The 47,673-nt window shown below is 75.0% G+C and carries 39 protein-coding genes, 2 pseudogenes and 1 riboswitch; of the genes and pseudogenes, 24 read left to right on the plus strand and 17 right to left on the minus strand.

The genetic code is table 11. From position 1 onward, the window contains the following. Positions 1–196: 196 nt before the first annotated feature. The 4 genes from ACIQUR_RS19075 to ACIQUR_RS19090 all read left to right on the plus strand — a co-directional run bounded on the left by ACIQUR_RS19075 (position 197) and on the right by ACIQUR_RS19090 (position 3,281). Positions 197–1,807, plus strand: coding sequence for an FAD-dependent monooxygenase (locus ACIQUR_RS19075; RefSeq protein WP_403665473.1), 1,611 nt, complete (start codon positions 197–199; stop codon positions 1,805–1,807). 341 nt (positions 1,808–2,148) lie between these two features. Continuing rightward, the gene (locus tag ACIQUR_RS19080; RefSeq protein WP_403665578.1) at positions 2,149–2,235 is read left to right on the plus strand and encodes a putative leader peptide; all 87 of its coding nucleotides are present in this window, start codon (positions 2,149–2,151) and stop codon (positions 2,233–2,235) included. 60 nt (positions 2,236–2,295) lie between these two features. Beyond that, positions 2,296–2,838 carry a cysteine dioxygenase gene (locus ACIQUR_RS19085; protein ID WP_403665475.1) on the plus strand — a complete coding sequence of 181 codons (543 nt, stop codon included), beginning with the start codon at positions 2,296–2,298 and terminating at the stop codon, positions 2,836–2,838. Next, the gene (locus ACIQUR_RS19090; protein WP_403665477.1) at positions 2,835–3,281 is read left to right on the plus strand and encodes a rhodanese-like domain-containing protein; all 447 of its coding nucleotides are present in this window, start codon (positions 2,835–2,837) and stop codon (positions 3,279–3,281) included. Before ACIQUR_RS19085 ends, ACIQUR_RS19090 begins: the two co-directional genes overlap by 4 nt. Before the next feature lie 102 nt (positions 3,282–3,383). Here the strand turns inward: ACIQUR_RS19090 and ACIQUR_RS19095 are convergent, their stop codons facing one another. From ACIQUR_RS19095 to recA, 3 genes and pseudogenes are all read right to left on the minus strand, one after another. Then, a complete protein-coding gene (locus ACIQUR_RS19095; protein WP_403665479.1) occupies positions 3,384–5,930 on the minus strand; it encodes an FtsX-like permease family protein in 2,547 nt (848 codons plus the stop codon). 109 nt (positions 5,931–6,039) lie between these two features. Then, positions 6,040–6,723: pseudogene (gene recX, locus ACIQUR_RS19100) on the minus strand (recombination regulator RecX); the annotation flags it as partial. Continuing rightward, complete coding sequence (gene recA / locus ACIQUR_RS19105; protein WP_403665481.1) at positions 6,639–7,754, minus strand: recombinase RecA; 1,116 nt, start codon at positions 7,752–7,754, stop codon at positions 6,639–6,641. The gene recA and the pseudogene recX, both read right to left, overlap by 85 nt. Before the next feature lie 347 nt (positions 7,755–8,101). Here recA and ACIQUR_RS19110 point away from each other — a divergent pair, with 347 nt between their 5' ends. Together ACIQUR_RS19110 and ACIQUR_RS19115 are read left to right on the plus strand one after the other, a co-directional pair. Continuing rightward, positions 8,102–8,437, plus strand: a complete 336-nt coding sequence (locus ACIQUR_RS19110) for a hypothetical protein (RefSeq protein ID WP_403665483.1) — start codon at positions 8,102–8,104, stop codon at positions 8,435–8,437. A 5-nt stretch (positions 8,438–8,442) separates the two neighbouring features. Then, positions 8,443–9,036 (plus strand): YdeI family protein, encoded by a 594-nt coding sequence (locus tag ACIQUR_RS19115; RefSeq protein WP_403665485.1) that lies wholly within the window; start codon positions 8,443–8,445, stop codon positions 9,034–9,036. Positions 9,037–9,056: 20 nt separating this feature from the next. On the opposite strand, the gene ACIQUR_RS19120 is transcribed toward ACIQUR_RS19115, so the two are convergent. Beyond that, complete coding sequence (locus ACIQUR_RS19120) at positions 9,057–10,100, minus strand: AI-2E family transporter (protein ID WP_403665580.1); 1,044 nt, start codon at positions 10,098–10,100, stop codon at positions 9,057–9,059. A gap of 328 nt (positions 10,101–10,428) precedes the next feature. Beyond that, positions 10,429–10,623 (minus strand): annotated as a pseudogene (locus ACIQUR_RS19125) (DUF3046 domain-containing protein). Between the two features lie 79 nt (positions 10,624–10,702). Here ACIQUR_RS19125 and ACIQUR_RS19130 point away from each other — a divergent pair. After that, positions 10,703–11,656 carry a hypothetical protein gene (locus ACIQUR_RS19130; RefSeq protein WP_403665487.1) on the plus strand — a complete coding sequence of 318 codons (954 nt, stop codon included), beginning with the start codon at positions 10,703–10,705 and terminating at the stop codon, positions 11,654–11,656. On the opposite strand, the gene ACIQUR_RS19135 is transcribed toward ACIQUR_RS19130, so the two are convergent. The 3 genes from ACIQUR_RS19135 to ACIQUR_RS19145 form a co-directional block, all read right to left on the minus strand. Then, positions 11,625–11,933: an AzlD domain-containing protein gene (locus ACIQUR_RS19135; RefSeq protein ID WP_403665489.1), complete on the minus strand. Its 309-nt coding sequence runs from the start codon at positions 11,931–11,933 to the stop codon at positions 11,625–11,627. The genes ACIQUR_RS19130 and ACIQUR_RS19135 overlap by 32 nt on opposite strands. Next, positions 11,930–12,700 (minus strand): AzlC family ABC transporter permease, encoded by a 771-nt coding sequence (locus ACIQUR_RS19140; RefSeq protein ID WP_403665491.1) that lies wholly within the window; start codon positions 12,698–12,700, stop codon positions 11,930–11,932. The genes ACIQUR_RS19135 and ACIQUR_RS19140 overlap by 4 nt, the downstream gene beginning before the upstream one ends. Positions 12,701–13,473: 773 nt before the next feature. Further along, entirely contained in the window at positions 13,474–14,034 is a 561-nt protein-coding gene (locus ACIQUR_RS19145; protein ID WP_403665493.1) for a DoxX family protein, read from the minus strand. Between the two features lie 108 nt (positions 14,035–14,142). Between ACIQUR_RS19145 and ACIQUR_RS19150 the strand changes: the two genes are divergently transcribed. Then, positions 14,143–14,604 carry a MarR family winged helix-turn-helix transcriptional regulator gene (locus ACIQUR_RS19150; RefSeq protein ID WP_403665495.1) on the plus strand — a complete coding sequence of 154 codons (462 nt, stop codon included), beginning with the start codon at positions 14,143–14,145 and terminating at the stop codon, positions 14,602–14,604. 84 nt (positions 14,605–14,688) lie between these two features. Here ACIQUR_RS19150 and ACIQUR_RS19155 read toward each other — a convergent pair whose 3' ends face one another. Next, positions 14,689–15,117, minus strand: coding sequence for a hypothetical protein (locus ACIQUR_RS19155; RefSeq protein ID WP_403665497.1), 429 nt, complete (start codon positions 15,115–15,117; stop codon positions 14,689–14,691). A gap of 353 nt (positions 15,118–15,470) precedes the next feature. Between ACIQUR_RS19155 and ACIQUR_RS19160 the strand changes: the two genes are divergently transcribed. Further along, positions 15,471–15,836, plus strand: a complete 366-nt coding sequence (locus tag ACIQUR_RS19160) for a hypothetical protein (RefSeq protein WP_403665499.1) — start codon at positions 15,471–15,473, stop codon at positions 15,834–15,836. Here the strand turns inward: ACIQUR_RS19160 and ACIQUR_RS19165 are convergent. Further along, positions 15,725–16,768 (minus strand): MerR family transcriptional regulator, encoded by a 1,044-nt coding sequence (locus ACIQUR_RS19165; RefSeq protein WP_403665501.1) that lies wholly within the window; start codon positions 16,766–16,768, stop codon positions 15,725–15,727. The genes ACIQUR_RS19160 and ACIQUR_RS19165 overlap by 112 nt on opposite strands. A 191-nt stretch (positions 16,769–16,959) precedes the next feature. Between ACIQUR_RS19165 and ACIQUR_RS19170 the strand changes: the two genes are divergently transcribed. Continuing rightward, on the plus strand, positions 16,960–17,205 hold the full coding sequence (locus tag ACIQUR_RS19170) for a hypothetical protein (RefSeq protein WP_403665503.1): 246 nt from the start codon (positions 16,960–16,962) through the stop codon (positions 17,203–17,205). 328 nt (positions 17,206–17,533) lie between these two features. Continuing rightward, positions 17,534–17,968: a VOC family protein gene (locus ACIQUR_RS19175; protein ID WP_403665505.1), complete on the plus strand. Its 435-nt coding sequence runs from the start codon at positions 17,534–17,536 to the stop codon at positions 17,966–17,968. 17 nt (positions 17,969–17,985) lie between these two features. Here ACIQUR_RS19175 and ACIQUR_RS19180 read toward each other — a convergent pair whose 3' ends face one another. Further along, positions 17,986–18,891: a LysR family transcriptional regulator gene (locus ACIQUR_RS19180; protein WP_403665507.1), complete on the minus strand. Its 906-nt coding sequence runs from the start codon at positions 18,889–18,891 to the stop codon at positions 17,986–17,988. Between the two features lie 157 nt (positions 18,892–19,048). Here ACIQUR_RS19180 and ACIQUR_RS19185 point away from each other — a divergent pair, with 157 nt between their 5' ends. Continuing rightward, on the plus strand, positions 19,049–20,254 hold the full coding sequence (locus tag ACIQUR_RS19185) for an MFS transporter (RefSeq protein WP_403665509.1): 1,206 nt from the start codon (positions 19,049–19,051) through the stop codon (positions 20,252–20,254). A gap of 196 nt (positions 20,255–20,450) precedes the next feature. Here ACIQUR_RS19185 and ACIQUR_RS19190 read toward each other — a convergent pair whose 3' ends face one another. Continuing rightward, positions 20,451–21,383 (minus strand): alpha/beta fold hydrolase, encoded by a 933-nt coding sequence (locus ACIQUR_RS19190; RefSeq protein WP_403665511.1) that lies wholly within the window; start codon positions 21,381–21,383, stop codon positions 20,451–20,453. A 166-nt stretch (positions 21,384–21,549) separates the two neighbouring features. On the opposite strand from ACIQUR_RS19190, the gene ACIQUR_RS19195 reads away from it, so the two are divergent. The 7 genes from ACIQUR_RS19195 (at position 21,550) to ACIQUR_RS19225 (ending at position 36,964) form a co-directional block, all read left to right on the plus strand. Further along, positions 21,550–28,902, plus strand: coding sequence for an amino acid adenylation domain-containing protein (locus tag ACIQUR_RS19195; RefSeq protein ID WP_403665513.1), 7,353 nt, complete (start codon positions 21,550–21,552; stop codon positions 28,900–28,902). Between the two features lie 97 nt (positions 28,903–28,999). Continuing rightward, complete coding sequence (locus tag ACIQUR_RS19200) at positions 29,000–30,205, plus strand: FAD-dependent monooxygenase (RefSeq protein ID WP_403665582.1); 1,206 nt, start codon at positions 29,000–29,002, stop codon at positions 30,203–30,205. A gap of 45 nt (positions 30,206–30,250) precedes the next feature. Continuing rightward, positions 30,251–31,129, plus strand: a complete 879-nt coding sequence (locus tag ACIQUR_RS19205; RefSeq protein WP_403665515.1) for an SDR family oxidoreductase — start codon at positions 30,251–30,253, stop codon at positions 31,127–31,129. 345 nt (positions 31,130–31,474) lie between these two features. Next, positions 31,475–33,217, plus strand: coding sequence for a phenylacetic acid degradation protein PaaN (gene paaN, locus ACIQUR_RS19210; protein WP_403665517.1), 1,743 nt, complete (start codon positions 31,475–31,477; stop codon positions 33,215–33,217). Then, the gene (locus ACIQUR_RS19215; protein WP_403665519.1) at positions 33,214–34,461 is read left to right on the plus strand and encodes a LuxR C-terminal-related transcriptional regulator; all 1,248 of its coding nucleotides are present in this window, start codon (positions 33,214–33,216) and stop codon (positions 34,459–34,461) included. Before paaN ends, ACIQUR_RS19215 begins: the two co-directional genes overlap by 4 nt. A 153-nt stretch (positions 34,462–34,614) precedes the next feature. Continuing rightward, positions 34,615–36,042 carry an NAD(P)/FAD-dependent oxidoreductase gene (locus ACIQUR_RS19220; RefSeq protein WP_403665520.1) on the plus strand — a complete coding sequence of 476 codons (1,428 nt, stop codon included), beginning with the start codon at positions 34,615–34,617 and terminating at the stop codon, positions 36,040–36,042. A 199-nt stretch (positions 36,043–36,241) separates the two neighbouring features. Beyond that, complete coding sequence (locus ACIQUR_RS19225) at positions 36,242–36,964, plus strand: DUF4232 domain-containing protein (protein WP_403665522.1); 723 nt, start codon at positions 36,242–36,244, stop codon at positions 36,962–36,964. Between the two features lie 59 nt (positions 36,965–37,023). On the opposite strand, the gene ACIQUR_RS19230 is transcribed toward ACIQUR_RS19225, so the two are convergent. Continuing rightward, positions 37,024–37,983: an XdhC family protein gene (locus ACIQUR_RS19230; protein ID WP_403665524.1), complete on the minus strand. Its 960-nt coding sequence runs from the start codon at positions 37,981–37,983 to the stop codon at positions 37,024–37,026. A 290-nt stretch (positions 37,984–38,273) separates the two neighbouring features. On the opposite strand from ACIQUR_RS19230, the gene ACIQUR_RS19235 reads away from it, so the two are divergent. Next, positions 38,274–38,528 (plus strand): hypothetical protein, encoded by a 255-nt coding sequence (locus ACIQUR_RS19235; protein ID WP_403665526.1) that lies wholly within the window; start codon positions 38,274–38,276, stop codon positions 38,526–38,528. Positions 38,529–38,547: 19 nt separating this feature from the next. Here ACIQUR_RS19235 and ACIQUR_RS19240 read toward each other — a convergent pair whose 3' ends face one another. Then, complete coding sequence (locus ACIQUR_RS19240; protein WP_403665584.1) at positions 38,548–39,210, minus strand: NADPH-dependent FMN reductase; 663 nt, start codon at positions 39,208–39,210, stop codon at positions 38,548–38,550. 455 nt (positions 39,211–39,665) lie between these two features. Next, positions 39,666–39,862: riboswitch (cyclic di-AMP (ydaO/yuaA leader) on the plus strand. A gap of 4 nt (positions 39,863–39,866) precedes the next feature. Here ACIQUR_RS19240 and ACIQUR_RS19245 point away from each other — a divergent pair. Continuing rightward, complete coding sequence (locus tag ACIQUR_RS19245) at positions 39,867–40,643, plus strand: transglycosylase SLT domain-containing protein (protein WP_403665528.1); 777 nt, start codon at positions 39,867–39,869, stop codon at positions 40,641–40,643. Positions 40,644–40,900: 257 nt separating this feature from the next. Continuing rightward, positions 40,901–42,121, plus strand: coding sequence for a cytochrome P450 (locus ACIQUR_RS19250; protein WP_403665530.1), 1,221 nt, complete (start codon positions 40,901–40,903; stop codon positions 42,119–42,121). 53 nt (positions 42,122–42,174) lie between these two features. Here the strand turns inward: ACIQUR_RS19250 and ACIQUR_RS19255 are convergent, their stop codons facing one another. Then, positions 42,175–42,420: a hypothetical protein gene (locus tag ACIQUR_RS19255; RefSeq protein ID WP_403665532.1), complete on the minus strand. Its 246-nt coding sequence runs from the start codon at positions 42,418–42,420 to the stop codon at positions 42,175–42,177. Positions 42,421–42,451: 31 nt separating this feature from the next. After that, positions 42,452–44,059, minus strand: a complete 1,608-nt coding sequence (locus tag ACIQUR_RS19260) for an FAD-binding oxidoreductase (protein ID WP_403665534.1) — start codon at positions 44,057–44,059, stop codon at positions 42,452–42,454. Between the two features lie 361 nt (positions 44,060–44,420). On the opposite strand from ACIQUR_RS19260, the gene ACIQUR_RS19265 reads away from it, so the two are divergent. Both ACIQUR_RS19265 and ACIQUR_RS19270 read left to right on the plus strand, forming a co-directional pair. Continuing rightward, positions 44,421–45,818: an APC family permease gene (locus tag ACIQUR_RS19265; protein WP_403665536.1), complete on the plus strand. Its 1,398-nt coding sequence runs from the start codon at positions 44,421–44,423 to the stop codon at positions 45,816–45,818. A gap of 127 nt (positions 45,819–45,945) precedes the next feature. Next, positions 45,946–46,563: a class I SAM-dependent methyltransferase gene (locus ACIQUR_RS19270; protein ID WP_403665538.1), complete on the plus strand. Its 618-nt coding sequence runs from the start codon at positions 45,946–45,948 to the stop codon at positions 46,561–46,563. Positions 46,564–46,573: 10 nt separating this feature from the next. Here the strand turns inward: ACIQUR_RS19270 and ACIQUR_RS19275 are convergent, their stop codons facing one another. Next, positions 46,574–47,461, minus strand: coding sequence for a squalene/phytoene synthase family protein (locus ACIQUR_RS19275; protein ID WP_403665540.1), 888 nt, complete (start codon positions 47,459–47,461; stop codon positions 46,574–46,576). Between the last annotated feature and the right edge of the window lie 212 nt (positions 47,462–47,673).

Raw genomic sequence — 47,673 nt, forward strand, 5'->3', positions numbered from 1 at the left:
GCGCCGGCGCGCGCGCGGGGGCTCCCATAATGTATTCTCGCCCCCCCCCCCACCCCGCGGGTTGGTTGGGGGGGCTGGGGCCGCCCCCCCCCCCCCCCCCCACACCTCTCTCTGCATGCCTACGTCACTTGACGCAAGCACGCGCAGTGGGTTGCATACGTTCTGTGATCACAAATCGGACGGCCGGGGAGCACGCGTGGACCCGGTGATCGTTGTCGGAGCGGGGCCCGTGGGGCTCTCGCTCGCGCTGGCTCTCGCGGGCCAGGGCGTCCCCTCGGTCCTCCTGGACGAGGGCCCCGGCAAGGACGAGCCGCGCCCCGCCCGTACCGTCGTCCTGCACGCCGACACCGCCGCCATGGCCCGGCGGCTGGGCTGTACGACGCTGCGCGACGAGGCCGCCCGGTGGACCGCCTGGCGCACCGTGCGGCGCCGGCAGGAGCCCGTACGCATCGAGTTCGCGCCCCGGGACGCCGAGTCCGGGACGCCCGCTCCCCTGCACGTGCCGCAGCACGCCCTGGCGCGCGGGCTGCGCGACGCCGCGCACGCGCACCCCCTGGTCCAGGTGGTCGCGGACAGCCGGCTCGACACCGTGGAGCAGGACCCGCACGGCGTCACCGCCCACACCCGCGGGGCGGAAACCACCTGGTGGCGCGGGAGTTACCTGGTGGGCTGCGACGGCGCCCGCTCCACGGTCCGCAAGCTGCTGGGCGTGCGCTTCCCCGGCCGTACCGCCGTGGAGCGCCACGCGGTGGCCGCCCTGCGCACCGAACTCCCCTGGCCCGACGAGGCCCTGCTGCACCGGTCGCCCCCGGAGGAGGTCACCGCCCGCCCGCTGCCCGACGGGGTGTGGCGGCTGGACTGGCTGCTCCCGCCGCGCGGCGACCTCGTGACCCCGGACGTGCTGGTGGGCCGGATCCGCGACACGCTGGCCGACTGGTGCGGCGGCACGACCCCGCCGTACGAGCTGCTCGACACCGGCGTGCACACCCTGCACCACCGGCTCGCCCGGCGCTGGCGGGACGGCCGCGCCTTCCTCGCGGGGGACGCGGCGCACCTGCTGGGCGCCCTCGGCACGCAGGGCGTCGAGGAGGGGCTGCGCGATGCGGAGAACCTCGCCTGGAAGCTGGCGCTGGCCTGGCACCAGGGGGCCTCGGAGACGCTGCTGGACAGCTACCAGACCGAGCGGCGGACGGCCGTGGCCGCCCGGCTGCGCGCCGCCGACCAGGCGATGCCGGTGCTGCGCTCCTCCGGCGGGCTGCGGGTGCTGCTGCCGGGCGCGGCCCGGGCCCACGCCACGCTGCTGTCCGACGCCCATCTGGGCCGCGGGCCGCTGGGCTCCGCGCCCGGGTACGGGCGTTCGCCGCTCGCCCCCGCGCCCACCGAGGGCGCCGTGCAGACCGCCACCGAGCCGGGCGCGCCGGTGACGGACGTACGGGTCACCGCGCCGGACGGGACGACCGTGCCGCTGCGCGACCGGCTGGGACGGGGACGGCTGCTCGCGGTGCTGGTGGCGCCGGGTACGGGGGTGTGGGACCGGCGGCACTGGCTGAAGGCCGGTCTGATGCCCCGGCTGGCCGCGGCCGTGAGCGCGCTGCCCACGCGGGCGGAGCTGCTGGTGGCCGAGTCGTACCCCGGTGCGGCCGCGCACACCGTGCTGCTGGTCCGGCCGGACGGGCACCTGGCGGCGGCGTTCTCCGGGGTGCGCCCGGCGGAACTGTACGAGGCGGCCGAGGCGGTCCGCGGCGGCTCCACCGAACGGTCGGCGTCCGAGGACCCGGTCCCCACCGCCGCGGACGCGGCGAGCTGACGGGTACTCCCGCCGGGCACGGCGGGGGCGGCGCGGGGTGCGGTGGAGGCGGCCCAGGTGTGGTGGAGGCGGCGCGGGATGCGGTCTCCGCCGGGTGCGGTGGAGACCGGACGGGGGCGCGCCCGACCGCCGCAGTTGAACGCCGCGGGGCGGACCCACGGCGCCGGTCCGCCTTCGGCCCGGGGCCGCCGCACGCCTCCTCCGGCACAGGTCGGACCGGGTGCGAGCGGTCCGCTGGTGCCGGCGGCGCGTCCGGATGCCGGTCGCCGGGCATCCGTATCGTGGTACGTGTCGCGGTGATCGATTGACCGTCCGAGGAGCCCCGTGGTGTACTCCGGGACATGACCGGCACCGACGCACGCCTGTGGCGGAGGGTTCACATGGACCTCCTCCGCTACGCGGGCTGCGTGTGTCGACCTTCCTGCTGATTCGCCTTCCTCCGCGCGCCAGGACGCGCGCCCTCCCGCGAACCCCAGGACGGATGCCCCGTGTCACCCTCCCTCTCCGTGCCCGCGCACACCCGTACCCAGGTCCAGGACGGCCCCACGGCCGCCGAACTCCTCGACTTCGCCCTCCGCACCGCCGCCGACCCCGAGCTCGTCGCCCAGCTCCCCCTCGACCCGGAGGGCCGCACGTGGGTGCGGCTGGAAGGGCCCGGCGGCAGCGAGGCGTGGCTGATCGGCTGGCCCCCCGGCACCGGCACCGGCTGGCACGACCACGCCGAGTCGCGCGGGGCCTTCGCCACCGCCTCCGGGCGGCTCACCGAGCACTCCCTCGCCGTGCGGCTGCCCTCGGAGGGCTGGCAGAGCCTGGAGCTGGCCCGGGACGTCGACCGCACCCGCAGCCTGGCCGAGGGCACCGGCCGGGCGTTCCTGGAGCACCACGTCCACGAGGTGCTGAACGAGTCGGAGACCGAGCACGCCGTCTCGGTCCACGCGTACTACCCGCCGCTGCCCCTGATCCGGCGCTACTCGCGCTCCGGTGCCGTGCTGCGCCTGGAGCAGGTCGAGCGCCCGGCGGACTGGCAGTGAGCGCCGCCGGCCGCACCGGGGGCGGCGAACCGCGGGGCATCGACGCCTACCTGGAGCGGGTGCGCGAGGGACTGGACCGGGTGGACGCCCAGGCGGCCCGCGCGGCCGCCGCGGAGGGCGCGCTGCTGGTGGACATCCGGTACCAGGCGCTGCGCGAGCGCGACGGCCTGATCCCGGGGGCCCTGGTGGTCGAGCGCAACGAACTGGAGTGGCGGCTCGACCCGGACGGCAGCCACCGGCTGCCCGAGGCCACGGACCACGGGCTGACCGTGATCGTGATCTGCAACGAGGGATACGCGTCCAGCCTCGCGGCCGCCGAGCTCCAGCGCATCGGCCTCCCTCACGCCACCGACCTGATCGGCGGGTTCCAGGCCTGGCGGTCGGCGGGACTGCCGGTCGAGCCGGGCCACGACGGCGGGGACGAGGGCCAGGCCCCCGTCTGACGGCACGGCACCGAAACACCGCGGTGACGGCACGCCACCGAAACGCCGGGCCGGGCGGCCCTCCCCCGGGAGGAACGCCCCGCCCGGCCTCCGGGGCCGCCGCTACTGCCGCGCCCCCGCGGCCTCGACCGGCCGCACCGCCAGCGCGAAGCGTCCCGGTACCGCCGTGGCCGCCAGGGCCAGCAGCCCGGCCGTGCCCAGGACGACCGCGTACACCAGCGGCAGGACGGCCGGCGCCGCGCTCCCGGTCATCCCGACGCTGAAGGCGGTCAGGACGGCGAGGGAGGTGCCGCTGCCCAGGACCACGCCCATCAGCAGGACGGCGAGGGCCTCCAGGCGCAGCATCCGCAGTACCTGGCGCCGGGTGGCGCCGGTCAGCCGGAGCAGCGCGAACTCCCGCACCCGCTCGGCCGTGGACATCGCGAGGGTGTTGACCACGGAGACGGCGGTGAAGGCCAGCACCAGGCCCATCGCGATGAGGTTCACCTCGGCGTTCGCCTGCTGCCGCTCGGCCCGGGCCGCGTCGGCCGCGGACGGGGCGAGGAGCGCGGTGCCGGGGAAGGGCGCGACGGCGGCGGTGAGGCGTTCCCGCGGGGTGCCGGGGGCGGTGGCGACGTACACCGCGCGGGCGAGTGGGTTGTCCACGTGGGCCGCGACCAGGTCGTGGGCGAGGGTGAGGTCCCCGAAGCCGAGGCCCCGGGCGTAGACGGCGCTCACGGTGACGGTGGCCGGCGTGCCGTCCCCGAGGTTGAGGGTGAGGGTGCTGCCGGGACGCAGGTCCAGCGCCTCGGCGGCGAGTTCGCTGACCGCCGCGCTGCGCGGGCCGAAGCCTTCGAGCGTGCCCCGGGTGACCTGGGGGTCCCAGGTGCGGGTGAGTCCTGCGGGGGTGACGCCCTGGGCGGCGTACTTGGCCGGCCCGACCCGCACCTGGGTGGTGACGACCTCGGTGGCGGCGGTGACGCCCGGGGTCCGGCGGAGCTCCGCCGCGGCCTCCGCCGGTACGCCGGGGCCCTGCGCGGCCAGGATCCAGTCGGCGCGGATGCCCTCCCGGGCCTGGGCACGGGCGGCGTTGCCGAGGGTGGGCTGGCTGAAGAGCACGGTGCAGGTCATGCCGACGAGCAGGGCGAGGGGGGCGACGGCGGAGGCCATCCGGGTGGCGTTGCCACGCAGGTTGGCGGTGGCGAGGCGGCCGTTGGGGCCGGCCAGCCGGAGGGGGCCGGCGAGCAGGGCGGCGGCCCCCTTCACCAGGAGCGGGCCGAGCAGTGAGACCGCGCCGGCGAGGACCACGACGGCCAGGAAAGTGACGGGGGTCGAGGCGGGCTCGGTGCGCAAGGAGCCGAGCAGGGCGATCAGTACGACGCCGGCGGCGGCCAGCAGCAGTCCGGCGGCGATCCGGGTCCGGGCCGGGCGGAAGCGTTCGACGGCGGCCTCCGCCAGCGCCTCGGTGGGACGGATCCGGGCGATGCGGCGGGCGGTGATGCGGGCGGCGGCCCGGGCTCCGACGAGGGTGACGGCGACGGCCGCGAGCATGGGGAGGATGCCCGCGGAGCGCTCCAGGGCGGCGGGCACGACACCGGCGTCGACGAACCTGCCGTGCAGGTACGCGGCGAGGGGCAGGCCCGCGAGGGCGCCGAGCGCACCGCCGGCCAGGCCGACGACCAGGGCCTCGGCGCCGAGCAGCCGGCGGAGCTGCCGGGGGGTGGCGGCGATGGCGCGGAGCAGGGCGAGTTCGCGGTGGCGCTGCTGGACGGCGAGGGCGAAGGTGCCGACGGCGACGAGGATCGCGACCAGCAACGAGGTGCCGATCATCGAGCCGCCGATGGAGACGAGCTTGATGCGGGCTCCGGCGGCGTCGAGGAACTCGACGGGCCCGCGGTCGGCCCCGCTGGTGACCTGGGCGGTGGTGCCCCGAAGGGCCCGGGTGACGGCGGCGTCGAGCTCCGCGGTGCTCGTGCCGGGCGCGGGCAGGACGCCGATGGCGGTGTGGCGGCCGTCGGGGCGGGCGGCGAGGCGCCGGGCCTCGGCGGCGCTGAAGAAGAGGGAGGTCTGGTGCCGGAGGTCGCCGTCTGCGGCGGTGGCGATGCCGGTCACGGTGTAGGTGCGGGGGGAGGCGGTGGCCTGGACGGTGAGCGGCGAGCCGGGGCGCAGGCCGGCGCTGCGGGCCAGGGCGCGGTCGACGACGACCTCGGCGGCGGTGCGGGGGGCGCGGCCCTCGGCCAGGGTGAAGGGGGTGAGGGCGGCGGATTCCCAGGAGTGGCCGTACGAGGGGAGGCCGCCCGGAGCCTTCGTCAGCGGAACGGCCTGGAAGGTGAGTTCGGGGACGGCCCGGGCGACGCCGGGGACGGCGCGGACCCGGTCGAGGGTCCCGGCGGGGAGCCAGGCCCGCTCCGGGACGGGCTTGGCCTTGTGCTTGTACTTCTTCTCGCCGTCGCCCTTGTCCTTGACCGTGGTCAGGTGGACGTTCTGGTCGGCGGAGACGACCACCGCGGCGCCGGCGTAGCGCTCGGTGGCGATCGTGCCGCGCAGTCCGGTCTCCAGCAGGGAGCCGCACGCGGTGATCAGGGCCGCCGCGCAGAGGAAGGCGACGAAGGCGCCGAGGAACCCTGCCTTGCGGTCCCTGACGGTCTGGAGGGCGAAACGCAGCATCATGGGGCCAAGCCTGCTGGCCGGGTGTGCCCCGGGGCACTGGAGCGCCCCGGCGTCCCGTCGGGGGGCCAGCCCCACCCCCGTGCCGGGGGCGGGCGCCTGCCTCCTGCGGTCAGCCGAAGCCGTATCCCAGGTCCTCGGTGTCCTCGCCCTCCTCCTCGAGGGCGCGGCGGACCACCCGCAGGGCCATGCCCTCGGGGTAGCCCTTGCGGGCGAGCATGCCGGCGAGGCGCCGGATCCGCTTGTCGCGCTCGAGTCCGCGGGTGGAACGGAGCTTGCGCGCGACGAGTTCGCGGGCGGTCTCCTCCTCCTGGTCGGAGTCGAGGCGTTCCATCGCCTCGTCGATCAGGGTGGACTCGACGCCCTTGGTGCGGAGCTCGCGGGCGAGCGCCCGGCGGGCGAGTCCCCGGCTGTGGTGCCGGGACTCCACCCAGGCGCCCGCGAACGCGGCGTCGTCGATGAGGCCCACCTCCTCGAAGCGGGAGAGGACCTCCTCCGAGACCTCCTCGGGGATGCCCCGCTTGTGCAGGGCGTCCCCGAGCTGGCGGCGGGTGCGCGGACTGCCGGTGAGCAGCCGCAGGCAGATCGCCCGGGCCTGCTCCTCGGGGCTCTGTCGCTCCGGAGCCTCGTCCGTCCCGCCGGGCAGCGGCCCCCGCCCGGCCCTCGACGGGCCGGGACCGCTGCCGTCCTCGGGTGCCGGGACCATCACGGTCAGCTCTTGGCCGTGGTGGCCTTGGTCGCCTTGGCCTTGCTCGCGGGTGCGGGCACGGACTTGGCGTCGTCGGCGGAGACGGTGGCCGCGTCGGGGCCGGGCTCGGTGTCGGCCGTCTTGCGGACGCCCACGCCCAGCTTCTCCTTGATCTTCTTCTCGATCTCGTTGGCGAGGTCGGGGTTGTCCTTCAGGAAGTTGCGGGCGTTCTCCTTGCCCTGGCCGAGCTGGTCGCCCTCGTACGTGTACCAGGCGCCGGCCTTGCGGACGAAGCCGTGCTCCACGCCCATGTCGATCAGGCCGCCCTCGCGGCTGATGCCCTGGCCGTAGAGGATGTCGAACTCGGCCTGCTTGAACGGCGGGGCGACCTTGTTCTTGACGACCTTGCAGCGGGTGCGGTTGCCGACCGCCTCGGTGCCGTCCTTGAGGGTCTCGATGCGGCGGATGTCGATGCGCACGGAGGCGTAGAACTTCAGCGCCCGGCCACCGGTCGTGGTCTCCGGCGAGCCGAACATGACGCCGATCTTCTCGCGGAGCTGGTTGATGAAGATCGCGGTGGTCTTGGACTGGTTCAGCGCACTGGTGATCTTCCGGAGCGCCTGGCTCATCAGGCGGGCCTGGAGACCCACGTGCGAGTCGCCCATCTCGCCCTCGATCTCCGCACGCGGCACGAGGGCTGCCACGGAGTCGATCACGATGAGGTCGAGGGCGCCGGAGCGGACCAGCATGTCCACGATCTCCAGGGCCTGCTCGCCCGTGTCGGGCTGGGACAGGATGAGGTTGTCCGTGTCGACGCCGAGCGCCTTGGCGTACTCGGGGTCGAGGGCGTGCTCGGCGTCCACGAAGGCGACCGTGCCGCCGGCCCGCTGCGCGTTGGCCACCGCGTGCAGGGTCAGCGTGGTCTTGCCGGAGGACTCCGGGCCGTAGATCTCGACGACACGGCCGCGCGGCAGGCCGCCGACGCCGAGCGCGACGTCCAGAGCGGTCGACCCGGTGGGGATGACCTCGATGGGGTCGTTCGGCCGGTCGCCGAGGCGCATCACTGCGCCCTTGCCGAATTGTCGTTCAATCTGCGCGAGCGCGGCGTCGAGCGCCTTCTCGCGGTCGGTGCCTGCCATGGGTTCCACCCGGGTTGCTTGAGTCGATCGCTTCACGTCAAAGACGCTAACGCCTGCCACTGACAATGCGCCTCCACGCCCCTTCCGGCTGTGGATAACCGGAGAAAACCCCTGCAATCACACGGCCAGGTTCTCCATCAGAATGGATGTTCGAATTCCGTGTCAAGCGTGCCACGCCCACCCGGCCCGACTCCCCCGGCGGGCACGGCGGAGGCTACGGTGCGGCCATGGGCGAGCGCGGGCACGGGGCGGACGAGGAGACCGGCGGGACCGGAGGGACTCCGGAAACCGGAGGGACTCCGGAAACCGGAGGGACCCGGGAAACCGGAGGGACCCGTCCGCCGCTCGTGCGCGAGGTCCACCCGGACCTCGTCGCCGAGCTGGTCGCCCTGCTGGAGGCGGAGGGCGAGCGGGACCTCGCCGTCTGCGTCCGCGACGTCCGGCTGTACGAGCGCTGCCCGTGCGCTGACGACTTCTGCCAGAGCTTCTACACCGCCCCGCCCCCGGACGGCCCGTACGGCCCCGGCCACCGCTGCCTGCCCCTCCTCCCCGACCAGGGGATGCTGAACCTGGACGTCGTGACCGGCCGCATCGTCTACGTCGAGGTGATCGGCCACGCACCCCTGCGCGACCACCGGACGCCCGCGGGCCCGGACGCCGGCGCTCCCCCGGCCCTAGGCTGACCGGCATGGAGCAGCTGGACGGCGTGGAGATCATCGCCTTCGCGGACGGCACGGCCTTCGAGGACTGGCTCGCGGCCGGGCACCACACACGCACCGAGGGCGTGTGGATCAGGATGGCGAAGAAGGGCTCGGGCATCCCGTCGGTGACCTCCGACGAGCTGGTGGACATCGGCCTCTGCTTCGGCTGGATCTCCGGGCAGCGCCGCTCCCTGGACGACCGCCACTACCTCCAGAAGTACGTGCCGCGCAGGCCCCGCAGCCTCTGGTCGCGGGTGAACGTCGAGAAGGTCGAGCAGCTCACCGCCGCCGGGCGGATGCGCGAGCCCGGGCTCGCCGAGGTCCGCAGGGCCCGGGAGGACGGCCGCTGGGACGCGGCGTACGCCCCGCAGAAGACGGCGCAGGTGCCGGCGGAGCTCGCGGCCGCGCTCGACGCGGACCCCGCCGCCCGGGCCGCCTTCGAGGCGCTCGACAGGACCGCCCGCTACCAGCTGGTCCTGCCCCTCCTCCAGGCCCTCACCCCGCGGTCCCGCAGCTCCCGGCTCGACCGGGTCCTGCGCACCCTCACGGAGACCGCCGCGGAGCCGGACGGCCGGCCCTAGACCGTCCGACCCGCGGGCCCTCAGACCCGCGGGTCGGACGTCACCTCGTACCGCTTCACGTACGCCCCCAGGAACGCCTGCAGCGTCGCCACCGCCGGGATCGCGATCAGCGCACCGACCGCCCCCAGCAGCGCCGTCCCCGCGATCACCGAGCCGAAGGCCACCGCCGGATGGATGTCGACGGTCTTCGAGGTCAGCTTCGGCTGGAGCATGTAGTTCTCGAACTGCTGGTAGACCACCACGAAGCCCAGCACGTACACCGCGTACCAGGGGCTGACCGTGAAGGCGATCAGCATCGGCAGCGCCCCCGCCAGATAGGTGCCGATGGTCGGGATGAACTGCGAGACCAGCCCGACCCACACCGCGAGCGCGGGCGCGTACGGCACCCCGAGCACGAACAGCACGATGTAGTGCGCGACCCCGGAGACCAGGGCCATCAGCCCCCGCGAGTAGAGGTAGCCGCCGGTCTTCGCCACGGCGATCTCCCAGGCCCGCAGCACCTCGGCCTGCCGCGCCGGGGGCAGCACGGAGCACAGCGCGCGCCGCAGCCGGGGGCCGTCGGCGGCGAAGTAGAACGCGAACAGGGCGATGGTCAGGAGCTTGAACAGACCGCCGAGGACGGTCGCGGACACGTCCAGCACACCGGACGCGCTGTTCTGCACGTACTTCTGGAGCGAGTCCGAGTGCAGCAGGCTGTCCTGGATCGCGAGCCGCGACAGGTCGGTGTGGAAGGTCTGGTTGATCGAGTCGATCAGCGAGTCGAGGTACTGCGGGAACCTCTCCACCATGTCGACGATCTGCCCCGCGAGCATCGAGCCGAGCAGGGCCATGAAGCCCAGCGAGAAGACCAGCACGCCGAGGAAGACCAGGAAGGTCGCCACCCCGCGGCGCATCCCGCGGGCCGCCATCCGGCTCACCGCCGGCTCGACGGCCAGGGCGAGGAAGAAGGCGATCAGGATGTTCAGCAGCAGCCCGATCAGCTGGTGGAAGGCCCAGCTGCCGAGCTGGAAGCAGGCGTACAGCGCCAGTACGAGGACCACCGCGCGCGGCAGCCAGCGCGGCATCCGCGCGGGCGGCTGGCGGAAGGCCGTACCGGGCCCGGCCGGCGGCTCCGCACCCGCGCCGTCCGCCGTGCCGCCACCGCCGGCCCGCGTCCCCTCGTGCCCGCCCGGCCCCTCGCCGTCCGGGCCCGGGCCGCCGGGCGGGGCGGCCGCCGGGGAGGGCACGGAACGCGCCGACGGCTCCGGCTCGCGCGAGGGCGACGGGACGGACCCCGGGGGCGCGGAGGCGCCCCGGGGGTGCTCGGGCTGGTCGGTCTCATGGGTGGCTGCCACCCGCCAAGTGTCCCGTATGCGTCGCCCGTCCGGCCCTCGGCGCTTGTCGCCCGGTACGTCAGCGCTTGTCGCCCGGCACGTCCATGGCCGAACACACCGCGCGCCACACGTCCTTGGTCTCCCAGCCCGCGTCGAGGGCCTGGTGGACGGTACGGCCGCCCAGCTCGGCCATCACGTGGTCCCGGGCGAACGAGTCGGCCTAGGCGGCACCGAAGTGCTCGGCCATCCGCTCCCAGAAAATCGTCAACCGCATGCCCCCAGTATCCCGCCCCCCGGGTGGACCGGTCCGTTCGTCCCCTTCCGGGGCCGGAATCCGCCCTACGTTGGGGGACATGCCTGGTGACGATGCATCCCCCCTGGCCCGCGCCGAGCGGTTCGTCTGGCTCACCGCCCGGGTCCTGGAACAGCGGCGGTTCGCCTACCACTTCCTCGGCGGCGCCGCCGATCCCGTCGACGCGGCCCTCGGCCCCTACCTCAACCCCGACGGCGGCTACGGCCACGCCCTCGACCCCGACCTCCGCGGGCCCGACAGCCAGCCCCTGCACACCGCCCACGCGCTGCGCGTCCTCGACGCCCTCGGGCGCTGCGCCGGGCAGCGCATCGAGCGCCTGTGCCGCCACCTCACGCAGGTCTCCACCGCGGACGGCGCCCTGCCGGTGCTGCGGCCGGGCCCGCGGGGCTACCCGGGGGCGCCGTACCACCCGGTCGTGGACGACCCGCCGAGCGAGCTGCTCACCACGGGTCCCGTGGTCGGCGTACTGCACCGCAACCGCGTCTGGCACGCCTGGCTGTTCCGGGCCACCGACTACTGCTGGGACCGCGTCGAGACGCTGCGGCACTCCCACCCGTACGAGATCCAGGCCGCCGTGGACTTCCTGGACGGCGCCCCCGACCGCTCACGGGCGCAGGCGGCGGCGGACCGGCTCGGCCGGCTGGTGCGGGAGGCGCGGCTGGTCGTCCTCGACCCCGGGCAGCGGGACGGCTATCCGGTGGCGGCGGGGTACGCGCCCGGCGAGCGCCTCTTCCCGCACGACCTCGCGCGCCGGCCGGAATCGCTGGCGCGCGGCTGGTTCACCGACGAGGAGCTGGCCCGCTCGCTGGACTTCCTCGCCGCCGAGCAGCAGGAGGACGGCGGCTGGCCGGTGCGCCGGCGCGCCTGGGCGCCGGGCAGCAGCCTGGAACGGCGCCCGATCGCGACGATCGAGGCGCTGCTCACCCTGCGCGCCCACGGGCGGCCGATCGGCGCCGGACCGGTCAGCCGCCCAGCGCCCGTACGCCCGCGGTGACGAGCACGGCCGCGGCCACGACCAGCAGGAAGGGCGCCCGGAACAGCAGCGCGACCCCGGCGGCGGCCAGACCTGCGGCGCGGGCGTCGAGCACCAGGGCGTGACCGGAGCTGAAGGTCTGCTGGGCGGTGAGCGCGGCCAGCAACGCGACCGGCAGCAGGGCCGAGAGCCGGCGCACGGCGGGCCGCTCCAGCGCGCCCGCGGGAACCAGCAGGCCAACCAGCTTGAGCAGGTAGCAGCCGACGGCGGTGGCGGCGATGGCGATCCAGACGTTCATCGGTCCCGGCCCTCCTCGTGTACGGACTCCAGCTCCCGGCGCTCGCGGCGCGCGGCCTCCCGCCCCTTGACGTAGAGCACGGCGGGGGCGGCGAGTGCGGCGACCAGCACGGGCACCCCGGCGGGCAGGAACGGCAGGAAGCCGAGGCCCAGCACGAGCGCGAGGGCGGCCACGGCCCGCTCGGTGGCGGTCCGGAGCATAGGGGCGAGCAGCGCGAGGAAGACCGCCGGCCCGGCGGCGTCGAGCCCCCACGCGTCGGTGTCGCCGATGGCCTCGGCGCCGAGGGCACCGAGCAGGGTGGTGAGGTTCCACAGCAGGTACAGGGTGAGCCCGGTGACGGTGAACCCGAGGCGCGCGGTGCGGCGGTCCGGCTGGGCCAGGGAGACGGCGGCCGTCTCGTCGATCACCCAGTGGGCGGCGAGGGGACGGACGGCGCGGGGCAGCGCGAGCAGCTGGGACAGCCGCAGGCCGTAGAAGGCGTTCCGGGTGCCGAGGAAGAAGGCGCCGGCTGCGGCTGTCAGGGGGTTGCCCCCGGCCGCGAGGGCGCCGACCAGCGCGAACTGCGAGGCGCCGGTGAAGACGAGGAGGCTGAGGGCACAGGCCTGGGCCACGGTGAGCCCGGCCCCCGCGGCGGTGACGCCGAAGGCGAACCCGGAGAGGCCCACGGCCACCCCGACGCCGAGCGCGTCCCGAACCACGGCCCCCCGCGGCCGCCCGCCCCCGTCCCCGGAAACCGTGTGCGCTGGTGCTGCTGCTGTCTGTTCCACGCACCGCACGCTACGGGGCCCCACGCCCGCGGTCTTGTACGTTCTTGCGCCCCCGGCGACCGACGGACGACCGCCGGCCACGGCCCGACCCCACCCGAAGCGACGCCCGACCAACCCTGCGACGGGGTCGGTCCGGGCGCGCATCCGCCTTCCGGCCCGGTTGGGGGCCACCACGGACCGTGGGTCGCGTGACGGCGGGAGCGCGTAGCGATCGTGGGCGGCTTATGTCCGGCCACCAAGGACCGTGGGTCGCGTGACGGCCGGAGCGCGTAGCGATCGTGGGCGGCTTATGAAGGGGCACGGACGGCCCGGAGGCCGCTGAGATGGGCGGTGGGCCTACGGACGGGGGTGCGCGCCCGCATGGGCGGGGCTTGGGGTGGCGTGGGTGGCCGGGGGCGTGCTGGGGAACGGTGGATGCCTCCCCCTCGCTGCCGGGCAAGGGCCGTGGGACTGGGTGGTGGCTTGTGTTGCTCCGGGGCGTTTTTCGGGGGTTGTCCGCCGAGGGGTTTTGCCTTCCGGGCCGGGGTGGTCTGTCAAGGGTGACCCGGAGGGTCATCGCGGAGCGACGCGACGAAGGAGCGCCCTTGAGGGCCCGCCCCGGTCCGGAAACCCTCGGTCGGCGGACAACCCCACGCCGGGCGGCATCTAGGTACGGGCCCAGGGTGGGGCTTCGGCGGGGCCCGGACGGGCGTCGGGGCCTGGAAACGCCCGCCGAAGCCCTGCCGTGCCCGCCGAAGCCCTGCCGTGCCCGCTGAAAGCGGGCCGAGGCGACCTCAGTCCCGGACCAGCAGCAGCACCGCCGCCGCGACCGCGCCGATGGCCAGGGCGAGGGCCCGAGGGCGGCTCCCGATGCCGCGCAGCACCGGAACGAGCGCGTCGACCGCGTACCGGCCGGGCCCGGTCAGGGTGAGCGCGGCCGCGGCGGTGGCGAGCAGCAGCTCGTACTCGACCCCCTTGGGGGCGAAGAAGGACCCGCTCCACACCACGGCGACCGCGTTGATCATGGTGCCGGTCACGGCCGCGCCCGCCAGCGGGGTGAGCAGCCCCAGCACGAGGGCCAGGCCGCCGAAGGTCTCGGTGAGGCCGGCCAGGACGGCCATCGCCTCGGGCGCCGGGTAGCCGCTCATGCCGAAGAACTGGCCGGTGCCCTCGATGCCCCCGCCCCCGAACCAGCCGAAGAGCTTCTGGGAGCCGTGGGCGGCCATGGTGAGGCCCAAGCCGAGCCGCAGCACCAGCAGCCCCGCATCACGGGCGGCGCCGCCGGCGTGGGAGCCGGCGACGGCGTTCTCGGCACTGGTCTCGGCGGTGCGCAGGGTCGCGGACGGGGAGGCCATGAGGGATCCCTCTCGTTGGGGGAGATGAAGTATTTCGAATTTGAACCGAACTGCAGCCCCGACCATAGCCCGTCGTTCAAATTGGAACAACTGCCGTACGCTGGCCCCATGGGTGACACGCGATGGCTGAATGACGACGAAATGCGGGCGTGGAGCGGCTTCCTCGCCGCTTCGGCGCTGCTGAACCGGCGACTGGACCAGCAGCTCAAGGACGATTCAGGCCTCTCGCACCCGCAGTACGAGATCCTCGTACGGCTCTCGGCCGCCCCGGGCGGCGAGCTGCGCATGACGGAGCTGGCGGACGGTCTGATCAACTCGAAGAGCGGCCTGACCTACCAGGTCACGCAGCTGGAGAAGGCGGGCCTGGTACGGCGGCGCAGCTGCCCGTCTGACGTGCGGGGGATCTTCGCGGTCCTCACCGAGCAGGGCCGGGAGCGGCTGGAACAGGCGGCGCCGGGCCACGTCGCGGCGGTACGGCGGCACCTGATCGACGTACTCACACAGGACCAGATCGACGCCCTCGCCGACGGCCTGGGCGAAGTCACCCGCCGCCTACGCGCAAGCCGCTGACGCGGCGGCCCGCACCCCCCAACCCACCACACCCGCCCCCCCACACTCACCGCACCCCCCAACCCACCGCACCCGCCCCCACACTCACCGCGGCGCAGCCACCTCCACGTATCGCCGGTGCCGCGCCCCCCGGTACAGCAGGGCGTCCCAGCCCGCCCGCTCCAGCACCGAGCGGCACTCCGCCAGCCGGGCGGCCTCCTCCTCGGCGGCCCGGCCGCCCGGCGGTCCGAGCCAGCTCACCCGTACCGTCCCGGGCTCCTCCCCGTCGCGGACCACGTACCCGGTCTCCGTACGCCGCCCGGCCCCGTCCACCGCGGAGGCCGGCACCCCCGCCGCCTCCAGAGCCAGGGACACCGCCCGGAGCGGCCGCTCCCGCTCCCAGGGCGCCGGCCGCTCCGTGGGATCCCCGGGACGCCCGTCGCCGGCCGCGTTGACGAGCCGGCGGATCTGGCGCAGCCCCTCGTACGCGGCCCGCACCTCGGCGGCCCGTGCCCGCACCCGCTCCGGCGGCACGGGCGGTCCGTCCCCCGTAGCCGGCTCGAACGCGCCGGCACCTACCCCCGCACCCCTACCGGCACCCGAACCCGAACCCAACCCGGCACCCGAACCCGAACACAACCCGGCACCCGAACCCGACCCGGCACCCGCACCCAACCCGGCACCCGCCCCCGCCCCGGCACCCCACCCCGAACCCGCTTCACCCATCACAGCCTCTCCGCACCCCATAGCCCGACCTGCCCTGCCCTGCCCTGCTCCCAGTGGACCACCACCCCAGCCGAAACCACCCCGTCCTGAGTACCCGAGGCCGAGCGACCTGAGTACCAGGCCCGATCCCCCCACCCCACCCCCGACGGTGGAATGGCCCCATGAACACCGACGCCCCGCGCCGGCCCGCCGCACTCCGGCAGGTCACCCTCACCGGCTCCGCCCTCGCCACCGCCCTGCTGCCGCTCGTCGTCGGCGTGCTGGCGGCCAAGGCGCTGGCCGCCGACCCGCTGACGCCGGTGAACGCCCTGATCACCACCGGAGCGCACCGCCCCCGGATCACGCCCGCCCACTGGCGCACCTGCGGGCGCAGCGCCCTCGGCCGGGTGCGGGGCAGCGGCCGTGCGCTCCGGCGCTACACGGGGCCGGCCACGGGCGCCCCGCGGTCGGCCCCAGGCGTCGCGCGGCCGGCCGCAGACACTCCGCGGTCCTGCACCGGGTTCTCCCGCAGCCACTCCACGACCTGACCGGCGTGCCGGTCGGGCGGGAAGACGGGGTAGAAGACGTGCTCGATGCGGTTGTCCCTGACGACCAGGGTGATCCGCTTGAAGAGCGTCCGGCCCCCGAACCCGAAGACCGGCAGGCCCAGCGCCGAGGCCAGCGACAGGGAGGGGTCGGACAGCATCGCGAAGGGCAGCCGCAGCCGCTCGGTGACCTCGCGCTGGTATGCGGTGTCCTGGCTGGACAGACCGAAGACCCGGGCCGCGCCGGCCTCGGCCAGCTCTTGGTGGTGGTCCCGGAACCCGCAGGCCTGGCTCGTACAGCCGCGGGCTCCCGGGATGGCGTCCCAGCCCTCAGGGAGGTCCGCGTCGGGCCGTCCGGTCAGCGGGTACACGTACAGCACGGTCCGGCCCGGCCCCAGCGCGTCGAGGCGTACCGAACCACCGGACGTGGCGGCCGCCTCCAGCGCGGGCATGGGCAGCCCGGGCAGGTGGGCGGCGGCGCCGTCGTCCTCGGGTACGGGCAGTCCGGCGGGCAGGACGGTCAGGTCGTGCACCGGCGCGGCTCCCTCCTCCACCGGAGCGGTGTCCCCGGTCGCGATGCTGTTGCGGTACGCGGCCTCGCGGAGGTGGGCGGCGAGCACGGCCCGCCGCGCGGTGAGCGCCTCGATGCGGGCCGTCAGGTCGTCGATGGCCTCGCGGTAGCCCGCGAGGGCGGCGGGGCAGTCGTCGCCGTGCGTCCCGCCGGCGGCCAGGCAGTCGAGGAACGGCCGGGTGCGGTCGACGGGGATGCCGAGGCCGCCGAGCGTGCGGATCTCGCGGACCAGCCGTACGTCGTGCTCGCCGTAGTCGCGGTAGCCGTTGGCCAGCCTTTCCGGACTGACCAGGCCCATCGCCTCGTAGTAGCGCACCGCCTTGACCGTCGTTCCCGCGCGACGGGCCAGCTCACCGATCTTCATGCGGACCTCCCGACCGGCAACCTAAACCCTGCCCCGAGGGTCAAGGTCAACCCCACCCACGCCCACCCCCACCCACGCCCACCCCCACTCACGCCCACCCCCCCACGCCCACCCCGCCAACCCCCACTCCCCGCCACCCACGGCCGCTCCCCCCGGATGCGGACCCGTGCCCCGCCCCCCACGCTGGAGCCATGCATCACGCGCCGATCGTCGTACACCGGCTGTCGCCCTCGGGTGGACGCCGGGTGACGCTGCGCGTCGAAGGGCACGAGGACATCCTCGGCCTGGCCAGGAACGACGCGGACGTGATCGAGTTCCTCCGCCGGGCCGGCGTCCCCGACCCCGACGAGCTCGTACTCGGCGACTCCGGACTCATCGACTGGATCGGCGCCGAACCGCACGTCTACGACACCGACCCCCCGGACACGGACCTCTGACCCCCGACCTCGACCCCCGGTCTCGGGCTCAGGCACGAGGTTCCGCGAGGGGCTACTCCGGCCGGCACCTCCCACAACCCCCGGGCCCGGCACGGCAACTGATCATCAGACATGCTGTGAATCCCCCGACGCGCGTGACGGTGTGTAAGATCAGTTGTGTGACTGCCGGGTCGGCCTTGGGCCACACACGAAACGGGTTCCCGGCCTCGGCGTGAGCACGAGGCGGGCACGAGCCCCGCCATTCCTCCGCGTCTTCGCTACGGCGTCCCCCGAGGCGTCCGTCCACTTCGCATCCAGAAGCCCTGAAGACCCGGAGACCAACCACACCATGACGCATGCCCATGCCCATGCCCCGCACGCCACCACCCCCCAGCCCTCCGCCGTCGCCCGGCTCGACCACACCGTGGTGTACGCCAGCGACCGGCGCCGGTCGGCCGAGTTCCTCGCGTCGGTCCTCGGGCTGGAGGTGTCGGCCCCGTTCGGGCCGTTCCTCCCCGTCGACCTCGGCAACGGCGTGACCCTCGACTACTACGCCCTGACCGACGAGCCGATCCAGTCCCAGCACTACGCCTTCCTGGTCGCCGAGGACGCGTTCGACGGCATGATCGACCGGCTGACCGCGGCCGGCGTCACGTACTACGCGGACCCCCACCACACCGAAGCCGGGCAGGTCAACCGCCTCTTCGGCGGGCGCGGGGCGTACTTCGAGGACCCGGACGGCCACAACATGGAGATCATGACCCGCCCCTACGTCCGCCCCTAGGACCCCCGGCACGCGCCCTACGCCGCCTCCCGCCCCAGGGTCTCGCCCACCGCCTGCGCGAAGGCCTGGGCCTGGGGCGTGGCGTGCTCCCGGTGTCTGACCAGGCCCAGGAGCGAGTCCGGCAGTCCCTCGACCGGCACGAAGGCGATGGAGCTGCGCCGGCCGTGGTACTCCGCGGTCGACCGGCACAGCAGCATCGCGCCCCGGTCCGCGGCCGTCAGTGACAGGCCCTCCTGGAGGGTGTTCACCAGCGGCCCGGCCGGTACGGGCAGGCCGCCCGGGGTCTCCCCGGGCGCCTGCGCCCGGCGCCAGTACTCGGGCGCCGAGCCGTGGATGCCGATCAGCCGGCACCCGGCCAGCTCCTCCGCCGACACCGACGCGCGCCCGGCGAGGGGGTGCCGGGCGGACACCGCCAGGGTCTGCGGCTGCCGCGAGAACACCGGGCCCAGCACCAGGTCGTCCTCCGCCACCGGCAGCAGCACCACCGCGCAGTCCACCTCCTTGCGCCGCACCGGCCCGAACGGGTCCGACAGGGCGATCTCCGCCACCTCGATGGCGCACTCCGGGTACCGGTCCTCGAACAGCGCGATGGCCTGCGCCAGGTAGTCGTCCACCGTGCCCTGGAAGCCGATCCGCAGCACCCCGCCGAAGCCCCGGGCGGCCGCCCGCGCCTCGTCCACCGTCGCGCGCAGCGCCTCGTACGCGGGGCGCAGCGACGCGAGGAACGACTCGCCGAGCGGCGTCAGGCCGACGCGGCGGCTCGTACGCTCCACCAGCGGCGCCCCGATCCGGCCCTCCAGCGACCGCAGCAACTGGCTGACCCGGCTCTGCGACACGTACAGCCGCTCGCCCGCCCGGCCGAAGTGCAACTCCTCGGCGAGCACGAGGAACGCCTCCAGCTCGCGGAACTCCAGACTGCTCATGGGTCACCTTTCTACCCCGGGTGCCGACCTCCGCTGTCTACCGGGCGGCGCCCCGCGCCCGCCACCCGCGCCCGGGCAGTCGATCAAGTAGCCCAGCTCATCGAAGCATGAGGGATTGGCCGTTGTTCCCGCAGGTCATCGCGGGTTGGCTGAACTCATGGCACAGACAGAGGAAATCGCAGGGGTGACGCCGCGGACACCCGGCCCCCGCGGCGGCTGGCCCGCCGTGGCCGCCGTGGCCGGCGCGACGTTCACCGTGGTCACGTCCGAGATGCTGCCGGTGGGCCTGCTGACACCCATCGGCGACGCGCTGCGGGTCACGGAGGGCACGGCCGGGCTCACGCTGACCATCACCGGCCTGGTCGGGGCGGTGTCCGCGCCGCTGCTCACCCCGGCGCTCGGCCGCTTCGACCGCCGCCTGGTGCTGTGCGGCCTGATGGCCGTGCTGGTCGCGGGGAACCTCCTCGCGGCCTGGTCCCCGAACTTCGCGGTCATGGTGGCCGCCCGCGTGCTCGTCGGCGTCGGCATGGGCGGCGTCTGGGCGATCGCGGCCGGCCTCGCGGTGCGGCTGGTGCCGGGAGCCTCCGTCGGGCCGGCCACCTCACTCGTCTTCAGCGGGATCGCGGTGGCCTCCGTGCTCGGCGTCCCGGCCGGCACGTACATCGGTGAACTGGCCGACTGGCGCACCGCGTTCGTCACCATGGCCGGCCTCGCGCTGGTCGTGCTGACCGCCCTGGCGGTGCTGCTGCCGAAACTGCCCGCGGAGCAGGAGATCCGGCTGGGCGGCGTGATGCGGCTGGTCGGCAACCCGCGGGTCGCGACCGGGCTGGCCGTCGTGGCGCTGCTGGTCACCGGCCACTTCGCCGCCTACACGTACGTACGGCCCGCCCTGGAGGAGATCTCGGGCGCGAGCGCATCCATGATCGGCACGCTGCTGCTGGTGTACGGGATCGCCGGCGTGCTGGGCAACTTCGCCGCGGGCGCCGGTGCGGCCCGCTCCCCGCGCGGCACACTGCTGGTGATCGGCCTGGTGCTGGCGGCGACGGTCGGCCTGCTGCCGCTGATCGGCGGTTCGGTGATGACGGCTGCCGTGCTGCTGGCCGTCTGGGGCCTCTCGTACGGCGGGGTCTCGGTCTCGACCCAGACCTGGCTGCTGGGCTCGGCCCCGGAAGCCCGCGAGGCGGCGTCCGCGCTGTTCGTCGGCGTGTTCAACGGGGCCATCGCCCTGGGCGCCTTCGTCGGCGGCCTCGCCGCGGACGGTTCCGGCATCGAGGCCGTGATGTGGCTCGGCGCGGCCCTCGCGGCCGGCGCCCTGGCGGTGACGGCCCTGGGCCGCGCCCCCGCGGGAGCCGCGCGCGGCTAGGCCGGGCCCCTCGGTCCCCGGGACCGGACACCTCGGTCCCGGGTCCGGGCCCCTCGGTCCCCGGGACCGGACGCCCGGCACCCCCGGGACCGGACCCGGCGGAACCCCCGGACCCGCCCCCGGCGGGGGGCGGCGGTGGAACGGCGCTCCGGGGCAAGCCCCCGCCCCCGGAGCGCCGCCACCGGTACGGCCCCGCTCAGCCGGTGACGCCCCCGAGGCGACCGACGCCCCCGAGGCGACCGACGCCCCCGAGGCGACCGACGCCCCCGACGGGCCCGGCTGCGCCGACGCCGACGTCCCCGACACCCAGGCCGTCGACGCCGTCGAGGAACTCCCGGATCAGTGCCGCCCATTCGGTCGGCCGCTCGGCCGCGATGGCGTGCCCGCAGTCGAGCACCGCCAGCCGGGCACCCGGAATGCCCTCCGCCAGTTCGCGGGAGTGAACGGGCGTGGTCAGCAGGTCCCGGGTGGCCGACACGACCAGGGCCGGCACCTCCACCCGGGCCAGGTCGGCCCGTACGTCGAGATGGTCGAAGAGGGCCAGCTGCGCGTCGGCACCGGCCGGCATGCCCGCGGCGAACAGCCCGAGCTGCTCCTCGATCTCCGCGCCGGAGCGCGCCTCCAGCCACTCGGGGCCGCCGACCATCAGGGACAGGTACGCGGCCAGCTCCCGGCCCCGCGGGTCCCGGCGGCCCAGTGCCCGCCAGGTCTCGACCGCCAGCAGGAGCCGGGGGCTCGGGCGGGCGAATCCGGCGGAGAGAACGAGGGCGGTCACCCGCTCCGGATGGCGGACCGCGGCCCGCACGGCCACCGTGGTGCCCATGGAGAAACCTGAAATGGCGAATGTGTCGAGGCCGGATTGCACGGCACTTTCCACAATGCCGTCGGCCAGCTCGTCAAGACTCAGCGGCCCGTCCGCGAGAGGAGTGGAACCAGAGCCGGGAAAATCGGCGCCGACCACCGTCCTGGATTGGGCGAGGGATTCGATGACGGGGCCGAAACTGTCCCGCACGTCGCTGCCCGCACCGTGCGCGAGCAGCAATCCGGGGCCGCTGCCCCACACGGAAGTGGATAACGCGGAAGGAAGTGAAGAGGTCATGGCGGAGATGCTAGCGAAACGTCCGGCCATTTCTTTGGGTTCCCCGTCAACATCGCGCCATTCCTGCCGATGACTACTTGATCGAGTGGTGTCGGGCTACTCACTCAGGTAGTGGTGGACCAGTTGGCGTGAAACGTAGGCTCACGAGCATCGGGCAGTGAAAATTCCCTGCGCCCGAATTATCGAAGGAAGGCCGATGCTCGCTTCACGTCAGCTCCCGCTGTCCGCCTATCAGCGCGATATCTGGGCTGCCGAATCAGCCACCGTCGCCGACCCCCAGTTCAACGTGGTCCTCCACGAACGACTGGACGGCGACATAGACACCGACGCACTGCGGGACGCCCTCCGGCACGTCCTGGAGACCAACGACGCGTTCTCCCTCCGGTTCGACGACCGGGACGGCGTCCCCTTCCAGTGGCTCGCGCCCGAGGACGGCGGACCCGAGGTCGAGTACGTCGACCACTCCGGCGCGCCCGCGCCCGCCGCGGCCTGCGCGCGGTGGCAGCGGGACTCCTTCAACCGCCCCTTCACGCTGCGCCGTTCGCGTCTGTTCACGGCCGCGGTGCTGCGCGAGAGCGAGCGGGTGGTGCACCTGCACCTCAACGTCCACCACCTGATCGCCGACGCCTGGGCGCTCAACCTCGTGCTCCGCCGGGTCCACGACGAGTACGCCCGCCGCAGCGGCACCGCCCCGCAGTCCGGCCCCGGCACCGCCCCGCAGTCCGGCCCCGGCGCCCCCGCGCAGTCCGGCACCCCGAGCGCGAAGGCAGCCCCCGCCCTGGTGCCCTCCGTGACCACGCTGCTGGACGCCGAGGCCGCGTACCGCGACTCCGCCGCGTACGACGAGGACCGGGCCCACCACCGGGAGGCCCTCGCGGGCATCACCCCCGCCCTCTTCCCCCGGACCGTCGCCGCCGAGGACGCCCCGGTGCTGCGCGGCCGCCACACCCTCACCGTGGACGCCGCCCTGGTCCGCCGCATCCGGGAGGGCGGCAGCTCCCCGTTCGCCTTCGTGGCCGCCGCCTTCGCCACCTACCTCGCCCGCGTGCACAACGCCGACGAGGCCGTCCTCGGCGTCCCCTTCCTCAACCGGCGTTCCGAGGCCGAGAAGGCCGCCGTCGGCCAGGTCGCCAACAGCCTCCCGGTCCGTGTGGCCGTCGACGCCGCCGCCACCCTCCCCGAGCTGGCCGCCCGCGTCCGCGCCACCACCGACACGCTGCGCGGCCACGAGCGGCTCGCCCTCGGCGACGCCGTGCGCGAACTCCCCGCCACCGGGGCCGGATCCCGCCGCCTCTTCGACGTCACGCTCTCCTACCTGCGCTTCCCCCGCCCCGCCGCCCTGCCCGGCGTCGAGACGGAGACCGTGGTCAAGGCGCCGGTGCACGCCCAGGACGCGCTGTCGGTGATGGTGCACGCCTTCGACGACGACGCCGACCTGCGCATCGACCTCGACTACGCCCTGGACGTCTTCGACGACGACCTGCCCATCGCGTCCGTCGCCGGCCACCTGCTCACCCTCATCCGGGCCGGCGTGGACCAGCCCGGCCGGCCGGCCGTCACCCTCCCGCTGCTCGACCCGGCCGGCTACGCCGCGCTGGTCCGCGACTCCCGCGGCCCGCGCGTCCCGTACGCCGACGGCACCACCGTCCACGCGCTGATCGCCGAGCAGGCCGCCCGTACCCCCGGCCGCACCGCCGTGACCGGCGCGGACGGCACCGAGTCCGTGACCTTCGCCGAACTCGACGCCCGCTCGAACCAGTTGGCCCGCTCCCTGCGCGAGCGGGGCGTCGCCACCGGCGACCGCGTCGCCGTGCTGATGGAGCGCTCCCCGCGGCTCCTCGTCGCCCTGCTCGGCGTGCTCAAGGCCGGTGCCGCGTACGTGCCCGTCGACCCGGGCTACCCGGCCGAGCGCATCGCCCTCTTACTGGAGGACAGCCGCGCCGCCGCGGTCCTCGCCGACCCCGGCACCGAGCTCCCCGAGGCGGCGGGTGCCCTCCGTCCGCTGACCGTCGAGGAACTCCTCACCGGCCCGGACGGCCCCGTCGGCCCGTACGCCGGGCCGCGCGACCTCGCGTACGTCATCTACACCTCGGGCTCCACCGGCCGCCCCAAGGGCGTCATGGTCGAGCACCACTCCGTCGTGAACCGGCTGGCCTGGATGCAGTCGGCCTACCCGGTCGGCGCGGACGACGTGCTGCTCCAGAAGACCCCGATCTCCTTCGACGTGTCCGTCTGGGAGCTGTTCTGGTGGGCGATCGAGGGTGCGGGCCTGGCCCTGCTGCCCGTCGGCGGCCAGAAGGACCCGCGCGAGATCCTCGCCGCGATCGACGCCCGCCGGGTCACCGTGCTGCACTTCGTGCCGTCCATGCTCGGCCCCTTCCTCGACCTGCTGGAGGTCTCGCCGGAGCTGCGCGCCCGGGCCGGCTCGCTGCGCACCGTGTTCTGCAGCGGCGAGGCGCTGCCCGCCGCGCGGGTCGAGCAGTTCGAGCGGGTCTTCGGCGCCGCCCCCGGAGGCCCGCGCCTGGTCAACCTGTACGGGCCCACCGAGGCCACCGTCGACGTGTCGTACCACGAGTGCCCCCGCGGCACCGGCGAGCCGGTCCGGCGGGTGCCCATCGGCCGCCCGATCGACAACACCGTGCTGTACGTGGTGGACGCGCACGGCGGGCTCCAGCCCGCCGGCGTCCCCGGCGAGCTGTGCATCGGCGGCGTCAACGTGGCCCGCGGCTACCTGGACCGGCCCGAGCTGACCGCCGAGAAGTTCACCGCCGACCCCTTCCCGGCCCGCCACCTGCCCGACGGGGAGCCCTTCACCCCCGAGGCCCGGATCTACCGCACCGGCGACCTCGCCCGCCGGCTGGCCGACGGCTCCGTCGAGTACCTCGGCCGGATCGACGGCCAGGTCAAGATCCGCGGCAACCGCGTCGAGCTGGGCGAGGTCCAGAACCGGCTCGCCTCCCTGGACGGGATCCGCGACGCCGTCGTCGTCGACCGCGACACGGCCGGCCGCGGCACCGTCCTCGTCGGCTACTACGTCGCCGACACCGAGCGGGACCCGGCCGCCCTCCGTGCCGAACTCGCCTCCCGGCTGCCCGAGTTCATGATCCCCTCGTACTTCGTGCGGATCGACCGGGTGCCCCTGACGCCCAACGGCAAGGCCGACCGGCGGGCCCTGCCGGAGCCGGGCCTCGGCGCCGCCGGCGCCGCCGAACCGCCGCGGAACCCCGTCGAGGAGACCCTCCACGGCATCTGGGCCCGGGTCCTGGATGCCGAGCCGGACCGCCTCGGCATCCACGACGACTACTACGCCCTCGGCGGCGACTCCATCACCATGCTGCGCATCCACGCGCAGGCCGAGAAGGCCGGCGTCCGCTTCTCGCTGACCGACCTCATGAACCACCCCACCGTCGCCCAGCTCGCCGCCCGCGCCACCACCGGCACCGCGGCCGGAGCGCCGACGGACCTCGCGCCGTTCGCCCTGGTCTCCCAGGTGGACCGGGCCCGCCTCGAGGGCCGGGCCGACGCCCACCCCCTCACCCGCCTCCAGCTCGGCCTGCTCTACCACAGCCGGGCCGAGGAGCACTCGGCCGTCTACCACGACGTCTTCCAGTACAGCCTGGTCCTGGACTGGGACGAGGACCGCTTCCGGGAGGCCTTCGCGCGGCTGACCGCCCGCCACCCCGTGCTGCGCTCCTCCTTCGACCTCGGCTCCTTCTCCGAGCCGCTCCAGATCGTCGACCACACCGTCGAGGGCGGCCTGGAGACCGTGGACCTGCGCGGCCTCCCGGACGCGGCCGCCCGCGCCGAGATCAGCGCGCACATCGAGGAACGCCGCTTCCACCGGTACGAGTTCGAGCGCGCCCCGCTGTACCTGTTCCGCGCCCACGTCCTCGACGACACCGTCGAGCTGGTGCTCTCCTTCCACCACGCCATCCTCGACGGCGGCAGCGTCGCCACCCTGCTGCGCGAGCTCCTCCAGGACTACCTGCACGCCCTCGGCCACCCCATCGCGGCCGTGCCGGACACCGACCTGCCCTCCGGCGCCCACCACGTGCTCGCCGAGCGCCGGGCCCTGGAGTCCGCCGACACCCGGCGGTTCTGGCAGGAGAAGCTCGCGGACGCCCCGCTGCTGCGGCTGGAGGCCTTCCGGCCGCACGAGGCGCCGCGCGGCACCGAGCAGCTCACCCGGCTCGTCGACCTGCCGAGGGAACTGACCGACACCGCACGCCGGTTCGCGGCCGAGCGCGGGCTGCCGCTGAAGTCGGTGCTGTTCGCCGCGCACGTCCTCACCCTGAGCCGGTACTCCGGTTCGGCGGACGTCACCACCGGCCTGGTCACGCACGGCCGCCCCGAGATCGAGGGCGCCGACCGCACCGCGGGCCTCTTCCTCAACACCATGCCCGTGCGCCTCGACACCGGCGCCGCGGCCGACTGGGCCGGCCTGGTCCGGGCGGCCTTCGACGAGGAGCGCCTCAGCCACGACCACCGGCGCTACCCGCTGAGCGCCATCCAGGAGGACCGCGGGGCGGCCGTCCTCGAAACCGCCTTCAACTACATCCACTTCCGCCAGCTCGCCGCCGTGTTCGAGCTGCCGGGCGTGCGCCTGCTCGACTTCCGCACCTGGGAGGAGACCAACTTCCAGCTGCTGGTCAACGCCATGACCGACCCGGTCGAGGGCACCGTACGGCTGCGCATGGACTTCCACGGCCAGACCTTCACCCCGGCCCAGGCGGAGCTGTACGCAGGCACCTACACCGCCGTGCTCGACCGGATCGTCCGGCACCCCGGCGAGGCCCCGGACCTCGGCTTCCTCACCCCGGTACGGGCCGCCGGCACCGGCACCGCCACCACCGGCACCGCCACCACCGGCACCCCCGCCGCGGCACCGCCGGCCGGCCCGGTCTTCACCGACGTGGTCCGCGCCGTGGCCGAGCGGACCGCGCTCACCCCCGACGCCGTGGCCGTGGCCTCCGGCGCCCGCCGGTGGACGTACGCCGAACTCGGCCGCGCCGCCGACCGGGTGGCCGCCCGGCTGCTGGCCCTCGGCTCCCGTCCCGGGGACCGGGTCGGCATCGCGATGCCCCGCTCCCCGGAGACGGTCGCGGTGATCCTGGGCGTGATGCGGGCCGGCGCCGCGACCGTACCGCTGGACGTGAGCTACCCGGCCGAGCGGCTCACCTCGATGGTCGAGCAGGCCCGGCCGTTCCGGATCGTCGCGGACGCCGAGCACGCCGGACCGCTGGGCGAGCTGGCCCCCGTACTGCCCGCGGAGGAGCTCTTCGGGGACCCGGCCGCCGGGACCGGGCCGGACAGCCCGGTCAGCCGGTTCAGCCCGCCGCCGGTCGCCCCCGAGGACATCGCGTACGTCCTCTTCACCTCCGGCTCGACCGGCGCCCCCAAGGGCGTGGCCATGCCGCACCGGTCCCTGGCCAACCTGGTGGCCTGGCAGAACGCGGTACCGAGCGGCGTCGTCGGCGGCACCACCGCCCAGTACGCCCCGCTGAGCTTCGACGTCTCCTTCCAGGAGATCTTCTCCACGCTCTGCGGCGGCGGCACCCTGCTCCTCCTCTCGGAGGACGAGCGGCGCGACATGCCCGGCCTGCTGCGGCTGCTCGACCGCGAGGGCGTCGAGCGCCTGTACCTGCCGTACGTCGCCCTCCAGCAGCTCGCCGAGGCGGCCGCCGCCCTGGACCTCGCCCCCCGGAGCCTGAAGGCGCTGCTCTCCTCCGGTGAACAGCTGCGCGTCACCGACGAGATACGCCGGCTGTGCGCTGCCGTCCCCGGGGTGATCCTGGAGAACCAGTACGGGCCCACCGAGTCCCACGTGGTCACCGCGTACACCATGCAGGGCGACCCGGCCGGCTTCCCCGCCCTGCCGCCCGTCGGCCGGCCCGTCGCCCACTCGGCGGTCCGGGTGCTCGACGCGCGGATGCGCCCGGTGCCGCCCGGTGTCAAGGGCGAGCTGTACCTCGCCGGCGACTGCCTCGCCGAGGGGTACGTGGGCCGCCCCGACCTGACCGCGGAGCGGTTCGTCACCCACCCGGTGACGGGGGAGCGGCTCTACCGCAGCGGCGACCTGGGCCTGGAGCTGCCCGGCGGCGACATCGTGTGCCTGGGCCGCGCGGACGCGCAGGTCAAGGTGCGCGGCTACCGCGTGGAGCCGGCCGAGGTGGAGCTGGCCATCACCCGGTTCGCCGCCGGCCACCCCGGCATCCAGGAGGCCGCCGTCGTCGCCCGCCGGCGCGAGGGCAACGACTCCTTCCTCGCCGCCTTCCTGACCGGCGACCCCGACGGCGCGGACCTGGCGCTGCTGCGCAAGCAGCTGCGCACCGTCCTGCCGGACTACATGATGCCCTCGCACTTCGAGTGGCTGACCGCCCTCCCGCTCACGCCGAGCGGCAAGCGGGACGACGCGGCCCTGCGCCGGGCCGGGCTGACCGCCGGCACCGCCGACGACGCGGCCGAGCCCCTCGACGCGTACGAGCGGACGCTGACGGAGATGCTGGCCGACCTCCTCCAGCTGCCCGCCGTGGGCCCGCACCAGAACATCTTCGACCTGGGCGGCACCTCGCTCACCGCGATGCGCCTGGTGGTCCAGATCGAGCAGCGGTACGGGACGAACATCCCGCTCTCGGAGTTCGTCGCCGCCCCCACGGCCGCGGCCCTCGCCGCCCGGCTCCGCTCCGGGGCGGCACGTACGGCCTTCGACCCGCTGGTCCCCATCCGCACCGACGGGGACCGCCGCCCGATGTTCTTCGTCCACCCCATGGGCGGCAACGTGCTCTGCTACGTCCGCTACGCCCGGCACCTCCCCGACGACCAGCCCTTCTACGCGCTCCAGGCGGCCGGCGCCGACCCGGGCACCGAGGCGCTGCGCAGCGTCGAGGAGATCGCCGCCAGCTACGTCGCGGCGATCCGCCGGGTGCAGCCCGCCGGCCCGTACGTGATCGGCGGCTGGTCCTTCGGCGGCTTCGTCGCCTTCGAGATGGCCCGTCAGCTGCGGGCTGCGGGGGAGGAGATCCAGCGCCTGGTGCTGCTGGACACCACCGCCCTCAACCCCGGGCGGCGGCTCAACACCGGGGACGAGGCGCTGCTCGGCTGGTTCTTCTGGGAACTGCTCTGGCTGCGCCGCGGCGGGGACTCCCCGCTGGAACTGATCCCGGCCGGACTCGGCACGCTGGAGGAGAAGTTCGACTTCATCGCCCAGCTCGCCGTCGACGAGGGCGTGCTGCCCGCGGGCAGCACCGGCGCGGTGGTCCGCCGGCTGTTCCACGTCTACGAGGCCAACTGGAAGGCGGCCTTCGCCTACCGGCCCGAGGTGGTGGACCAGGACATGGTCCTCATCCACGCGTCGGAGCCGCTGCCCGAGGTCCTCAACTCGATGCACACCGCCATCGAGAGCATGCACGCGGACCCCACGAACGGCTGGCGCGAGCGGACCAGCGGCCGCCTCGACGTGGTCGACGTACCCGGCGACCACCTCACGATCATGGAGGAGCCGCACGTGGGCCACATGGTCAAGGTCGTCGACGAGCTGATCGGCGACTGACATGAGCACCACTGACCTCCCGGACCGGAACCGGGACGACATCCCCGACCACGGCGCCGACGGGCACCACGGACCAGGAAAGAGCACGGGCAGCGGCATGGAGCGGAACGGCGGGAAGGCCAAGGCGATCGTCCTCGGCGCGGGCATCGGCGGGCTCACCGCCGCGATCGCCCTGCGCGGGGCCGGGCTCGACGTCCAGGTGTACGAGCGGGCGGGCGAGCTGCGCGCCGCCGGCTCGGGGCTCTCGGTGATGAGCAACGCCATCGGCGCCCTGGACTCGCTCGGCGCGGGCATCGACCTGGAACGGCGCGGCACGGCCCTGGAGTCGTACCACGTCAGGACCGCCCGCGGGCGGCTGATCCGGGAGTTCCCCTTCCCGGAGATCATCGGACGGCTGGGCGTGCCCAGCGTGCTGATCACCCGCGCCGACCTCCAGGCCGCGCTGCTGGAGGCCGCGGACGGCATCCCGCTCACCCTCGGCGCCGCCGCCACCGGCTACGAGACCGGCGACGACCCGCGCGACGGGGTGCGGGTGCGGTTCGCGGACGGCTCCGAGGCGCACGGCGACGTGCTGATCGGCGCCGACGGCTTCAACTCCGTGGTCCGCAGGCAGCTGGTCGGCCCCGAGGAGTCCCGGGACAGCGGGTACATCTGCTGGCTGGCCGTGGTCCCCTTCTCGCACCCGCGGTTCGCGCCCGGCTCGGTCACCCACTACTGGGGCAGCGGCAAGCGCTTCGGCATGGTCGACATGGGCGGCGGGCGGCTGTACTGGTGGGGCACGAAGAACATGCCCGCCGAGCGCTCCGCCGACTGGCGCGGGGACAAGTCCGAGATCCTCGCGGCGTACGCCGGCTGGGCCGACGAGGTGCAGGAGGCCATCCGGGTCACCCCCGAGGAATCCGTCATCGCCGTGCCCTCCCGGGACCGCGCCTTCCTGGAGCGCTGGGGGCGGGGCCCGGTCACCCTCCTCGGGGACGCCGCGCACCCCATGCTCACCAGCCTCGGCCAGGGCTCCGGCATGGCCATCGAGGACGCGGTGGTGCTCGGCCGGGCCCTGAAGGGGGCGGCCGACCTGCCGCGGGCCCTGCGCCGCTACGAGGACGAGCGCCGGGAGCGGACCCGGGCCATGGTGGCCGCCTCCCGCGGCATCAGCACCTTCGAGCAGTCCGAGGACCCGGTGCGCAGGCCCGTGAGGGACGCGTACTTCCGCTTCATGCCGGAGCGGAAGCTGGTCCGCACGCTGGAGGACTCGCTCACCTTCCCTCTCGCCGGCCAGGGCGGCCGCACGCCGGCCGCCGCCTGACCCGCACCGCACCCCTCAGCACCGAACGACTCAGGAGAGAACCACATGTCATCCCCTCTCGGCGCGCTCGCGCCGCACGGCAGGTCCGTGCTGGTCACCGGGGCCTCCTCGGGGCTCGGCCGGGTCTGCGCGCTCGAACTGGAGCGGTCCGGCTTCCGGGTGTTCGCCGGTGTGCGCGACGGGGCCGCAGGCGAGGCCCTGGCGCAGGAGGCCGCGTACGGGCGCATCACCCCGGTACGGATCGACGTGACCGAGGAGAAGAGCATCGCCGAGGCGGCCGCAACGGTCGGCGGGGCGGTCGCGGACCGGGGCCTGTGGGGCCTGGTGAACAACGCCGGCATCTGCGTCTCGGCCCCGCTGGAGTGCGTCGCGCCCGAACAGCTGCGCCGCCAGCTGGACATCAACGTGGTCGGCCAGCTCGCGGTCACCCAGGCGTTCCTGCCCCAGCTGCGCCGGGCCCGCGGCCGCGTCGTCAACGTGACCTCGGGCCTGGGCAGCGTGGCCATCCCGTACCTGGGGGCGTACGCGTCGGCGCAGTTCGCCAAGGAGGCGCTGACCGACGTGCTGCGGCGCGAACTGCGCCCCCACGGGGTGGAGGTGAGCGTGGTCCAGCCCGGGGCGATCATGACCCCGATCTGGGGCAAGGTCACCGAGACCGCGCGGGCCGCCATGGACGGCGTGCCCGAGCACGTCGCGGACCTGTACCGCATCCCGTTCAACCGCTTCCTGCACGCCAACGAGCGCCAGGCCAGGGACAGCAGGACCCGTCCCGAGGACTTCGCCCGCACCGTCGGGCAGGCGCTCACCGCACGGCGGCCCCGGTCGCGCTACCGGGTGGGCGCGGACGCCCGCACCGTGAGCGTGCTGGCACGGGCGCTGCCGGACGCGGCGCTCGACCGGTACCTGCGCCCGATCACCCGGTAGGAAAACGGCATTCGGGTCGACCGACCGGTATGAAACAGGCCAGTCGGTGGGCCCGCCCGGCACCGCTCCCGAAGGGAACGCGCCATGATCGTGACCGGAACTCTTCGCTCCGGGCGTGATGTGGCTTTCGTTCTCCATACCCCGGGTATGCCGGGCGGGCCCGCCGCGGCCCCGCAACGGCCCTGCAAGGGCCCCTGGTCCCACGAGATTTGAGCACCTCCCACGCCCCGCGGCGTACGGCGGCCCCGCGGTGCGCGGCACGGCGGAGGTGAACGGACCGTCACGTCACCGCAGTGACCGAGTTTGCTGTGGAACCGGTGCCCCCGCACGACAAGGATGAAGATCATGGCACGAAGCACTCAGCCCGCTCCCGCCGGCGCGGGCGGCTCCCTGGCACGGCTGATCACGCGGCACCGGACCACCCTCGACCGGGCCCTGGAGGTCATCCACACCCGCGAGCACTGGTCCCCGTACCCCGAGGAGACCGGGGCCTACGGGGCGGACGCGGCGGCCGACGGCGAGGCCGCCTTACGGGCCCTGCTCGGCCGCCCCCTGGACCTCGGCCAGCCCGGCCGGGACGGAACGGTCGGCCCGGCACCCGACCAGGGCGGCGAACGCTCCCCGTACGGCCCGGAACTCGGCATCTCCTACCCCCACCACGACCCCGCGGTCCTGCTCCCGGCCATGACCGCGGCCCTGCCCGCCTGGCGGGACGCCGGGCCCGAGGCGCGCGCCGCGGTCTGCCTGGAGATCCTGGACCGGATCAACGCCCGCAGCCCCGAGTTCGCCGCCGCCGCCGCGCACACCAGCGGCCACAACCCCGTGATGGCCTTCCACGCCGGCGCCGTCCACGCCCAGGACCGGGGCCTGGAGGCCGTCGCCTACGCCTACTTCGAGCAGAGCCGGCTGCCCGCCGGAGCCCGCTGGCGCAAGCCCCAGGGCCCCGACCGGGCCGTCAACCTCAGCAAGCGGTACGCGGTCGTGCCCCGGGGCGTCTCCCTCCTGGTGACCGGCAGCGTCTTCCCCGCCTGGAACGGCTACCCCGGCCTGTTCGCCTCCCTGGCCACCGGCAACCCCGTCCTGGTCAAGCCGCACCCCGCCGCCGTCCTCCCGCTCGCGCTGACCGTCGCCCAGGCCCGCGAGGTGCTCGCCGAGGCCGGCTTCGCCCCCGACCTCGTGTGCCTGGCCCCCGAGTACCCCGGCGAGCGGCTCGCCCGCCGCCTGGCCACCGCCCCCGAGGTGCGCCTGGTCGACTACACGGGCCGCACCGCCTTCGCGGACTGGCTCACCGCCAACGCCCGCCAGGCCCGGGTCTTCACCGCAGCCTCCGCCGTCAACACCGTCCTCGTCGAATCCACCCACGACTACCGCGACATGCTCGCCAACCTGGCCTTCTCCGTCTCCCTCTACAGCGGCCAGCTGTGCACCAGCCCGCAGAACCTGCTGATCCCGCGCACCGGCATCGCCACCGACGAGGGCCACAAGGGCTACGACGAGGTGGTCGCCGACCTCGGCGGGGCGCTGCACGCGTTGCTCGGCGACGACGCGGACGCCTGCGCCGTGCTCGGGGCCCTGCTCGGCCCCGAGGTCCGCTCCCGGGTGGACCTCGCGATGTCCGGGGCCCTCGGCCCGGTCGGCGTGGCGTCGCGGGCGGTGCGGCACCCCGAGCACCCGGACGCGGTGGTGCGTACGCCGGTCGTCGTGAAGCTCGACGCGGAGCGCGGCGGGGACCGGGCCACCCTGCTCTCCGAATGGCTCGGACCGGTCTGCTTCGCGGTGGCCGTGGACTCCGTCCCCGCCGCGCTGGACCTGCTCGCGGAGACCACGCGGGAGTGCGGGGCGCTCTCGGCCGGCCTGTACTCGGTCTCCGGCGAGGTGGAGGCGGCGATGGAGGCCGCCTGCGCCGAGGCCGGGGTGATGCTCTCGATGAACCTGATGGGGGACTGGTACATCTCCCAGTCGGCCGTCTACTCCGACCTGCACGGCACCGGCATGAACCCCTCGGGCAACGCCGTCCTCACCGACGGCGCCTTCGTGGCGGATCGTTTCCGCACGGTGGTGGTACGGCGCTACGGCGGTGCCGCGTGAACACCGTCCTGGCCGCCGAGGTGCCGTTGCGCGGCCGGGAACGCGAACTCGCCCTGATCCGCGACGTGCTGGAGCACGGCCGCCGCGAGGGCGGGGCGGTCCTGGCCGTCGAGGGCATGCCCGGCATCGGCAAGACCCGGCTCCTGACCGAGGCCGCCGCCCTCGCCCGAGGTCTCGGCTACCTGGCCCCGCGCCGCCCCCACGGGCGCGAGGGCCGGACCAGCCGCGCCTCGGCCACCCTCACCGGCGGCCGCACCGGCGACGGCTACGGCCGCTGCGACCAGCCCGCCGGCCCGCACCTGGTGGTCGTCGACGACCTCCGCGGGGCACCCGACCGCTCCCCGCACCGGACCCGCGCCGCCGGAGCCCGCGAACGCTCCGGCGCCGGCCGGGCGGTCTGGCTGATCGCCCACCGGCCGGGCGAGGCCCCGCCGCTCACCGGACCACTGCTCGCCGACCCGGCCGCGCGCACCGAACGGCTGGTCCTCGGCCCTCTGGCCCCCGCCGCCACCGCCGACCTCGCGCACGACCTCCTGGGCGCCCCGCCCGACCCCGCCCTGCGGCGGCTCATCGGGGACGCCGCGGGGCACCCCCGGCTGCTGATCGAACTCCTCACCGGCCTCCAGGAGGAGGGCGGCGTCCGGCTGGCCGGAGGCGAGGCGGAGCTGCTGGCCGAAGGCCTGCCGGCCCGCCTGTCCGCGCGCGTACGCGCCACCCTGGAGCGGTACTCGGTCGCCTGCCGCCAGCTGCTGCGCGTCGCGGCGGTCCTCGGCGACGAGGTGGTCTACGAGGAACTCGCCCTGATGATGCGCACCTCCGTGTCCGCCCTGCTGCCCACCCTGGAGGAGGTCTGCGCCACCGGGGTGGTCCGCAACGAGGACACCCGCGCCGTCTTCCAGGGCCCGCTGCTGCGGCGCCTGATCGCCGAATCGGTGCCCGCCTCGGTACGGCTCGCCCTGGAACAGGAGGCGGCCGCGCTGCGCTCCGTGCGCCGCGGACAGCGCCGCGGCGGCGTGCCGGTGCAGCCGGGCCCGCTCACGGCCGACTGCCCGGCCCGCGGCGGCCGGCTGAGCGAGCAGCAGCACACGCTGGTGGCGCTGGTCGCGGAGGGCCTGACGAACCAGCAGATCGCCCGCCGCCTCGCGCTGTCCCCGCACACCGTCAACTACCACCTCCGCAAGCTCTTCAAGATCTACGGAGTGAGCTCGCGCATCGACCTGCTCCAGGCCGCCCGCTGCAACTGACCCGCCCGCCGGCCGACCCGCCCGCGCGGCACGGCCGCCCGCACCGCACCGCACGGCCGGCCGCCCGGCCGCCGGTGGCCCCGGCCGGAACCGCACAGCACCGGGCCCCCGGCGCCCCGCACCCGACACCCCGTCCACTGGAGATCCCGCACCGTGACCGAACTGCGCCTGCCCCCGACCTGGCCCCACCTCGACACCCCGCCCCCCGCCCGCCGCACCCCCTGGCTGCGCGACGCCCTCGCCGCCGAGCCCGAGGACGGCCGCACCCCGCCGCTGGCCGGGGAGCTGCGCGCCGACGTGTGCGTGGTGGGCGGCGGCTTCACCGGCCTCTGGACCGCCCTGGAGATCCTGCGCCGCGCCCCCGGCACCGACATCGTGCTCATCGAGGCCGACGTGTGCGGCGGCGGCGCCAGCGGCGCCAACGCCGGTTACCTGATGCCCATGTGGGCCCGGTTCAGCAGCCTCGTCGCCATCGGGGGCCCCGAGGAGGCCCGCCGCATCGGCGAGGCCTCCGCCGCCGCCGTCGACGAGATCCTCGACTTCGCCGACGCCCACGCCATCGACATCGAGTACCGCCGCGGTCCCTGGATGTGGGCCGCCTCCGCGCCCGGCCAGCGGGGCGCCTGGCAGCAGACCCTGGACGACCTGCACCGCGCCGGCATCGAGCCGCTGCGGCAGATCACCGCGGCCGAGGCCCGCGCCGCGGTCGGCACCTCCTCCCACCACGGCGCCGTACTCGACCCCGGCTGCGCCACCCTCCAGCCCGCCAAGCTGACCCGGGGCCTGCGCCGGGCCGCCCTCGACGCGGGCGTCCGCATCCACGAGCGCACCCCGCTGACCGCGCTGCGGGCCGCGGAGGGCCGTACCGTGCGCGCCCACACCCCGTACGGCAGCGTGCACGCGGACCGGGTGGTGCTCGCGATCAACGCGTGGGCCGGGCAGCTGGAGGACCTCGGCCGCCGCATGGTGACCGTGGCCAGCGACACCCTGCTCACCCGGCCCGTGCCGGCCGAGCTGAAAGCCCTGGGCTGGGACGGCGAGACCTCCGTCTGCGACTCCCGGCGCCGGCTGAACTACTACCGCACCACCCCGGACGGCCGGCTCCTCTTCGGCAAGGGCGGCTCCGGCGTCGCCTTCGGCGGCCTCGGCCCCGGCACCCTCTGGGGCGAGGCGCTGCGCCCGGCCGAACTCCGCGCCCAGCTCGGCCGCCTCTTCCCCGAACTCGCCGCCGCCCCGGTCGACATGAGCTGGACCGCGCCCGTGGAGTACTCGGTGACCTCGCTGCCCTTCGCCGGCTGGCTGAAGTCCGTGCCCGGCGTCTGCTACGCCACCGGGTACTCCGGCGACGGCGTCGGCCCCTCCCGGCTGATGGCCCGGGTGCTGGCCTCCTTCGTGCTCGGCACGGACGACGAGTGGTCGCGGTCCGCGTTCACCCGCCCGCCGGCCGGGTGGTTCCCTCCGGAACCCCTCCGCTACCCGGGCTCGCGCCTGGTCCTCCCCGCGCTCCGCGCCGTGGAGGCCCGCGAGGACCGCGGCGGCCGCGTCCCGCCCGCCGTCAAGCGCCTGCTGTCGGTGTTCTGACCCGCCGTCGGGCAGCCGCCGGCGGCCCGGGAGCGGGAGGGCCGGGGAGGCGGGCGGCGGCCCGGAAGCGGAACGCCGGCTGCTCTATGCGCGCTCCGTAACGGTCGGGGGCGGAGGGGCGTACGCAGCGTGGCGCGGAGCATAACCACCTGGTCAGCCGCACGAAGCGGAGCACCTGAAGCCAGCACGGGGGACCAGCATGCACAGCACCCGCAGGGGCGGGAGGAACCTCGCCCTCGGAGCCGTGGCCGTCGCCGCGCTCCTTTCCACCACCGCCTGCACGGACGGCGCGAAGGACGACGCGCGCCCCGGCACCCGGCCCGCGACCCAGAGCCCGAGCGCTCCCGCGGGGTCCGGGGGCCGGACCTCCGCGCCGCCCGCCGACCCCGGCGGGCCGGGCCCGTCCGCGTCCGGCGGTCCCGGGAGCCCCACCGCTCCCGCCGGCTCGCCCAAGCCGGGCGCGTCCGGCGGGCCCGGCGGGGGAAAGGACGGCAAGGCCGCCTGCACCTCCGCGAACATCTCCATCGCCACGACCTTCTACCGGCAGGACTCGGGCCGGCACATGCTGCTCACCGCCACGAACACCGGGAAGACGCCCTGCACGCTGTACCGCTACCCCTTCGTGCGGTTCGGCGACGGCGCCCAGGACCCGATCGGCCCGCTGGAGTCGGACTGGCACGCGGTGGCCACGATCCGTCCCGGCGGCAAGGCCTACGCGGGCATGCGGCTCTTCCGCGCCGGTGAACAGGTCGACCTGAAGAGGAAGATGACGGTCGGCTTCGTGGATCGGGACGGCGAACTCGGCACGCCGCTGAACGTGCCGCTGCCCGAGCCCACCTTCGTGGACGTCGGCCCGACGCCGGGCGTCACCTACTGGAACACGAGCGAGTCCGTGGTGAACAGGTACATGTTCGCCACCTGACCGGCCCGGCCCGCACGGCGGCCGCGGGCCGGCTCTCTCCGGCCGGCCCGCGCCGCCGGCTACGCCGTGTCCTGCCGCGCCGACGGCGCCGTCAGGGTGCTGAGGATCTCCGCGCAGATCGCCAGGGCCGTCTCGGCGGGGGTGCGGGCGCCCAGGTCGAGGCCGATCGGGCCGTGGACGCGCGAGAGTTCGGCCTCGCCGGTGCCGCCGGCCAGCAGCTCCTCGCGGCGCCGGGCCTGCGTACGGCGGGAGCCGAGCGCACCCACGTACGGGATGCCGGTCCGCAGCGCGTGCGCGAGGGTCGGGACGTCGAAGGCCGGGTCGTGGCTCAGCATCGCGAGGCAGGCGGAGCCGCGCCGGTCCGTCAGCAGCTTCTCCGCCTCGGGGCCGCTCTCGGTGGTGGTCCACTCCCAGCCCAGCAGCCCGGCCTGACGGCCGATCAGCTCCGCGAGTTCGCCGCCGCCGCCGATCACCAGGTACGGGTCGGCCGGGAAGACCTCGATCAGTACGAGGCCCTCGTCGTCGTACCGGGCCTCGTGCCCGGCGCGGTGCCGGGCCAGCAGCTCCCGCGCGTCCCGACCGGCCTGCGTACCGTCCTCGTCGCCCGCCCGCACGACGGTGCTCGCCACCCGGGTGCCGTCCTCGGCCAGCCGGGTCACCAGCGCCGCGCTCTCGCCCAGGGCCAGGGACTCCCACCACTCGTCCGGCACCGACGCCAGCGGCTGGACCAGGATCTCCGCCTGGCCGCCGCAGGTCAGCCCGGCACCGGTGGCCTCGGAGCCGTGCACCGACACCCGGCAGACCCGGGCGCCGCCCTCCTCGATCGCGGCGGCCTCCGCGACGAGCTGCTCGTCGAACACCCCGCGGTACAGGCTCCCCGCACACGCTCCGCGCGGATCGACGAGCAGCGCACCCGCGGGGTCCCGGGGCCCGAAGCCCTGCTCGGCCACCGGCCGTGCCAGGAACGCCCCCCGGCCCTCGGCCACCCACTGCCGCGCCGTCTCCACCAGCTCGCGCATCACACGCCGCCCTTCTCGACTCCGCCCGGTCTTCCCAGGTCAGCCCCCAACGTATGCCCGCTCCAGGCCGCCCGACCCCGTTCGCGACGAGTTTCGGGCGGACCACCAACCCACCCGCTTGGACGATCACCCCAACCCCGCCGGGGCCCGTCCTCGTGAATGCCACCGGGCCCGGCGCGCCACCGCCCCCGCGGGGGCCGCAGGGCCGCCGCCGGCACGGTCCAGGCAACGGTTCCATACCGGTGGGCCGGTGCGCCGTTTCCGGTGCGGCCGCGCCCGGTTGAGAGGGCGTGAAGACGACATCGACGCCCGGGCCGCTCGCCGCGCTCCAGGGTGCCTACTGGCTCGACTCCCCGTCCGCGCACGAGGGCGAGGACTGCGGTCGGTGTGCCGCCCTGCGCACGGACCCCGAGGTCCCCGGGCCACCCGCCGCCGAACCGCCGCACGGGCGCGCGCCGGTGCTGCTGCGCATGGCGATGACGCTGCTGGCCGCCGCCTCGATCGTGACGGCGTTGCTGCTGACCGGCCTCCACGTGGTGCCCTGAGGGCGACGGGACGCGCCGGTCAGTCCTCGGAGCGTTCGGTGACGGGGGCGTCGGTGCGGTCGCCGAGGAACTCGTACCAGCGCCGCTGGAGGCACACGTACCGGGTGTCGGCCTCGACCAGCCGGAGGAAGGCGCCGACGGCGTCGGCCAGCCTGCCCTGGAGGCCGCCGTCGGCCAGGTCACCGGCGTCGGTGAAGCCCTCGTGCGCCCTGGCGAGGCTGAACATGTCCGGGTAGACGCGGCAGCCCAGGTGCTCCAGGGGGACGCGCAGGGCCCACAGGCCGCGGTTGCCGCCGACCAGGGACGGCGAGGCGGAGACGAGCAGCGCGTGCTTGTCCTTGAAGGGCTGCGGCCGGACCCGGGACACCCAGTCGACGGCGTTCTTCAGCACCCCGGGCACGGAGGCGTTGTACTCGGGCGAGGAGATCACGAAGCCGTCGCAGGAGGCGATCCGCTCGCGCAGGGCCAGCGCGCCCTCCGGCAGCCCCGTCTCGGCCTCGGCGTCGCCGTCGTAGACCGGCATCGGGAAGTCGGCCAGCCGGGCCAGGTCGACGGCCGCGCCCGCCTCGGCGGCCAGCCGGGCCACCAGGGCGGCCAGCCGCGTGTTCAGCGACCCGGCGCGCAGCGAGGCGCCGAAGACCAGCAGGCGGACCGGCTGGCGCACCTCGTCGGGGACCGGCATGCGGGCCGCTTCGGGGACCGCTGCGGGTCCGGGGTCAACAGTCATGGGCCGCTGCCTCCAGTGCGGGGGGTGTGACCACGAGACCAGCACAGCGGGGGAGCGGCGGACGGGTGCCGGGGCCGTGCCGGGGGCGAACTCACCCGGGCGGCGGCGGCCCCTCCGGCCACCCTCACCAGAACGGACTAAAACGGACATAAATGAGCGCTTGCGACGCATCCCGCTTTTCCGTGCCGCGCCGGTATTTCACACTCCTTGTGGGCCCCGGTGATATGTGTCACGCGAGGCTTTCGCGTGACATGCCGGGGTGGACCCGAAAGCGTTGCCGCGACTGGAAAGTTGGGGTGAGCCGGAAAATCGATCTTGCCATTTTCCGGCCCGAATTCCCCCGTTCGCTTTCCTTTAGCGAATTCAGGACTTGTTCCGTCCCGCGGCTCTCGCCTACGGTCACGCTCATTCCGGGTGGAACGCCGAATCCTGCCGCCGCCCGGACCGCACCGTCCCCATTCAATTCACGTACGGCAGGAGCGGGGGAACCAGGTAAGCCGCCGTTCCGCGATCTTCCGCGGAACGGCTCGGGGTGAAGTCACCACGTGTGGCCGGACAACTCCAGTCCGAACCCGACAGCTCACCTCGCAGGCGACGGAGAGGAATGCGCCATGCCCGGAAAAGGCAAGCACCGCCGCCCCAAGAACACCCGTCTGACCCGCGGCTTCGTCGCCGTCGGCACCGGTGGTGCCGCCCTGGCGCTGCCCGTGCTGGGTGCCACCACGGCCAGTGCCGCGGCCCCCGCCACGGCCGGGACCGTCGCCCCGCAGGCCGTCGGCGCCGCCCCCGCCGCGGCACCGAAGGCCCCGGTGACCTACGCGGTCAAGGCCGGCGATTCCCTCGTGAAGATCGCCGAAAAGCATTCCCTCGCCGGCGGCTGGAAGAAGCTCTACCAGGACAACAAGACGGTCATCGGTGAGGACCCGTCACTCATTCGTCCGGGCCTGAAGCTCTCCGTCGGGGCGGCCGCCGGGAAGGCCGCGCCGGCCCGGAAGGCCGCGCCCGCGCGGGCCGACCGTTCCGCCCGTACCACCCTCAAGGCCGCGGCTCCCAAGGCGAAGAGCTACGCGAACAACCTCGACGGGTGGATCCGCGAATCCCTGGACATCATGGTCAAGCACGGGATTCCCGGCAGCTACAACGGCATCTACCGCAACGTCATGCGGGAGTCCTCGGGCAACCCGCTCGCCATCAACAACTGGGACTCCAACGCCGCCGCGGGCATTCCCTCCAAGGGCCTGCTCCAGGTGATCGACCCGACGTTCCGCGCCTACCACGTGCCCGGCACCTCGACCGACTCGTACGACCCGGTCGCGAACATCACCGCCGCGTGCAACTACGCCGCCGCGCGCTACGGCTCCATCGACAACGTCTTCGGCGCCTACTGATCCCCCTCGGGTGTGCGACACCGGGACCGGCGGCCACGGCCGCCGGTCCCGGCCGCGTTCGCGGGTGCGATCGCAGGGGGAGTGCCCGGCCGCGCGCCCGCGTCAGGTCCGCGTGTACCTGACGTACGGCGGCCGGGGGCGTTGAGCGCGGGCCCCGGGCTGCCGAAGCTGGCCGGAAGTGGCCCCCGGCCGCGGCGCCGGCACCCCCTCCGCCGTGGCCCGGGGCGTGATGTCGCGCCGACCGGATGAGGAACCACGTGATCGACCTCGATGGACAAGTCGCCCTGACCACAGAGCTCTTCGGTGACCCGGAGGCCCTCTTCGGCACGCTCGGCGGGCGCGGCCCGGTCCACCGCGTCGCCCTGCCGGACGGCATGCCCGCCTGGCTGGTGACCGGCCACCGGGAGGTGCGGGAGGCGCTCTCCGACCCCCGCCTCGTCCGCGGCGCGCACGCCGCCGCGCCCGAACTCCGGCAGTACCTCGGCATGTACAGCGACGAGTTCGTGCTCACCAAGCACATGATGCTGAGCGACCCGCCGGACCACACCCGGATGCGCAAGGTGGTCGCCAAGGCCTTCACCCCGCGCCGGGTCGAACTGCTGCGCCCCCGCGTCCAGGAGATCACCGACGGGCTGCTCGACGCCGTCCTGCCCGCCGGCCGGGCCGACCTCGTGGAGGCCCTGGCGCTCCCGCTGCCGATCGCGGTGATCTGCGAGATGCTCGGCGTCCCGTTCGGAGACCGGGACGAGTTCGGCCGCTACGCCGAGGTCATCACCGGCATGAACGCCTCCTCGGGGCCCGGCGAACTCGCCGCCGCCGGGCAGTGGTTCAACACCTACCTCAGCGAGCTGATCGCCCGCCGCCGCACCGAGCCCGGCGACGACATGATCTCCGGCATGCTGGAGGCCCAGCGGCACGGCGACACGCTCTCCGACCTGGAGATGCGCTCCAACGTCTTCATCCTGCTGGTCGGCGGCTTCGAGACCTCCGTGAACCTCATCGCCAACGGCGTCCTCGCCCTGCTGCGCCACCCCGACGCCCTGGAACGGCTCCGGGCGGACGAGGGCCTGCTGCCCGGCGCCGTCGAGGAGCTGATGCGCTTCGACAGCCCGGTCTCCACCGTCACCTACCGCTTCGCGACCGAACCGCTCACCATCGGCGGGGCCCAGATCCGGCCCGGCGACCACGTCGCGGTCTCCATCGCGGCCGCCAACCACGACCCGGCCAAGTTCACCGAGCCCGGCCGGCTGGACATCACCCGCCGGACCAACGGCCACCTGAGCTTCAGCCACGGCATCCACTTCTGCCTCGGCGCCCCGCTGGCCCGGCTGGAGGGCGAGATCGCGCTCCGCGAGGTGCTGCGGCGGCTGCCCGGCCTCCGCCTCGCCGAACCGGCGGAATCGCTCACCTGGAAGCAGAACTTCATCGTGCACCGCCTCGACCGGCTCCCGGTCACCTTCACCCCCGGGCCCGCGTAGACCCGGCCCGCAGAACCACGGACCGCGCGGCCGCTCCCGGGGCCGGGCCCCGCTCAGAGCCCGGGGAGCGGCTCCGGGTCCGGCTCGCCCGCGGCGTCGGAGCCCGGCAGCGGCAACTGGTGCAGCAGCCGGTCCGGTTCCACCGGCCGCAGCGAGGCGCTACAGCTCACCAGCGCGCCCGTGGCGTCGCGCTGCATCCCGGGGTGGTCGTGGCGGGCGGCCTTCCACTGCCCGACGCCGACCGGCATCGCGGCGACGTTGCGCCCGCAGGCCGGACACTGGACACGCGGCATCTTCATCCCCTCAGGATGGCCCATCCCCCCGACAACGTCAGACCGCGTGCGGGAACCGGAACAGCCGCTCCGGGTCGTAGCGCCGGCGCACCTCCTCCAGGCGGGGCAGCGCCGGCCCGTAGTAGGCCCCGCGCCAGTCCGGCAGCCACGGGTCGGCGTAGTTCTGGTACGCCCGCCCGCTCGCCCAGGGCCTCAGCCGCGACCACAGCTCCCGCAGCCAGCCCTCGTGCCGGGCCACCTCCGCGGGCGTGGCCGTGCCCGGCCACAGGGCCAGGTACTGGGCCAGGAGCTCCTCCCCGCGGTGCACGAAGGCGGTGTCGCCGACGGCCACCCGGTTCAGGGCCCCGCCGCACACCCCGTCCAGCTGGACGACGCCCCGCCCGCCCGGCGGAACCGCCGCCGGGTACCCGGCCACCGCGTCGAGCAGCACGTCCACCGCGGCCTCCGACAGCCCGCCCGCGCGCCAGAAGTCAGAGCGCGCCGCGTACGTCTCGCGTTCCAGGCTGCCGCGCGGGTCCTGCCCCGGCAGGGCGCCGGGGAGGTGGCACTGCGGCACCGTGCGTTCGCCGCACCCCGCCATGACCCGCATCGTCTCCTCGTACCCCCGCACCACGAGGTGCCGGTCCCGCGGCGGCGACCCGGCGAGCGCCTCCAGCCGGTCGAGCAGGCGCTCCGTCCCGCCCGCGCCGTCCAGGCACACCACCCGCACGGCCGGCCCCGGCCGGCTCCCGTCCGGCCCGGCACCGTACAGCTCCAGCTGGCTCCAGTACGGGTCCGGCAGCTCGGCCAGCCACCGGCGCCAGCCCAGGACCAGCGCCTTCGCGTCCCGCCACGCCCAGTTCAGCTCCGCGAAGGCACACTCGGCCACGGCATGGGTGCGGAAGCGGAACTCGGTGACCACCCCGAAGTTCCCGCCGCCCCCGCCGCGCAGGGCCCAGAACAGGTCCGGCTCGTGACCGGCGTCCACGTCCCGCACCGCCCCGTCCGGGGTGACGATCCGGGCCCCGGTGAGCCGGTCGCAGGTCGCCCCGTAGGCGCGGCTGGAGACGCCCAGCCCGCCGCCGAGCGTCAGACCGGCGATCCCGACGGACGGGCACAGCCCGGTCGGGATCGCCGCCCCGACCGCCCCCAGGCCCGCGTGCACGTCGGCCAGCCGGGCCCCGGCACCCACCCGGGCGGTGCCGGCCCCCGGCGTGACCCGGGCCAGCGCCCCCACGTCGACCACCAGCCCGGGACCGGTCGACCAGCCCGGGTAGCTGTGCCCGCCGCTGCGGGGCACGACGGGCAGGCCCCGGCTGCGTACGAACTCCAGGCACGCCGCGACGTCCGCCTCGTGCGCCGGGTACGCGACGGCGGCCGGGGCGGTCCCGTCGTGCCGGGGCTGGTACAGGCGCTTCGCCGCCGGGTAGTCCGGGTCGCCGGGCAGCACCAGCCGCCCGTCGAGCCCCCGGGCCAGCGCGGCGAGGTCGGCGTCCCGGCGCGCGGTGCCCGGGCGGACGGCGCGCCCGCCGCCGGACGCGCGGGCCGCCCGGCCGGGGTCCGGGTGCCCGCCTGGGTCCGGGTGCCCGGCGGCCTGCGCCCGGCCCGGAGCGGCGAAGGAGGCGAACAGGGACGCGGCCAGCAGCCGCCGCCGGTGAAGGGTCATACCGCCCACTACGCCGCGTACCGTCCCCGCGCCCGCCGCGGCACGCCGCCGCCCCGCCGATCTCCGCCCGGCCGGCCCCGGAGCCAGGGGGCCTACCGCCGGTAAAGGGCGGGGAAATTCCTGCCGGCCGACCTGCGCTTCCCGCACCCGGCGTTTTCGTTGCCTTGACGCGCTCTTAACGCGGATCCATGCTCCTGAACCCGCCCCGCACGACGGAATCCGCATCCGTCCGGGCATTGACCGGTGCCCATCCGGAGGCTTCCAATCCTCCCCGGGAGCACCGGCACCCCCCTCACCCAGCCGCCCCGGAGGCGATACCGCTCCCGCCCCAGAGACACCGCAAGCCGATCGGAACCGCCTGATGACCGACACCCTCAGCGCCCCGCACGCGCTGGCCCCCGCCACCGGCCCCACCCCGCAGAAACTCAAGCGTTCCATCGGCGTCGTGGGCGGCACGCTCCTCACGCTCTCGTGCGTGACGCCGGCCTCGACCCTCTTCGTCGTCGTCCCGGACCTGTTCTCCGGCCTGGGCACCTTCACGGCCCTCACGATCGCCATCGGCTCACTGCTCTGTATCGGCGTGGCGTTCTGCTACTCCGAGCTGGGCACCCTCATCCCCAGCGCGGGCGGCGAGTACGCCATGGTGTCGACCCTGGCCGGCCGCCTCGCCGGCTGGCTGGTCTTCGTGCTCTCCCTGCTCGTGGTGATGATCGTGCCGCCCGTGATCGCCATGGGCACCGCCGACTACCTCGCCCCGGTCGTGCACGTCCCCGCCCCGCTCGCCGGCGCCGGCGTCATGCTGCTCGCCACCCTCGCGGGCCTCCTGGACCTGCGCGCCAACGCCTGGATCACCGGCGTCTTCCTGGTGCTGGAGGTGGTGGCCGCCGCCGTGGTCGCCGTACTCGGCTTCGCGCACTCCGAGCGCGGCATGGGCGCCCTCGCCCACGGCCAGGTGGCCACCGAGGGCGGCGGCCACTCCGCCGTCACCGCGGGCCTGGTGATCTCCGGTCTGGCCATCGCCCTCTTCATCACCCAGGGCTTCTCCACCGCCGTCTACCTCTCCGAGGAGCTGGAGAACCCGCGCCGCAACGTGGCCCGCACCGTGCTCGCCACCCTCGCCATCTCCACCGCGGTGATCCTGGTTCCGGTCGTCGCGATCACCGTCGGCGCCCCCGACCTGGAGACCCTGACCAGCGGCGACATCAGCGGCATGGTCACCGCCTGGTCCAACTCGGCCGTCGGCACCTTCGTCAGCCTGTGCGTGGCCCTGGCCATCGTCAACGCGGGCATCGTGATGGTCATCCAGAACTCCCGCGTGCTCTTCGCCTCCGCCCGCGACAAGGCCTGGCCGGACCCGGTCAACAACGCCCTCTCCCGCCTCGGCCGGTTCGGCTCCCCCTGGGTCGCCACCCTCGTCGTCGGCGTCCCGGGCGCGGCCCTCTGCTTCGTCAACCTCGACACCCTCTACGGCGTCACCGGCGTCTCCGTCACCGGCATGTACCTCCTCGTCGCGGTCGCCGCCCTGTTCAGCCGCCGGGGCGCGCACGGCGGGACCCGCGCCTGGCGGATGCCGCTCTGGCCCGCCGTGCCCGTGGTGCTCATCGCCGTCCTCGGCTACGTCCTCGTCCAGCAGGACACCGAGTACCTGCTCTGGACGGGCGGCATCACCGCGGCGGCCACCCTCTACTGGGCGCTCTACCTCCGCCCGCGCCAGGACTCGCGCTGGCTGGTCAGCCTCCCGGAGGACGCCGGTCACTGACCGGGGCGGGAGCGTCCGTACGACGGGGCCGGGGGCGGCCGGGACGACGCCCCCGGCCCCCGCGCGTGCCCCATCCCCCGGTGCCATGCTGGGAGGAGACGGAGGCCGGGGGGACCGGGAGGCCGCGATGGGCTGGTACGGCGACCACGTGGTGCCGCGGATCATCGACGCCGCCTGCGGCGCGAAGACCGCACCGCCGCTGCGCCGCCGGGTCTGCGCGGGCCTGGCCGGCGAGGTCGTGGAGATCGGCTTCGGCTCGGGCCACAACGTGCCCTTCTACCCGCCCGAGGTCACCTCGGTCGACGCCGTCGAGCCCTCCGACACCGGCTGGCGGCTGGCCGCCGACCGGATCAGGGCCTCGTCCGTGCCGGTCCGCCGCGGGGGCCGGGACGCGCAGTACCTGCCGTACGAGGACGACCGCTTCGACGCCGCCCTGTCCACCTGGACCCTGTGCACCGTCCCGGACCCCGGGGCCGCGCTGGCCGAGCTGCGCCGGGTGCTGCGGCCCGGCGCGAGCCTCCACTTCGTCGAGCACGGGCTGGCCCCCGACGAGGACGTGCGCCGCTGGCAGCGCCGCCTCGAACCGCTCAACAAGCGGCTGCTGGGCGGTTGCCACCTCACCCGCCGGACCGTGCCGCTCCTGACCGCCGCCGGGTTCACCATCCGCGAGGTGGACTTCTTCTACGAGGAGGCCGCCCCGAGGTTCCTGGCCGCGGACGCGCTGGGCGTCGCGCTCTCCCCCTGACCGCGGTGTCTCAGGACGTACGCCGGGCCCGCAGCAGGATGCGCAGCGGGGCCACCACCCCGTACCCGACGTCGCGGCGCAGCGCGCCCGGGCCCGCCCGCTCCACGGCCGTGAGCTGGTGGGCCATCAGTTCCCGCATCGCCCGCCCCACCCGGCGCAGCCCGGGGACCGCCAGGTCCACCACGTCCGCCGAGGCGGCCAGCGCGGTCCTGGCCCGCGCGCACTCGTCCGCCAGCAGGGCCCGTACGGCGGGACCGTCCGCGCCCCCGGCCAGGGCGGCCCGGTCCAGGCCGTGCGCCGCGACCCGGTCGGCCGGCAGGCAGAGCCGGCCCTCCGCCAGGTCGCCGGCCAGGTCGGCCAGGAAGTCGACCCGCTGGGCGGCGTCCACGAACCGGCGCCAGGCGGCGGCCTGTTCGGCGTCCGGCCCGCCGCGGTACTGCACGCCCGTGAACACGACGATGCCCGGGAAGCCGTAGTCGTCGAGGTACGCCTGGAAGTCCGCCTCGGTGGCGAAGCCGGTGAACCCCGCCTCGGCGGTGGCGGCCCCCGCGAGGAAACGTTCCACCCACTCCGCCGGCAGGCCCCGCTCGGCCACCGCGTGCGCGTAGGCCCGCAGCACCGGGTCCGCCGAGCGCCCCGAGCCGAGCGCCTCGCGGGTGCGCGCGGTGAGGTCCTCCAGGGCCGCGGCGGAGCCGCTCTCGGCGGTGTCGTCGACCAGGTTCATGAAGGCCAGCCCGGCCGTCAGGTACGGCACCAGCGCGGGGTCCGCGAGCAGCCGCAGGGCCAGGTACGGAGCCTGCTCGCGCCGCACCACCCGGCGCGCGGCGGCGGTGTAGTCGGCCCGCACCGCCGGGCCGGCGAGCCCGGCGTCGTCCATGGTGCCGCGCCAGCTGCGCACGATCCTCGTCCCCTCCGACGGCGTATGGGCCCCTCACCGTAGTGGACGCGCCTCCGGTGCGACCGGGCGGCCCCGGCCCGTACGTCCGGGCGGTCCCGGCCCGTACGTCCGGGCGGTCCCGGCCCGTACGTCCGGGCGGTCCCGGCCCGTACGTCCGGGCGGTCCCGGCCCGTACGTCCGGGCGGTCCCGGCCCGTACGTCCGGGCGGTCCC

It is taken from the genome of Streptomyces sp. NPDC101132, assembly GCF_044759225.1.
In the GTDB taxonomy this organism is placed as follows: Bacteria; Actinomycetota; Actinomycetes; order Streptomycetales; family Streptomycetaceae; genus Streptomyces.

Bases quoted from the DNA above. Each gene is read 5' to 3' on its own strand.
- ACIQUR_RS19270 (WP_403665538.1), top strand. From the start codon at position 45,946: ATGGGCTGGTACGGCGACCACGTGGTGCCGCGGATCATCGACGCCGCC.
- ACIQUR_RS19170 (WP_403665503.1), top strand. From the start codon at position 16,960: ATGCATCACGCGCCGATCGTCGTACACCGGCTGTCGCCCTCGGGTGGA.
- ACIQUR_RS19240 (WP_403665584.1), bottom strand. From the start codon at position 39,210: ATGCCGGTCCCCGACGAGGTGCGCCAGCCGGTCCGCCTGCTGGTCTTC.
- ACIQUR_RS19205 (WP_403665515.1), top strand. From the start codon at position 30,251: ATGTCATCCCCTCTCGGCGCGCTCGCGCCGCACGGCAGGTCCGTGCTG.
- ACIQUR_RS19150 (WP_403665495.1), top strand. From the start codon at position 14,143: ATGGGTGACACGCGATGGCTGAATGACGACGAAATGCGGGCGTGGAGC.
- ACIQUR_RS19175 (WP_403665505.1), top strand. From the start codon at position 17,534: ATGACGCATGCCCATGCCCATGCCCCGCACGCCACCACCCCCCAGCCC.
- ACIQUR_RS19255 (WP_403665532.1), bottom strand. From the start codon at position 42,420: ATGAAGATGCCGCGTGTCCAGTGTCCGGCCTGCGGGCGCAACGTCGCC.
- ACIQUR_RS19115 (WP_403665485.1), top strand. From the start codon at position 8,443: ATGGAGCAGCTGGACGGCGTGGAGATCATCGCCTTCGCGGACGGCACG.
- ACIQUR_RS19135 (WP_403665489.1), bottom strand. From the start codon at position 11,933: ATGAACGTCTGGATCGCCATCGCCGCCACCGCCGTCGGCTGCTACCTG.
- ACIQUR_RS19190 (WP_403665511.1), bottom strand. From the start codon at position 21,383: ATGGCCGGACGTTTCGCTAGCATCTCCGCCATGACCTCTTCACTTCCT.
- ACIQUR_RS19095 (WP_403665479.1), bottom strand. From the start codon at position 5,930: ATGATGCTGCGTTTCGCCCTCCAGACCGTCAGGGACCGCAAGGCAGGG.
- ACIQUR_RS19260 (WP_403665534.1), bottom strand. From the start codon at position 44,059: ATGACCCTTCACCGGCGGCGGCTGCTGGCCGCGTCCCTGTTCGCCTCC.
- ACIQUR_RS19245 (WP_403665528.1), top strand. From the start codon at position 39,867: ATGCCCGGAAAAGGCAAGCACCGCCGCCCCAAGAACACCCGTCTGACC.
- ACIQUR_RS19160 (WP_403665499.1), top strand. From the start codon at position 15,471: ATGAACACCGACGCCCCGCGCCGGCCCGCCGCACTCCGGCAGGTCACC.
- ACIQUR_RS19265 (WP_403665536.1), top strand. From the start codon at position 44,421: ATGACCGACACCCTCAGCGCCCCGCACGCGCTGGCCCCCGCCACCGGC.
- ACIQUR_RS19195 (WP_403665513.1), top strand. From the start codon at position 21,550: ATGCTCGCTTCACGTCAGCTCCCGCTGTCCGCCTATCAGCGCGATATC.
- ACIQUR_RS19120 (WP_403665580.1), bottom strand. From the start codon at position 10,100: ATGCCGCGCTGGCTGCCGCGCGCGGTGGTCCTCGTACTGGCGCTGTAC.
- ACIQUR_RS19145 (WP_403665493.1), bottom strand. From the start codon at position 14,034: ATGGCCTCCCCGTCCGCGACCCTGCGCACCGCCGAGACCAGTGCCGAG.
- ACIQUR_RS19165 (WP_403665501.1), bottom strand. From the start codon at position 16,768: ATGAAGATCGGTGAGCTGGCCCGTCGCGCGGGAACGACGGTCAAGGCG.
- recA (WP_403665481.1), bottom strand. From the start codon at position 7,754: ATGGCAGGCACCGACCGCGAGAAGGCGCTCGACGCCGCGCTCGCGCAG.
- ACIQUR_RS19185 (WP_403665509.1), top strand. From the start codon at position 19,049: ATGGCACAGACAGAGGAAATCGCAGGGGTGACGCCGCGGACACCCGGC.
- ACIQUR_RS19080 (WP_403665578.1), top strand. From the start codon at position 2,149: ATGACCGGCACCGACGCACGCCTGTGGCGGAGGGTTCACATGGACCTC.
- ACIQUR_RS19180 (WP_403665507.1), bottom strand. From the start codon at position 18,891: ATGAGCAGTCTGGAGTTCCGCGAGCTGGAGGCGTTCCTCGTGCTCGCC.
- paaN (WP_403665517.1), top strand. From the start codon at position 31,475: ATGGCACGAAGCACTCAGCCCGCTCCCGCCGGCGCGGGCGGCTCCCTG.
- ACIQUR_RS19200 (WP_403665582.1), top strand. From the start codon at position 29,000: ATGGAGCGGAACGGCGGGAAGGCCAAGGCGATCGTCCTCGGCGCGGGC.
- ACIQUR_RS19230 (WP_403665524.1), bottom strand. From the start codon at position 37,983: ATGCGCGAGCTGGTGGAGACGGCGCGGCAGTGGGTGGCCGAGGGCCGG.
- ACIQUR_RS19130 (WP_403665487.1), top strand. From the start codon at position 10,703: ATGCCTGGTGACGATGCATCCCCCCTGGCCCGCGCCGAGCGGTTCGTC.
- ACIQUR_RS19225 (WP_403665522.1), top strand. From the start codon at position 36,242: ATGCACAGCACCCGCAGGGGCGGGAGGAACCTCGCCCTCGGAGCCGTG.